Origin of the sequence: Proteus sp. HMSC14B05 (assembly GCF_001808035.1) — a bacterium.
Classification (GTDB): Bacteria; Pseudomonadota; Gammaproteobacteria; order Enterobacterales; family Enterobacteriaceae; genus Proteus; species Proteus mirabilis.
This window is the reverse complement of record NZ_KV791994.1, coordinates 20,147-77,817: the sequence shown is the minus strand read 5'-3', so window position 1 is coordinate 77,817 and position 57,671 is coordinate 20,147. Positions and strand designations below refer to the sequence as shown.

The following is a 57,671-nucleotide window of genomic DNA, read 5'->3' as shown; positions in this document are numbered from 1 at the left end:
CAAAAGGCTCAAACCATTTTCTAAAGGTGAGGGCATGTTGCTCCGCTAGTAACTCAGTGGGCGCCATTAAAGCCACTTGTTTACCATTGGCTATCGCTCTTAATGCACTTAGTGCAGCAACTAAGGTTTTACCTGAGCCAACATCCCCTTGAATTAGGCGCATCATAGGATAATTTTTTTCTAGATCTTGCTCTATTTCATTGACGACGCGCTGTTGTGCTGTGGTGGGTGTAAAGGGCAATGTTGCAAGAAATTGTTCACGTAATGTTGAGCCATGTGGCATTAATAAGGGTTCTGCACGATAAGATTGTGCTCCTGCCCGAGCATTAAGCATACCTAAGTTATGCGCTAATAATTCTTCAATAATCAGTCGTTTTTGTGCAGGATGTTGCCCCTTTTCAAGTTCAGCAAACGCAATATCAGGGGGAGGATTATGTAAGGTTCGTAACGCGGTAGCGAGTGGCGGTAAACCATAAATAAATTGATCAGGAAGCAGTTCATTAATGGCACAAGTATCAAGTAAGGTTAAGGCTTGTTCTATTAATTTACGCAACGATGTCTGGCGTAAGCCTTCTGTTGTTGAATAAATAGGGGTAAGCGTTTCTTGTAACTTAACTTCTGAGCCAGCCACTTTAATTTTGTATTCGGGGTGAATAATTTCAGGGCCTCGACTTCCTCGTTTTATTTCACCATAAGCGATAACTTGCTTACCCTGAGCAAGGTTATTTTTCATGGCTGCCGTGAAGTTAAAGAAGCGTAAGGTTAAAATACCTGAACCATCAGAAATTTGGCAGGTCATCATTTTTCGACGACCAAAATTTACTTCGGTTCTTAAGATTTCACCGGAAACAGTGGCTGGAATACCAGGAAGTAGATCGCTGATGGCATACAGATGGGTTTGATCTTCATAGCGTAAAGGAAGATGAAGCAATAAGTCTTCCACAGTGACTAACCCTATTTTGGCCAGTTTATCTGCCTGACTTGCACCTACGCCGTGAAGAGTGGTTAAGGGGATTGCATCAAGCAGTTTTCCTTTCATGGGAAAGTTACTCCGTCAGTTTAAATTTCCTAAGTTGTTTTTGTGTCATTTGCATTTCTGCCCACCATGAGTCCGGTGCTTCAATTTCACCACGATCATTAATATAAGGGCGAGGCAGTCCTTTACGACGAGAAACTTCAGCAAGTACTGGATAGCCACCTTCAAAGAGTAAAATTTGTTGCTCTTCTGCAGTTAATGCACTTTCGGTTCGATTATACATGCCCGCCGCCTGACGTTGGCGTTGTGCTTCATATAAAATTAATGCACTCGCCACAGAAACATTCAAAGATTGCACCATACCCATCATCGGTACAATGATATATTGATCGGCCAGCGCGATAGCTTCTGGTGATATACCGGTTTTTTCTTGCCCCATAATAATACAGGTTGGTTGTGTGTAATCAATCTCACGAAAATCAACCGCTTTATCTGAGAGATGGGTCGCAAGAACTTGCATGCCTTGTGCACGAAAAGTGTTGATGGCGTCGGCAATGGTTGGGTGAGTATTAACATTTACCCAGCTATTACTGCCCGCTGCGGGAGAAACCAGCATACGCATTTTTTCTTCAGGCCAGATAGCATGGATTTTAGGGATCCCCACCGCGTCCGCAGTGCGTATTACAGCAGCAACATTATGAGATTTATGCACTTCTTCAAGGCAAACAGTGAGATCAGGTTGCCGCATCGCCATCATTTGGCAGATGCGGGCATAGCGTGTTGGATTCATAATTAGTTTTTATTACGGCTGACACGTAATACATCAGGCATGATACGAAGTTTACGCATAATATTGGCTAATTGGATGCGATCTTTGGCTGTCAGTCGAATAAATGCACAATAGACGCGTCCATCTTTCTCTTCGGTATTCATGCTCTGAATGCTTGAATTAGCGTCATTAATTGCTGCGGTTAAATTCGCTAATGCACCTTGATGGTTTATCATATCGACTTTGATTTCGGTAATAAAATCACCATCAATATCTTTATCCCACTCAACTGGCATGAATTTTTCTGGCTCTTTTTGATAACCGCGAATATTACGACAAGATTCGTGGTGAATAACTAAGCCTTTACCAGGGCTAATGTGCGCAACAATAGGATCACCAGGAATAGGGCGACAACATTTAGCAAATGAGATAAGTACACCATCAGCCCCTTTAATAGGTAATTTAGGTGTTTCGTCATTGGTTATGCTTAGATGTGTGTGTTCTTCTTGTTGTTGGTTGTCAATCAATAAGTTACGCGCCACAACAACACTCATCGCATTACCTAAACCTATCTCAGCCATAATATCGTCCATTGAGTGAAGCTTCATGCGCTTCAACTCTCGTTCAATATTTTCTAGCGGAATATCTGCCACTTTATGATGGCCTAAAGCGTGATTAAGTAGACGACGACCTAAATTAATAGAGTCTTCACGTTTTAGATTTTTGAGCAACTGTCTTATCTTTGAACGGGCTCTTGAACTGACGACAAAGTTTAACCAAGCCGCATTTGGTCTTGCACCCGGCGCAGTAATGATTTCAACGGTCTGTCCGGTACGTAAAGACTGTGAGAGTGGATAAGGTTGTCTATCAACCCTTGCACCGACACAAGCATGACCAATATCAGTATGAACTGCGTAAGCAAAATCAACCGGAGTCGCACCCGTTGGTAATTCAACAATGCGACCTTCTGGGGTGAAAACGTAAATTTCATCAGGAAAAAGGTCTGATTTCACGTTTTCGATAAATTCAAAAGAGCTACCTGCACTTTGTTGCAATTCAAGTAAACTTTGCATCCAACGTTGTGCTCTGACTTGGGCTGTTGTCCCCGGCTGCTCACCTTGCTCTTTATAAGCCCAATGGGCCGCAACGCCCATTTCAGCCATTTGATCCATATCTTCGGTACGAATTTGTACTTCAACAGGGACACCATGAGGACCAATGAGCGAAGTGTGAAGGGATTGATAACCATTAGCTTTGGGGATAGCAATATAGTCTTTAACGCGGCCAGGGCGAGGTTTATAAAGGCTATGCATTTGGCCTAACACGCGATAGCAGGTATCGACATCTTTAACGATGACGCGAAAGGCATAAATATCCATAATTGAGTGAAAACGTTGCTCTTTTAGCAACATTTTACGATAAATGGAATAAAGGTGTTTTTCGCGACCGTTAACTTTGCATTGAATACTCGCTTCTGTAAGGCGCCCTTCAATTTCAGAGAGGATTTTATTAATCATCTCTTTACGGTTACCACGAGCTGCCTTAACAACTTCTTTAATCACGCGGTAGCGATTAGGATGCAGAGCCTCAAAGCCTAATTCTTCTAGCTCAGTTTTAATATGGTGTATACCTAAACGGTGAGCAAGAGGACTATAAATTTCCAGCGTTTCGCGTGCAATACGGCGACGTTTATCTGGGCGTAGTGAACCCAGCGTGCGCATATTGTGAGTTCGGTCTGCCAATTTGATCAAAATAACGCGAATGTCTTTTACCATCGCCATGATCATTTTGCGAAAGTTTTCAGCCTGAGCCTCTTTTTTATCTCGAAACTTTAATTTATCCAGTTTTGAGACGCCTTCAACCAGATCTGCCACCGTACTGCCAAACAGAGTTTCGATATCTTTAAATGTCGCAGGTGTATCTTCAATGACATCATGCAACAATGCCGCCATTAGCGTTTGATGATCTAATCGCATATCGGCAAGAATACAGGCAACCGCCACAGGGTGAGTAATATAAGGCTCACCACTTGAACGAGTCTGTCCCTCGTGGGCATCTCTGGCGACGATAAAGGCTTTTTTGAGTTGTTCAACTTGCTCAGGTGGCAAGTATTTTTGAACGATTTGATTCAGGCTTTCAAACAGGTACAAGGCAGACCTACCCCTATTTTATGAGACGATTAACGACGACCTTCCGCAATCGCTGAAACCGCTTGTAATTCTGCGGCTTCTTGCTCTTGCTGCTCTTGACGTTCACGAGCATCAAGAATTTTACCGTTAATCAAACCTTCTTCGATTTCGCGTAGTGCGATAACCGTCATTTTATCATTTTCTTCTGGTACTAAAGGATCTTTAGCGCCAACTTGTAACTGGCGCGCACGACGTGCTGCGACCAGAACGAGGTCAAAACGGTTACCAATTTTCTCTACAGCGTCTTGAACGGTTACGCGTGCCATATTTGTGTTACTCCACCATTAACGAAATGACTGGGCATAATACTGAAACTTGTCTCAGTCTGCCAATAATTTGCTGATTAAATCACCATGTCGTAGTGTTTGACGATCAAGGCGTAATTTTTCTGAGCGAATGATTGATTGTAAATCAGCAAGCGCAGTATTGAAATCATCATTGATGAGCAAATAGTCATACTCATTAAAATGTTCCATTTCAGACACAGCTTGTGACATACGTTTAGCAATCACTTCTTCACTATCTTGCCCACGCCCGCGAAGTCGGCGGTAAAGCTCTTCTTTAGACGGTGGCAGAATAAAAATACTGCGAGCTTCAGGCATCTTTTTACGTACCTGCTGCGCACCTTGCCAATCGATATCTAAAAAGACATCAACGCCACTGGCTAAGATCTGTTTGATAACTTTACCCGATGTACCGTAATAGTTACCAAACACACAAGCGTGTTCGATAAAATCTCCACTTGCTATCATACTTTTAAATTCTTCTTCAGTGACAAAGAAGTAATGCTCACCATGGTTTTCTCCTGGTCTCATTGGGCGGGTAGTATGAGAGACAGAAACCTGTGTGTCATATAAAGGCTGTGTTTTTAATAAAGCCTGAATAAGACTTGATTTACCCGCACCGCTTGGAGCGGAAACAATATAAAGTGTTCCTTGGATCATGATGACTTTCTGAATTTGACTGGAGAATTAATATAAATGTATGTCTAGGGAGCAAATCCCCCTATAGTATACACATACCTCGAAGCACATACAGTGCCCTTGTTTAATACAGGGCTATTTTTTTCTTAATTCAGCTATTTTTTTGTTTTGAAATAAGAGAAAAATTGAGTAAGCCCAATATTAACATACAAATAACGTCTCAGTGATAGGAATTGCCTTTTATCATCATCGAGAAAAGAGATGATACTTTGAGATACCCCACAGAATCTACAATAATTGCTGTTGTTATTACTCCGTTTCGCTAATCTTGATTTTCATAATTAAATACGGGTAAGCCAAGCTTATAGCGGATAGCGAGTAGCCGAGCCGTGAGTCCGGCAACAAGCGTAATAATAATCACGACATCTTTAGGGAGTGGCGTGTAAAACAGTAATCCCATGTAGAGCCAAGCGGCGCCAAATGCGACACCCGCATAGATCTCTTTTTGGAAGACGAGGGGAATGGTATTACACAGCATATCACGTAAAACGCCACCAAAAGCGCCGGTGATCACGGCTGCAATGGCAGCAATAATAGGACCATATTCCATATCGAGTGCAATTTGGGCACCGATAATAGAAAAAACCATCAATCCGATGGAGTCTAAAATGAGAAATAAGCGTCGTAGGTGTTTCATCATGGGGGCGACCCAAATAGTGATCACCGCAGCACAAGCTACTGTGACAATATACTCAGGGTGTTTGACCCAACCTAAAGGGTAGTGACCAAGAAGAATATCTCTTACTGAACCACCACCAATAGCAGTGGCTGATGCAATGATGATAACGCCAAAAACATCCATTTTACGGCGACCAGCGGCAAGTGCCCCTGTCATGGCTTCTGCGGTAATACCAATAATATAAAGAACACTAAGTAACATGATTTTTTAATTTTTTGACTGTTTAGTGAGGGTAGAGTAATCACCTTGCGAAAAAGTCTCGACTGAGTTTTTTTAGTGCCAGGTAAAATCAATTAGTTTTTATAATGTGGAAATTTATTTCCCGATAAGGATAACTATGTCTTTTCAGGAACAACAGATTACATTTGATAGTCGTCATCATCAGTTAACCAATATAAATGTTTGGACACCAGATAGCCAGTGGTTAGTTTATGATGTACGTCCCAATGGTGGATCTTTTACAGGATTAACCATAGAAAAAATTCATGCGAAAACAAAACAGCAACAGATAATTTACACCGCCACTCAAGGCGCTCATGTTGGGGTTGCCACAATAAGCCCTGTGGCACCGGTACGTTATGCTTTTATTCATGGCCCAGAAAATCCCGATGATTTATGGCATTATGATTTTCATCACCGTCGCGGTGTGATTGTTAATGAGCAGGAAGATCTTGGTGCAGTTAATATTGATGCTTGTTCCCTGACATCGCCTTATCAAGCTGGCGCGTTACGTGGTGGAACCCATGTGCATGTGTTTAGCCCTGATGGTACACGTTTAAGCTTTACTTATAATGATCACATAATGCATGAGTTAGGGCGCGAGTTCGATCAACGTAATGTTGCAATCGCAGTGCCACTCAAAGCCGTTAAAGTTGCGAAAAAGCACCCCCGTGAGTATGACGGTGAATATTTCTGTACCCTAATAAGCCAAACAGTCGCTTATCCACAAAAAGGCAGTGATGAAATTAATAAAGCCTATGAAGAGTGTTGGATAGGTAAACAAGGTTATACCAAAGCTGATGGCTCACAACAGCGTTGGGCTATTGCTTTTATTGGTGATACGGTCAGTGAAAGTGGTGAGAAGGTCGCTGATATCTTCTTAGTTGATTTGCCAGATGATGATCATGCTTTCAGCCTAGAAGGTGATAAACCTCTGGCAGGAACAGAGACGACGATGCCAGCTCCTGCACAAGGGATTGAACAAATTCGCTTGACGAATACCCACCATAGAAAATATCCCGGTGTTTTAAATCAACCTCGTCATTGGTTAAGAAGTTCACCGCAAGGAGATGCGGTTGCTTTTCTGATGAAAGATGATGATGGTGTTGTCCAGCTATATACCGTTTCGCCAACCACCAAAGCGATTAGACAGGTCACTTTACAGCAATGGGATATTCAATCTGCATTCACTTGGAGCCATAGCGGAGAATATCTCACCTTTATTTGTGATAATAGCGTGATGTTATGTAATGCTAAAACAGGTGAATTAACGCGATTAACTGATAAAACAGCACAAGCACCAAGTGGTGACGCAGTCGTATTTTCACCTAATGATCAGTATATTGCTTTTATGCGTGATATTGATGGTTATCGGCAAATATTTACGGTAGAAAGTGGGTTATAACGTTTTTTATTGTGAAAGGTAACTGATTTTGATGTTACCTTTTCTATTATTATTAATATACATATTATTCAAATAAAAATTAAAATATTTATTTGTCTTGATTCATTTTATTGGTTTTTATAAAGCTAATTGTCATGTTAAAGTTAACTTATTGTTTTAATAATAGTTATTAGTGATTAAAAATCAAATATATTTTAATGGATATAAAATATAACAATGGAATTAAATTTATGCTGGTGGAATATAGGAATATCTCCACCGACAAAATCAAAACAGAACGTCAAGACTGAAAAAGTTGGCTTAGCGAAAAAATATCTTGAAGAACTTATCATTAAAAAAACACTTGATATCATTGCGTTGAGTGAGGTTTCTGAAAACGAGAGCTACGCTTTTAAGCAGTTGGCGACCCAATTAAAAATGGGTTATATCGATCTCTCAGGAAAAATAGGACGGATTATTATTGATATATCATTAATATATCAAATGAATAAACTAGAGTTTATTTCAAGTAAGTTTTTAACTAAACTCCAGCCTGATAATAGAATGGTAAGGGTAGGCGTTGCTGTTGTATTTAAAGAAATCGAACATCAAAAAATAATCACCCTTTTTTTATCACATTGGCCATCAATATTAAGTGCTAATGATACAACTCGAGAAGTGGCAGCTGCAGGATTAAGAAGTAGTATTAATAAACTCTTTGAAAATAATGGAGATGATGTTCAGTTTATTTGTATGGGGGATTATAATACAGAGCCTTATTCTAATGCGATGCTTAATATATTGTATGCGACAAGAGATTATCATTTAATAAAAAAGAAAAGAAAACTATTATTTAACCCATTTTGGTATCTCTTATCTGATAAGAAGACTAATAATTTAGGTACATATTATTATAATTCCGCATCTATTAATCGTTGGTATGTGTTTGATCAAATGATTTTTTCTTCATCATTTTTATATGGAAAAGAAGATTGTTTTAAATTAGATCTTGAACAGCTTGATTTTTATCGCGTCCTAAATGATGATAATCACTGCCTTGATGATATCTTTTTTAAGAAATTTGATCATTACCCCATATTTTGTAGGATCTTCCATGAATGATGAACATAAGATATTCGAAAAAATAAAAGCTTCACTCAATAGAGCATCTTTTATTATTGATCTACGGAGTAAGATAGAAGATAAAATCAGTGCAGTGGTCAAAAAGCTAGAAGTGATCACCAATAATAAAGTTAAAGTATCATTTGAAGATAATAATAAAAGTAATATTCATTTTATAAATAGTGAGCGCCTTGTTTATATTAATAATGCTGATTTAAGTAAAGAGGGTGGTTTTATACTATTTGGTTATAGCTTTAGTAAAATAAATGGCTTTCCTATTGAGATAGAAACGGAAATAGAATCTTTTCACGCAGAAGATATTGAAAATTTATTACATATTATTGTTAATATTATTGATAATGAGTCTATCAGGATCATCGAGCTTACTCATCATACTATTTATAATAAATTGATTAATCACCAATAAAAAACCGGCACTGCTTTCGCAATGTCGGTTTTTATTCTTTTGAGGAAACTAGATGAATAATATTTTTTTATCTATTAAATGCAGAAGTCGTAGTGCTGCACCATTGGGCTTAATTTCGTTTCTTTCCCACTTAGAAACGCTTTCTTTAGTCATATTCAATATCAAAGCAAGAGAAGATTGAGAGATATTATTTTGCTCACGGATCCTTTTTATATCTTCACCTGTCATAGGGGTAGGATGTTTATACTTAGCTTGTAATTCTTTCGCTTTTATTCTGGCGGCAATACGTTTAGTTGTACTGCCATCAGTGACTCCTGCATCTTCCATTTCTTGTGCAAATTTTAGCATTTCTTTCATTTTATCAGTCATATTTAACCTCTGTTAAAAGGCCTAGTGCAATCATTTTATCTATTTTATTTTGATTTGCATTGAAGAGATCTTTTGCTAGATCTTTATAGGACTCAAGTTCATCATCTGTGATCTCTTTGGTTTTTTTAGAGCTTAAACTCGATTTTTTCCAACCATCAGCAAAGAATAAATTATTCCCTTGCTTATAAAATATAATTGTTCTAATTCCGCTACTTTTACCTTTTCCTTGGATACAGGCACGTTTCTTGATAACACCACCACCTAGATCTGCCTCAAATTGTCCTGCAAGGACTTCGGTAGCGATAGCTATTAGTTCTGCATTCGTAAGCGTTATTTTTTTGAAACTATTTTTGAACATCTTTGTTTTATAAATAACCATCACGTCCTCTGTGGTAGTTTTTACTATAGTAAATTTTATCACTCAATCATAGAATGTAAATGGGTATTTTTTAATCGTTTTTTATTTTTATTTTTATTTTAATTTTAAGTAAAAAAACCGGCACTGCTTTCGCAATGCCGGTTTTATGTTGTTGTATGACTAAGCTTTATAACTTATTGTAAAACAGAAATATCAGCGACTTTTAAGAACAACTCGCGTAATTCATGTAGCATGGTTAAACGGTTGACACGAATTTCTTCGTCTTTATCCATTACCATCACTTTATCAAAGAAGTTATTCACAACATCACGTAAAGAGGCGAGTTCAACTAATGCTTCTTGGTATTTACGTTCAGCAAATAGAGGGGCTAGCTTATCTTGTAGCACAGAAAGATTAGCCGCTAGCTGAACTTCTTCAGGCGCTTTTAGCACCGAGGCTAATACTTTATCGTTGAGCTTAACATCTGCTGATTTTGCTAAGATATTAGAAACACGTTTATTGGCTTCGGCTAATGCAGCTGCTTCTTCTAAGGTTCGGAAGTAAGTAACGGCTTTTACACGAGCGTTAAAGTCAGCAGGTTGTGTTGGACGACGCGCTAATACCGCTTGAATAGTATCAATACTATAACCCAGCTCTTGATACCAAGCACGGAAACGACCTAGCATAAACTCTACGACATCACTGACGACATTTTGGTTCGTCAGTTTGTCACCATATAAGCGAGCCGCTTCTTGGGTTAATTCTTCAATATCTAATGGTAAATCTTGTTCAACAATAATACGTAGCACACCAAGGGCAGCACGACGTAAAGCGAAAGGATCTTTATCCCCTTTAGGATGTTGACCAATACCAAAGATACCTGCCAGCGTATCCATTTTTTCTGCTATAGCAACAGCACTTGCTACTGGGTTAGATGGTAGTGCATCACCTGCAAAACGTGGTTGATATTGCTCTTTTAATGCGACAGCAACTTCTTCATCTTCACCATCATGGCGAGCATAATGCATCCCCATAACCCCTTGGGTATCGGTGAATTCAAACACCATATTGGTCATTAAGTCACATTTTGATAATAAACCAGCACGTGTTGCTTTATTGACATCAGCACCCATTTTCTCAGCAATAAAACCGGCGAGAGCTTGAATACGGTCTGTTTTGTCGCGTAGAGAGCCTAAATCTTTTTGGAAAAGAACAGTTTCAAGGCGTGGTAAGTTATCTTCTAAACGCTGTTTTCGGTCAGTTTTAAAGAAGAATTCCGCATCCGCTAAACGAGGGCGAACCACTTTTTCGTTACCACTGATTATCTGTTGAGGATCAGAGGATTCAATGTTAGAAACGAAAATAAAGTGAGGTAATAGTGCACCTTGTTTATCGTAGACAGGAAAATATTTCTGATCGCCTTTCATGGTGTAAACCAATGCTTCAGCCGGAACTTCAAGGAATTTTTCCTCAAATTTTGCCGTTAACACCACAGGCCATTCAACTAATGAAGTGACTTCTTCAACTAGGCTGTCACTTAAATCAGCGACACCACCTAGTTTTTCAGCCGCAAGACGTGCATCATGAAGAATGATGGATTTACGGTTTTCGTAATCGGCAATGACCTTACCACGTTCATAAAGGATTTCAGGGTACTGGTCTGCATTATCGATAGTAAATTCAGCTTCACCCATAAAACGGTGGCCACGAATAATACGATCGCTTTGTACACCTAAGATTTCACCGTCAATGAGGGTATCACCCAATAATAAAGTAACAGTATGCACTGGACGCACAAAATGCGTTTCTTTATCACCCCAACGCATTAATTTAGGGATAGGCAGTTTTGCCAGTGCATTGCTTACCATACCAGCCAGTAGTTGGTTAACGGCTTCGCCTTTAACTTCAGCACGATAAAAGAGCCATTCACCTTTATCCGTTGATAAACGTTCAGCTTGGTCAACAGTGATGCCGTTACCTCTAGCCCAACCTTCTGCGGCTTTAGTTGGCTTACCTTCAGCATCAAATGCTTGCGCTATAGCAGGGCCTCGTTTTTCAACGATCCTATCTGCTTGAGATTTCGCCATATTCGCCACTTTGATGGCTAAACGACGAGGAGCGGCAAACCAAGATACATCACCATGAGTAATATTGGCGTTATCCAGTTCAGCCGTAAAATGGGTCGCAAAAGATTCGGCTAAAGAACGAAGCGCTTTCGGCGGTAACTCTTCTGTGCCGATTTCCACAAGGAAAGTCTCAGTTGTCATAATAGCCTCTTACTTTTTACACATAGGGAAACCAAGCGCCTCACGGGAAGCATAATAAGCTTCAGCGACGGCTTTGGTTAAAGTACGGATACGTAAAATATAGCGTTGACGCTCTGTAACAGAAATCGCTTTACGTGCATCCAATAAGTTAAAAGTGTGACCTGCTTTTAAGATACGTTCGTAAGCAGGTAAAGGCAGAGGTTTTTCTAACTCTAACAACTCACGAGCTTCTTTTTCATATTGTTCGAAACAAGAGAATAAGAAGTCAACATCTGCATATTCAAAGTTATAAGTTGATTGTTCCACTTCATTTTGGTGATAAATATCGCCGTAGGTGGTTTTACCTAATGGGCCATCACACCAAACTAAGTCATAAACGCTATCAACGCCTTGAATGTACATTGCCAGACGCTCTAAACCGTAAGTAATTTCGCCAGTGACGGGTTTACACTCTAATCCGCCAACTTGTTGGAAATAGGTAAATTGCGTCACTTCCATGCCGTTGAGCCAAACTTCCCAGCCTAATCCCCAAGCACCTAATGTTGGGTTTTCCCAGTTATCTTCAACAAAACGAATATCATGGATAGTAGGATCTAATCCTAATTCTCTTAAAGAGCCAAGATAAAGCTCTTGGATGTTATCCGGTGATGGCTTGATGATAACTTGGAATTGGTAATAGTGCTGTAGACGGTTAGGGTTTTCACCGTAACGTCCGTCAGTTGGACGGCGTGATGGTTGAACATAAGCCGCTGCAATAGGCTCTGGACCTAATGCTCGTAAACAGGTCATTGGGTGTGAGGTACCTGCTCCTACTTCCATATCTAATGGTTGAACAATGGTACAGCCCTGACGAGCCCAATAATCCTGTAATGTCAGGATCAGCCCCTGAAAGGTTTTGGTATCAAACTTTTGCATGTTATATCCGCATGGCGATACATAGAATAAAAAGAAAGGTTTCAGTATACCTTCTAGACGAAAGATATACAGCAAGGAATACGGGCAATTTTCTCTTGATCAAAAAAATAGTGCCTTAATCGTTGTTATAACTATGCTCAAATAGGCAGAATGATTTTTTCTTAGTCTATTTACATGTGTTTTTATACAGTATATAAAGAGCGATATCAATTGTATGAATAACACCTATAAAGAACAAGGAATGTAGCAAATGAATAAACAACGTTGTGATTGGGTAACTCAAGATCCTGAATATCTCGCATACCATGATAATGAATGGGGAAAACCACAGCGAGATAAATACAAACTTTTTGAGATGATCTGCCTTGAAGGACAACAGGCAGGTTTGTCGTGGTATACCGTATTAAAGAAAAGAGCAGGATTTCGTCGTTGTTTTTTTGATTTTCGTCCTGAAAAAATAGCACTAATGACTGAAAAAGATGTGGAAACACTACTACAAGATCCGTCTATTATTCGTCATCGTGGCAAAATTAACGCCATTATCAATAATGCGCGTGCCTTTTTAGCGATGGAAGCTCAGGGTGAAGATTTCAGTGAATTTATTTGGCAATTTGTTGATGGAAAACCCATTGATAACCAGTGGCAGACTATTTCACAGGTTCCTGCTTTTACTGAAATTTCAGATGATATGGCTAAGGCGTTAAAGAAAAAAGGGTTTAAATTTGTTGGTACCACCACCTGTTATGCATTTATGCAAGCAGTAGGCATGGTTAACGATCATATACTCTGTTGTTTTTGTCGGCAATCTCAGCTGGAAAGTAGTATTAAATAGAAGAATACTAGTTTAGTTATCTTTAATTGGATTTAAAACTGAATTTATATTTCAATATTGGTTTTAAGGTTGGTGTTGATATTTAAGTATACATCTGTTAACGGTTGATGCTGAGTCCGGCTCACGGTATGGTGTTTATCTAATGAAAAACGACAAAGAAGATCCTGCAAAGATGACTCAACTATCACGATTTGGGCAAAAATTTGCTCGCCACTCAGGTATTTCTCGCTTGATGCAAGACTTAAATGAAGGAATACGTACACCAGAAGCGGTGATGTTAGGAGGAGGAAATCCTGCCCATATTCCTGAGATGGACAGCTATTTTCACCAATTATTACAAGAGATGGTGAATAATGGCTCATTAAGTGATGCCGTATGTAATTACGATGGGCCACAAGGTAAAGATGCGATGCTCAACGCCTTGGCTATTTGTTTAAAAGAAAAATTAGGATGGAATATTTCCGCTAAAAATATTGCGCTTACTAACGGCAGTCAAAGTGCTTTCTTTTATCTTTTTAATTTACTCGGTGGCCAATCTGCTGAGGGTAAAAAGCGCAAAATTCTTTTTCCCATTGCTCCGGAATATATTGGATATGCCGATGCCGGATTAGAAGAAGATTTGTTTGTTGCGAATAAACCCACTATTGAAATGCTACCTGATGGACAATTTAAATATCATGTAGATTTTGAACATTTAACGATAGGTGATGATATTGGTGCTATTTGTGTTTCTAGACCAACAAATCCAACAGGTAATGTGATCACTGATGATGAAGTAAAAAAGCTGGATGCCTTAGCGAAAAAACATGATATCTCACTGATTATTGATAATGCTTACGGCGTGCCCTTTCCGGGGATTATTTTTTCCCAAGCAACTCCCCACTGGAATGACAACACCATTCTTTGTATGAGCCTCTCTAAGCTAGGATTACCGGGGGCTCGTTGTGGCATTATTATCGCTAATGAAGAGCTTATTACTGCAATCACGAATGTGAATGGCATTATTAGTCTTGCCCCTGGAGGTATTGGCCCTGCGATGGCATTAGAAATGCTCAAACGTGATGATTTAATGCGATTATCCCAAGAGATAATTAGATCTTTTTATCATCAACGAGTACTTGAAACTATTGATATTATTCGTCGCTATCTACCTAAAGAGCGTTGCCTTATCCATAAACCGGAAGGGGCTATTTTCTTGTGGCTTTGGTTTAAAGATTTACCAATCTCAAGTGAAGAACTCTATCGGCGTTTAAAAAAACGTGGTGTATTGATGGTTCCTGGTCACTATTTCTTTCCAGGCTTAGAAGAGTCGTGGCAACATGCACATCAATGTATGCGAATGAATTATGTACCAGAGCCTGCATTAATTGAAAAAGGAATAAAGATCCTATCGGAAGAGATAGAACATGCTTATCGCTAGAATAAATAAGTAATAAAAATGCCCCTTCAGCGAGAAGAAGGGGCAAAGACAATAACGAGGACTTTTGAGCATAAGTTTGACGGAAAGAAATTGATTACTAAAAGTTAGCAATCCGTCTCAATCTAAATTTCTTAGCACGAGCGCTATTAAAACAGATAATAATAAAATCGATGGCTTAAATAAGCCCCTTTTAAGCCCTTTATTATCCTTCTGTAAAGTGAAATTAAGCATTTGATAACAAATTGACTGCAACCATTTAATATATCTATTAAATTCGCTACAAAGCCCAAATAATCAGTGCCATTAGTTGTGGCGTGATGATACGTAAAAACATAGCTAAAGGATAAACCGTGGCATAAGAAAGTGCGGCAGCACCGCTATTTTGATGAATAGAATTAGCGAATGCTAGAGCGGGAGGATCAGTCATCGAGCCCGCAAGTACGCCACATAGGGTAAGGTAATTTAACTTAAAAACGAGACGAGCCATTATACCGACTATCAATAATGGGAGTAGTGTGATCGCGATACCATAGCCAATCCAACTTAACCCTTGTCCATATATTAAGGTATCAATAAACCCGCTACCGGAATTAAGGCCAACCACAGCTAAAAACATGACGATCCCGAGTTCACGTAGTGCAAGATTAGCACTTGGGGGCATAAACCAATAGAGTTTCCCGAAAGTACCAATACGGCCTAAAATCAAGGCCACGATCAGCGGCCCGCCAGCAAGGCCTAATTTTAGTGCAACAGGGATCCCCGGAATAAAAATAGGGATAGAGCCTAATAAAACCCCTAAACCAATGCCAATAAAAACAGGCAACATCTGTACTTGTTCTAATTTTTGTCGTGCATTACCTAAAAGTACCGTAATTGCTTCTATGGCCCCAGGTCTACCCACAACATTTAAAATATCGCCAAACTGTAGCATACTGTTATTACTAGGAATTAATTCAATTCCAGCTCGATTTAATCGTGTGATAACAACATCATATTTTCTTTTTAAATCGAGATCTTTTAATCGTTTACTCAATACTGCGTCATTCGTGACAACAATGCGCACAGATTGTAATTGATGGGTTGAGGTAGAAAGTGAAGCATCTACTTCTTCGCCTAAAATAAGGCGAACCTTATTGAGATCTTCTCTTGAGCCGACAATATGCAGTAAATCGCCTAACTGAATAATAGTGGAAGGCATCGGAACCATAATATCGTCGCCACGTTTCAAACGTGAACAGACAAGGGCATCTTCATTGAGTAGTGGGATATCTTGCATTAATAAGCCATCTAAATTGGGATTGCGAATGGCAATGTTAATGGTATGCAGTGTCTCTTTAGTGCTGTTTTGCTGATGGTTAAAGTGTTTTGCTTCTCGCTCTATATTGATTTTAAATAGCACGCGAATAAACCACATGACCAAAAGAATGCCACAAATTCCCATGGGGTAAGCCATAGCATATCCCATTCCCATTTGACTGATTATGGCTGGATCAATATTAAGGTCGGTGAGGATTTGTTGCCCTGCACCTAATGAAGGCGTGTTCGTTACCGCACCAGAAAAAATGCCAAGAATAATGGGTAGTGGCACATTAAATAAGTGATAAATAAAGGCTGTTACTAGTGAACCAAGTAAAATAATCAAAATGGCAAAGGCATTGAGCTTAAGCCCAGATACACGTAAAGAAGAGAAAAAACCGGGGCCGACTTGGATACCAATGGTATATACAAAGAGGATAAGGCCGAATTCTTGAATAAAATGGAGTATCTGTGTGTTGAGCACCAGTCCATAACGTTGAGCTAAATGGCCGACAATAATCCCTCCAAACAGCACTCCGCCAATTCCTAAACTGACCCGATAGATTTTAACGTTACCTATCCAAAGTCCTAAGGCGCCTGCTAATGACAACATCACCATTGTTAATGCAATATCACTCATAAAACAGATCCTATGCCAAGTGAAATAGCCAAGTAACTTACTAGCTAAAACGATACATCTAGTTTGCCAAAAAGATAAAAAAACGCTGTGTCTTATTGCACAAATTCAGCATATATAACGATCAAAAAAATAAAAAAGATAAATATTCAGTTAAAATATTTATTTAAAATGAATAGGGTTGAATTTTAATATCAGTGAAACATAATAATTTATAACATCAGAATTATTATATAAAATGAGTTTATTTTTAGATTAAATTAATTACCTGTGTTATTAAAAATAAACCCCTTAGATCTTCTTTTTCTTGTCCTAACAAGGAAAACAGGTTTAACTATGTAATAAAGGTGTTTAACCCTAACGGCTTTTTATAGGTGCTCTATGAGATCCATAATCATTAACAAGTTAATACTAGCGACGTTTATGCTATCACTGACAGGGTGCTCAAGTGTTATGACGCATGCAGGCCCTAATAACGAGCTTTATTCAGGAACAAAAAATAACGTTAATATGCTTTCTGATGATGAAACAGGGTGGGCAATGAAACCGTTAGTTATTCTTGATCTTCCTTTTAGTGCGTTATTAGATACTTTATTGCTTCCTTATGATTATTATACACAACATGATGACAACAGTGATAATTCACCTAAAGAAAGGATAAAAAAATTAGGTAGCACTAATGATACACTTAATACTGGAAATAAAACCTAATTATTATAAATAAGACTAAATATAATCACTTATTTATTATTTAGTCATTATTTATATTTATTTTTTTGCTGTAGCTTCTTTTGGACCAAACATCTTGTTAAGGTTATCAAGCTCTTGCATTCCTTTTTCACAAATTGCTTTTTGCTCTTTTAGGGTGGAAGAACTGATCAACTTTTTATTTTGTTCAAAATTACCTTTTATTTCAGGCATGTTCTGTTTTAAGTCATCTCTAGTAGCAATATATTGTAAGAATTTATCGGCTTCTTTAAAGTAAACCCGACAAGTTTGTGATGTAGCCGCTTGGACTGAAAATGTGGTGACGAATAAAAGTAATGTGCTAATGCCCCAACGTGATTTCATGCTCTAAATTCACCTAACTGATTTGACATAGGGTAATTATATAAAAAGTGCATGAAATAAACGATAACAATAAAGAATAAATTTGTCATTTTTCATGATGTTTTCTGATAACTGTAAAGAAAAATAGCTGTTTCATATAACTTAAGTAAAAGTAGGGTTTATGATGCGGTTAATTTCAGCAATAGTGCTAATAAAAAGTTAAAAATCAGTCGTTTTGGTTGAAAACCATACGAACAGTTGGGAGATAAGAAAAAAGTATTGACGCTTTGGCTTTCTGGCAGTAAGATGCACCTCGTTTTCGGCGAGTAGCGCAGCCTGGTAGCGCAACTGGTTTGGGACCAGTGGGTCGGAGGTTCGAATCCTCTCTCGCCGACCATATTTAGAAACCCCGCTTTTTTAAAGCGGGGTTTTGTCGTTTTAAGGCATCTCTTTATAAATAATCGCTTATGATTTTTTACTCTCTGATCTGATAAGTCGACATAGTTGCATTATTGGTAACTGTGTAGGTAAGTCAGAGTAAAAAGACGGTTTTTATAAATCTTTTTTATTTCTCTTTACATATACATAGCACTCCTATTTCCGGTGATAAGAGTGTAAATTGAATGCGTATTGAGTTGTCTATTTTAATCTATTGTATTTTATGGTTTTGTGCTTTTTTTTCTGTAGCGAATGAAAGTCATATCGATCCCCCTGTACCAGTAGATTTACCGACAGAAACACAACTTAGAGATCAATTACTACAACAAAATGACAATGTCTCTTTAGTGAACTTAGCACCACAAAATAAAAGGGAATTTATCACACCTTCTGTGCATTGTTTTTCAATCAAACAGGTAAAACTCCATCATCTCGATGAGTTTTCTTCCTCATCACTGCAACGCCAAGTGGCAAAATGGCAAGCTGAATTAGTTGGGCATTGTCAGTCACAGGCATTGTTAGAACAAGATATCAATATTCTGAATGCGCTGCTTTATGATGCAGGTTATGTGACCAGTGAGGTGGGTAAAGTTGATCTTTATGCCGATGACGAGGTATTGGATATCACATTAAATGTCGGGAGAGTGCAAGACATTGTTTCCGAAGCCCCGACAGATAAACGCTATTTGATTTCACAGGCAGTGCCTGTCAAAAAAGGTGATGTTTTAAACGTTAAAGATATTGAACAGGGGGCTGACAATTTCAGATCCCGTCCTAATAGTAATGTCAAAATTCAGATAGAACCCTCGTCAAAAGAACATGAGTCAATTATTTCTCTTTCTCAAGTGGGAAAAAGGACAATGGCAGGCTCGGTATCGATTGATAATAAGGAGCAGAAAATTTACGGAGATCTATTTGGTACTACAAGGCTAAGCTTTGGTAATCTAGCGCAACTTAATGATACTTTAATGGTTATTCTTTCAAGTCAACTCGATACCTTAAAATCAAGAGGCATCAAAAAGCAGATCTTTTTATGGCAAGTACCTTATCATTATTGGCGTGCGACATTATTTGGTTATGATATTGGTTCAAAAATGAGAGTCTCTGAAACGACAAAAGAGTTACAAAAAACGCGTCAACAGCTTCTTTCTTTTGAGATCCAGCGCCAATTTAGACCTTCAACACAGCGTACGGTGACTTTAAGTGGTGGAATACAATATTACACTTATCGCAATGAAGTGTCAGGCTATCGCTTATCAGTCCATGAGCGTCGCAGTCCTTATATTAATGCGGGTATTGAGCAAAATTATCGCTTTATGAGAGGGGGTTTCCTTAATGCTAAACTTCATTATAAGCAGAGTATTTTTATTCCTGGCGCAAGACTATCACCGATAGATTCCCTTAATGGTGTACCCATTTTTAATCTTAATTTTGATGCATTAATTCCTTTTAAAATCACTTCACAGCAATTTTTTTATCAACCAGAAATGATATTTCAACTGACTCGCTCAGATATTGATGGATTACTTGATAAAGCAACCATTGGTGGTCTGTATAGCGTGTATGGTTTTGAGTCCGGCAAAGGTTATTCTGATGCCAATCAGTTTGTTTCCCGGCATAAGGTTACTTGGCTTACACCCTTGAATAACCAAATGCTATTTTCCGCCATAGATTATGGTTCCGTTTCAGAAGATAGAAAAAACATTTTTTATAATAAAAATAAATATTTAGTTGGTGCGGCAATAGGATTAGAAGGTAGCTTTAAGAAACTAAGTTATCAGTTAGTATGGAGCATACCGTTATCAGCCCCTTCTAGTCGAGAAGCGACAGGATCGCAGTTTAATTTTAATACCCAATTTAACTTCTGATTATGGAGGTTGATTTTATATTTTTTACTACTGTTTTTATAAATTATTTAATAATTAACTATAGATTATTGGCTTATATAGCATACTAGTAGTCAAAGAGAGAAAAAGGTATTTTTCTCTCTTTGGATTAACGGAGTATTGCGCTGATTATCTTCTATATACTGGTGTTATTCTTCACTACTAACAGAATAAACCACCCACTTCTTTGTTTCATTTCAATATATTCGTTTAATATTTAAGCGTTCAATCACAAAATATCGTTTTTTTTTAAATAGTCATTTAACTTAAGACTTACTTAATGTGTGGTTTAATTCTCTACCATTAAATCAATTTGTCCAATTTTTATCCTGTAATTGTTTGGTATTTGTTTCGTTTATGTTTGCAACTTGTTCATTTTGGCGTAAAGCCCCTTATTGACGGAAATGAATACAGTTGGTTAATTGAACAATGACAAAATAAAAAGGTATTCCGTTTTTAAACAGGAAACCAAAAAACACAACAGAATAATGACGGAGAATAATGATGAGAAGCTCCAAAAAACAGACAGGGTTGCTAACCGCTACAATCGGCTTACTCGCTTTGGCTATTTCAGCAGGTGTGCAAGCGAAAACATTAGTGTACTGTTCAGAAGGCTCACCGGAAGGATTTAACCCCCAACTATTTACCTCAGGTACGACTTATGACGCAAGTTCAGTACCGCTTTATGATCGCTTAGTTGAGTTTAAACTCGGTACCACAGAAATTACTCCCGGCTTAGCTGAAAGTTGGGAAGTGAGTGATGATGGTAAGGTGTATACTTTCCATTTACGTAAAGGGGTTAGTTGGCATAGCAACAAAGAGTTTAAGCCCACTCGTGAATTTAACGCAGATGATGTGATATATACATTTATGCGTCAAATGGACCCAAATCATCCTTATCATAAAGTCTCTGGTGGAAGTTATGAATATTTCACCGGGATGGATATGAATAACATGATCGAGAAGATCGAAAAAGTGGATGACAATACGGTTCGTTTTGTACTTACCCGTTCAGAAGCGCCTTTCTTGGCTGATATGGCAATGGACTTCGCATCTATTCTTTCTGCCGAGTATGCAGATAATATGATGAAAGCAGGGACTCCTGAGAAAGTGGATCTCAATCCTATTGGTACGGGACCTTTCCAACTGCAACAATATCAAAAAGACTCACGTATTCTTTATAAAGCGAACGATAAATATTGGGGGAAAAAACCTGATATAGATCGTTTAGTTTTCTCTATTACGCCAGATGCTTCAGTTCGTTATGCCAAATTACAAAAGAACGAATGTCAGGCAATGCCTTACCCAAATCCTGCTGATATCGCCAAGATGAAACAAAATAAAGATATCCAGCTACTGGAACAACCCGGATTAAACGTGGGGTATATCTCTTTTAATGTGGAGAAAAAACCGCTCGATAACCAAAAAGTACGCCAAGCATTAAGTATGGCTGTGAATAAAGACGCCATTATTGAAGCTGTCTATCAAGGTGCAGGTCAGAAAGCGAAGAATCTTATTCCACCGACAATGTGGGGTTATAACGATGATATCGTCGATTATGAATATAACCCTGAAAAAGCCAAAGCATTGCTAAAAGAGGCCGGCCTTGCAGATGGCTTTACTATCGATTTATGGGCGATGCCAGTGCAACGGCCATATAACCCTAATGCTCGCCGTATGGCTGAAATGGTACAAGCTGACTGGGAAAAAATTGGTGTGAAAACCAAGATCGTCAGTTATGAGTGGGGTGAATATCTGAAACGTGCTAAATCAGGTGAACACCAAGCTGTGATGATGGGCTGGACGGGAGATAACGGTGATCCTGATAACTTTTTTGCCACACTGTTTAGTTGCGCTGCGAAAGAGCAAGGCTCTAACTACTCGAAATGGTGTTATAAGCCGTTTGAAGATCTGATCCAGCCTGCGCGGATCACGGCAGATCACGATAAGCGTGTTGAGTTATATAAGCAAGCTCAAGTGGTGATGCATGACCAAGCGCCAGCACTGATTATTGCTCACTCCACGGTATATGAACCAATCAGTAAAAAAGTAGAGAACTATGTGGTCGACCCATTAGGTAAACACCACTTTAATAATGTCTCTCTAAAATAGTCGTGATATTAACGAGCTGAGTTATCTTTACCACGGTACTTCTCTGAGCGTTTAGAGAAGTACCGCTATCCAATAATAATCAATACATTCAGTACACTGTGAGCGCAGGGGCTTTCCCCTGATTTATCAGCGCTATCTTTTAGCTGATGTGTAAAAAGAGAATTAGGATATGCTGCAATTTATCCTTCAGCGTTTGGGGCTCGTGATCCCAACGTTTATCGGAATTACGTTATTAACCTTTATTTTTGTCCATCTTATTCCGGGTGATCCGGTCATGATTATGGCGGGAGAGCGTGGATTATCACCAGAGCGTCACGCTTATTTAATGGCGGAATTAGGACTAGATAAACCGCTATGGCAACAATATTTAAATTACCTTAACGGCATTATGCACGGTGATTTAGGTATTTCACTAAAAAGTCGTATTCCTGTCTGGGATGAATTTTTGCCACGATTTAAAGCAACCTTAGAGCTAGGTATTTGTGCCATGATTTTTGCTGTTTCAGTGGGCATTCCCGTTGGGGTGCTTGCGGCAGTAAAACGAGGTTCTATTTTTGATCATACGGCAATCAGTGTGTCACTTGCAGGATATTCTATGCCTATCTTCTGGTGGGGGATCATGCTGATTATGCTCGTTTCAGTGAAGCTTGATCTAACACCTGTATCAGGCCGATTGGCGGATAGTGTCTTTCTAGATGATAGCTATCCACTAACGGGATTTATGTTGATTGATACGCTCTTTTGGGGGGAAGAAGGTGGTTTTCTTGATGCGCTACACCATATTATTTTACCGGCCATTGTGCTTGGGACTATTCCATTAGCGGTTATTGTGCGCATGACGCGTTCGGCAATGTTGGAAGTATTGGGAGAAGACTATATTCGCACTGCCAGAGCAAAAGGATTAAGTCGTGCACGAGTGATTTTGATCCATGCATTACGTAACGCAATGTTACCTGTTGTGACGGTGATTGGTTTACAAGTTGGTACGATGCTAGCCGGAGCGATACTGACAGAAACTATTTTTTCATGGCCGGGGTTAGGTCGCTGGTTAATTGATGCTCTACAACGTCGAGACTACCCTGTTGTTCAAGGGGGAGTATTGCTCATTGCCACTATGATCATTTTCGTGAATCTATTAGTGGATGTGCTATATGGCATTGTTAACCCACGTATCCGTCATAAGAAATAAGGAGTGCATCATGGCTGAAAATAACGTAACACCGGTCATTAGTGCACCGGTGCCAATGACCCCCTTTCAAGAGTTTTGGCACTATTTCAAACAAAATAAAGGGGCGGTTGTTGGCTTAATTTATATTGTCATTATGCTGTTGATAGCGGCCCTTGCAGGCGTTTTAGCGCCTCATGCACCTAATGAGCAGTTTCGTGAGTTTCTTCTAACGCCCCCTGTATGGCAAGAAGGAGGAAGCTGGAGTTTTATTTTAGGTACTGATGATGTTGGGCGGGATATTCTCTCTCGCTTAATGTATGGTGCGCGTCTTTCATTACTCGTTGGTTGCATTGTCGTTATACTTTCACTGATTTTAGGCATTATTTTAGGTTTAATGGCCGGCTATTTTGGTGGCATCGTTGATATCGCCATTATGCGCGTAGTCGATATTATGCTGGCATTACCCAGTCTTTTATTAGCATTAGTGTTAGTGGCTATTTTTGGGCCTTCGATTATTAATGCTTCAATCGCTTTAACCTTTGTTGCCCTACCTCATTATGTTCGACTGACGCGTGCGGCAGTGTTAACAGAAATTAACCGTGATTATGTTGTGGCGTCTCGTGTTGCGGGAGCAGGCTCTATACGCCAAATGTTTATCAATATCTTGCCTAACTGCCTTGCTCCTTTAATTGTGCAAGCCTCTTTAGGTTTTTCTAATGCCATCTTAGATATGGCTGCCTTAGGTTTTTTGGGAATGGGCGCACAGCCACCGACACCAGAATGGGGAACCATGTTATCTGATGTACTGCAATTTACCCAAAGTGCATGGTGGGTAGTGACTTTTCCGGGGTTAGCTATTTTGTTGACGGTTTTAGCCTTTAACTTAATGGGTGACGGTCTACGAGATGCACTCGATCCAAAATTAAAGCAGTAACGGAGTAAGAGCATGGCGTTATTAAATATAAATCAATTATCAGTTCACTTTGGTGATGAAGATACTCCGTTTAAAGCGGTAGACCGGATCAGTTATCAAGTAGAAGAAGGTCAAGTAGTGGGCATTGTTGGCGAGTCAGGCTCAGGGAAATCAGTCAGTTCATTAGCGATTATGGGGCTTATTGATTTTCCCGGTCGAGTATCAGCACAAGCCTTGCAATTTGATGGACGTGATCTGATGCAAATTTCTGAATCTGAACGTCGTGATTTGGTTGGTGCTGAGGTTGCCATGATATTTCAAGATCCGATGACAAGCCTTAACCCTTGTTTTACGGTCGGTTATCAAATTATGGAGGCCCTCAAAGTTCATCAAGGAGGAAGTCATCGTACGCGTAAACAGCGGGCGATTGATCTATTAACGCTGGTGGGTATTCCTGATCCCGCATCACGTTTAAATGTTTATCCTCATCAACTGTCGGGTGGGATGAGCCAACGGGTGATGATTGCGATGGCAATTGCTTGCCAACCTAAATTATTGATTGCTGATGAGCCAACCACTGCGCTTGATGTCACCATTCAAGCGCAAATTATCGAGCTATTACTTGAATTACAAAAACAAGAAAATATGGCATTAGTGTTAATTACTCATGATTTGGCATTAGTCGCAGAAGCTGCAGATACCATTATTGTGATGTATGCAGGGCAAGTTGTTGAATCAGGCCTCGCAACAGAAATTTTCAAAGCGCCTCGCCATCCTTATACCCAAGCTTTATTAAAAGCATTACCTGAATTTGCGAGTGATAAAGCTCGGCTTGAGTCATTACCGGGCGTGGTTCCGGGACGTTATGATAGACCGATGGGATGCTTACTTAATCCTCGTTGCCCCTATGCACAGGATACTTGTTTTCAGATAGAGCCCGAATTGAAAGAGATGGGTAAACATCGAGTGAAATGTCATACACCATTGGATGATACAGGGAGACCAACATATGGCTAATGTTAATCCGAATACTGCCGTGCCTTTATTAAAAGCGGTTAATCTTGCCAAATATTACAGCGTTAAAGGTGGACTTTTTGCGAAGGAAAAAACCGTTAAGGCACTAGATGGCGTCTCTTTTGAGCTCGAGCGAGGAAAAACATTAGCCGTGGTTGGGGAGTCTGGCTGTGGTAAGTCAACCTTAGGTCGATTATTAACGATGATTGAAGTACCAACCTCAGGAGAGCTTTCATATCAAGGGCAAAATTTATTAGTTAAAGATAAATCAGCGGAAAAATTACGGCGCCAAAAGATCCAAATTGTCTTTCAAAATCCTTATGGATCATTAAATCCACGTAAGAAAGTGGGGCAAATATTAGAAGAGCCTCTATTAATTAATACCACGTTAAGTGCACAAGATCGTAAAGAAAAAGTACTTTCTATGATGGCGAAAGTAGGTTTAAAGGCTGAGCACTATAGTCGTTATCCGCATATGTTTTCAGGAGGACAACGCCAACGTATTGCTATCGCCCGTGGTTTAATGCTTGAACCTGATATTGTGGTTGCTGATGAGCCTGTATCTGCCCTAGACGTTTCTGTGCGAGCTCAGGTGCTTAATTTAATGATGGATCTCCAGCAAGAGATGGGACTTTCTTATGTTTTTATTTCCCATGATCTTTCCGTTGTTGAACATATTGCAGATGAAGTGGTGGTGATGTATTTAGGGCGCTGTGTTGAAAAGGGCACTAAAGCACAGATATTTGAAAACCCACAACATCCTTACACCCAAGCGTTATTATCAGCAACACCAAGATTAACACCGACATTAAGGCGAGAGAGAATTAAATTAACGGGTGAATTACCTAGTCCGTTAAATCCACCACCAGGATGTGCTTTTGCTGCTCGTTGTCGGCGCGCATTTGGAATGTGTACACAATTACAACCGACTTTAAAAGAGTATCATGGGCAGTTAATTGCTTGTTTTGCCGTAGAGCAAGATCACGGCGAGTTTTAATCAATAGATTGATAAATTTGGTTTATAAAATAAGAACAATGATATTATATGTTGTTCTTATTTTTATATGACTAGCGTTTCTTATTATTTAGTCTCCCTTTAAATTTACTAAATAAAAGGGACGTTATGTTTTATAAAAAATTGCCATCATTAAATCTTCTAGTTATCTCTATTTCATTTGCTTTTATACATAATAGTGCAGTAGCCAATAACGTTATTGTAGATGCAGGAAAATCTGCAAACACAACAGTGAGCAAGAATGGAGATGGTTCAGAAACTATTTCTATCAACAAAGCAAACGATATGAATTTATCAGTTAACTATTTTGAACAATTTAATGTTGGAAAAGAAGGCGTTAATATTGATAATAGCGAGGCAAAAGCAAAAGTTATTCTTAACGAAGTGACTTCAAAAAAAACGAGTTCATTAGAGGGTAAAATCTCTGTTTTAGGACAAAATGCAGAATTGATTATCGCCAATCCAAATGGAATTGATTGCTACGGATGTCAATTTTCAGGTTCAGATAAGGTGATGTTAATTTCAGGGAAGTTAGATAGTATTACAGGCAAAAAAATTTACTTATCAGATGGTTATGTTAATCTAAAGAATGTTAATAATTTCAATGAAAAACAAATAATCAATGTTTTTTCTAATCGTATTAATATATTGGGTAAAAATAAAATCCCAGTTTTTAATGTGATCAATGGCTATGAAACGGTTAGTTTTGTTGATTATGATTGGAAAGGTGACCAAGGAAAAGAGCTATCTAAAGATAACCAAGAAGGTCTCTCTATTTTAGAAAATAGTTCATTAAAAACAGATCTTTTCTCTCTACAAGGTGGCATTTTTAATCTTGATGGGGATTTAATCACTAAAAAAATCAATATCATTCGTAATAAAGAAATTAATGCTAATGAAAAATCAGTATTCGGAATTATTAATAAAAAAAATGAATTTAGAGCATATAATGAAGTAGATCTAATGTTCATGTTAGCATCTATGAAGTTATATTTTCTTGAAATAGATGCAAAAAAATCAGCTGAAATAGCATTAGAATTAGAGGCATTAGAAGAAAAAATAATGGAGTTAGAGCCTCATAATATACATAAAAATAGACTAAAGAAAATAAGAGAACTAGCTACTGAAGCTAGGAGAGTTGCTGATCAACAGCAAGCAGAATATAACAAGATCCAGAGTGCTGTTCTTAAAATCGATGAAGCTAAACAAGCAGAAAAAAGAAAGTTGGAGGCTGAGGGTAAAGAAATAGGATCAGCACTTCAATATATAGAAAGTGACAATATTAACTTTAAAGGTAAACTAGCTATTATAAATAGCGAAGTTTTATTTAATGGGAGAAATATTAATGTTGATATTGATAAAACAACTTCTTATGTCAGAAATTCTGGTGTCTCATTTAATGCCCATCAAGATAATAACTACTCGGGTAGATTTGCGCTGAGAAATAGCAGTATCAGATTTTTAGGTTATCGAAATATCCCGATAGGAGATGGTAACGACAATAATAGCTTAGATAAAAATAAGCTTAATGATATTAATTTAAATAAACTATCTATGCTTGGTTTTGGTCAAATTTTTGCACATGGAGATAACATAAATATAACAGATGTTAAATTTAAAGAAACTCTTTCAGATGATGGATTAAGCAAAACTTATATAGATTTGATAGCTGATAATGAAATTAATATTAAAGGTCAGTTTAAAACTTCTTTAATTAATGAATATAGCTTATTTAAGTTCGCTAGCAAGATAACGGAGAATGATAAGGTTATTTTCGATATTAATCCACATAAAACTAAATAATTTAAATGATGATATTTAATAATAACAATTAAAAGAGTAATAAAATTATCATCTAAAAAAGATGAATATTATCTGGCTATTTGTGTTTATAGCCAGATAATTCTTTTTATTGATTTTAACCTGAGTAGAGATGCAGGCTTTCGTGTGTTTTTTCTTTATTGATTGTGATACATAATCGAAAAAATACAGTATAATCACCGTTGTTCAAGCATGGTTACTGGAAATAGCACTGATGAAACCTCATCTCAAACGTTCACTAACAATCAAACAGATGGCAGCTGTTGCAGGTGTCACGTTGGTGACTATTGCTATTTTTATTAGTATTCAGCTTGTTTATTTGATTGATCAACGCCGAGAAGATTATCAAAATCAGCTATTTAATGCGGCAGTCAGTATACAACAACCGCTGGCTGATGCGCTATTGCGTTCAGATTTAAATGATGCCAAACAACTGATCATTAGTTTAAAAACGACCGGGATACTGGGTAAAGCGATTGTGACACAACCCGAAAATGTTCAGGTGATGAACTTAGATTTTGCACCGAAAAAATCAGTTTCTCAATTTTCACGTTGGCTGTTTGGCATCCCTGTTGAAGTGACTATCCCTTTACAGCCTTTAGGTATTACCTCCGCTGACGATAAAGCCTATACCAGTCATCTTATTTTACAGGCAGATACTAACCGTTTTTATCGTTTTGCGAGTAATACTGTCGCACTGATGTTGACGACTTATTTATTAATGGGTCTTATCCTCACTATTGCAATTAGCTGGTGTATTAATCGTATTATGGTAAAACCGTTGCGCCACATTGCTGTGACTCTTAATAAAAGTAATCAGGTTTCGATGTTGTCGTGTTCAGAATCTCATCGTGATGATGAGATTGGTTTGCTGATTAAAGGATATAATCAACAAAAATCTGATCAAAAAGAGTCAGATATCTGAACCTTCTTACACCACTATGACTCTAATCACGTGAGTGATTTTATTTTAGCGTTCTGTGGTGATAAAGATGACAACGCAACATACAGACATTTTACATCTAACATGTCTTCCGGCATTTATTGTTAAACCTCATAAGTGGTTTAATACCAAGGATTAATAAAACAGAGGTTCACATGCAGGGTGCAATGACACGAATTTTATTGGGAAGCGTTATATTCAGCGCTGCTATTTGTCAGGTTCAAGCTGAAGCACTGCAGCCTGATCCTGCTTGGCAAGAAGGGCGACTCGCAAATGGTTTCCAATGGCAAATTTTACAAACACCACAACGTCCAAATGATAGGATCCAAATTCGCTTATTAGTGAATACGGGCTCTTTATCAGAAAAGCGCAGTGAAACAGGGTTTTCATCTCTGGTGTCAAAACTGAATGTGTTAGAAAACACCGGATTAACACCAGAAAAACGCGATAATCTTTGGAAAAATGCATTCGATCCTGATTATCCATTGCCACCGATGATCGTCTCTTATGACTTTACGGTTTATAACTTAAGCTTGCCCAATAACCAGCCTGAATTATTAAAAGATGCCTTTGCATTATTGTCGGGTATAGCAAAACCGGCACAATATACAGAAGATGCGGTTCGAAATGCGATTCAATCACCGCTTCCGGTGGTGACTTTTCCCGCTAATATTGATGATCCTATCTGGCGTTCACGTCTAGAAGGCTCAAATCTAAAAGGCCATAATCCAGGTAAACCGGTTAATCATTCGGTAAATACAAAAGAGTTATCAGATTATCAACAGCGTTGGTATACCCCAGATATGATGACGTTATATATTGCCGGTAATGTTGATAATCGTATCTTAACCGAAAGTATTAATCAGGCATTTTCTTCTCTTGAAGGAAAACGCGTGACACCTGTGCCTGTGCCTGTTCTTGCCGATATGAAACCAGAAACATTGTATGTGCAAGAACCCATGCGAAAAAATGACCAAATCTCTCTTATTTGGGATCTAGATTGGTCACCAGTGAAAGATTCTGACACACTGAGCCGTTATTGGTTAAGTGATTTAGCGCGTGAAGTGATTTTTGTGCACTTAGGTCGTAGTCTCGAACAGCGTAAAGAAAAAGAAAGTACGCAAGTGAATATCGATTGTCGAGTGCAATATCAACGAGCCAGTTGCTCGTTAAATGTTGATACAGCAACGGCAAATATTCCTGCACTTGCCACTTGGGTGGGGGAAGAGCTTGGCGAATTACGTAATCAAGGTGTCAGTGATGAATTGTATCAAGATTTACTTCAAGAAAAGCAAATTCAACTCACTCAATTGTTTGCGCGTTATGCCAAAACAAGTACTTCTATCTTAATTAATCAGCGTTTATTGTCTCAGCAAAGCAATATTATTGATATTCCACCAGAGCAATATCAGCGTTTACGCCAAGCATTTTTAGCGGGTTTAACGAAAGAGATGTTAAATCAAGAGTTATCGAGAATTCTATCTGAGGATATCACTTTTGTATTAACGCAAAGTAGCGAGACGCCAACGGTAAACTTGGGTGAATTGCGTGTGCAATTTGAAAAGCAAGTTCACCCAGAAACAGCGAATAGCTCAAACACGGCTAAAACATCGTTAACTACTGGTGAAAAAGCTTCGGTGCAGGCAGATGCACAACAGACAAAATAGATAAGTAGTACGGCATTAACTTAATAAATAAAAGCTGGAAATAGCCTAACGCTATTTTCAGCTTTTTTATCGTTATATGTTAAACCGCTAGCTTATTTTTTTGCACTGGCACGTAAATCGGTTACTGTTTTACCACCTATCCCCCAGTTATCTGTATCAACTTCATCGATAACGACGACAGTTGTCGCAGGATTTTTGCCTAACACATCCACTAAAAGCTGTGTTGCCCCAGCAATTAATTGTTCTTTTTGTTCTGCTGTTGCACCTTCGCGGGTAATTTTAATATTAACGTATGGCATTTATTTTTCCTTATTACGTTTTACATTATTGATAGGTGGTTAATGCAGGGAATTAACCCTATCTCGTGAGGTTACAATTTTAGGTGATAGATTGCGTTTCACTCTTGTGTTTTTCTTTGCGCATATTAGGTCCATCTGTTGCAATCCAAGCGGCACAAAAGAGTGTTAGTCGTGCAAAAAAGTAGAAGAAAGCCATTAAACCAATCACAGAGCCAAAAGCTGCACCAGAAGGTGAACTGGCTAATCTAGGTAATAACCATGTCATCACCGACTTTAAGATCTCAAAGCCAATTGCGGCGATAAGCGTTCCTTTTAATAATGAGATACGTTTAGGTTGGTGACGAGGTAAGATCCACAATATCCACAAAAATAACAGATAATTGGCACTAATAGAGATAGTTAAACCAATGGTTGTCCAAGCAGGTGTGAGCCATTCAATACCATCTAAACCTAATGTATGCACAATCAATTTTTGTGCGGAGCCAGCAACGGAGGTTAGTGTAATAGTGATAACAAGTGCAACAAGTAAACCGATAAGGGCTAAAAAATCGCGAAAATAACGAAAGTAAATTTTTTCTTGATCTTCTTTGTTGCGTTCCCATATCGGGCGAGATTGAGCCAAAATGGCTTGGCGTAAGTTTCCGACCCAGTTAACACCAGAATACAAGGCGATGGCTAACCCTGTTAAACCTACGGTTGTACGTTGACGAACCGCAGTATCAATACTTTGTTGAACGGTTGAGGCTAAAGTTGGATCATCAATACTATTGGCAACTCCAGTAATTAATTTGGCCAACAAATCAGGGTTTGAAGCTAAAATAAAACCCGCACAAGCAAAAGAGAGCATTAATACGGGAATTAATGATAAAAATGAGAAGTAAGTGATAGCCGCACCAAACTGGTTTCCCATTCGGTCAGTAAAACGCTCTGCCGCTCGAATAAGGTGAGCAATAAAGGGAATGTTGGTAACAAAATTAGTGAATTTTATACCAATACCAATGGCTTTTTTTCCACCATGAAGCCCTTTTTCTAACCCATGCTTAATGGGCTGAGTCAGTTGAGTGTTTTTATTGGATGCCTTTTTCTGTGTCTCTTCTGACATATATCCTCTTTAATTAAATCAGTCCATTCTTAAGAATTGAGTACTATTATGATAATGATTATTGAAAAATAGCATAAGGTTATGCCTATTACATAACTTAATGCTTATTATCATTAGCTATCTATTAGGGTAGCAGAGTTGTCTGCTTTGGCTTAAGTATGATGATATTTTTAACAGTTATGCGCTTTTTATCTAAGCAAACCTATGATTAGCAGGTAGTTCGAATGAATAATAATTCCCATTATATGGCTTAACATAATGGGAATTTACGGGGCATTATTTTTTTGTGAGTAGCTCTAACTCTTCTTCAGCTGCTTTCAACTCAGCTTTTGCTTGCGCAAGTTTATCTTCTCTTTTAGTAATTTTATCGCGCTCTCCCTTAAGTTGTGCTTCTTTTAATTCTAATTCACGCTCTTTCACTTCCAGTTGTTTTTCACGTAATTCTAGGCGGGTATCTTCAACAACCTTTTCTGGAGTGCAATAACGTTCTACTTTATTAAGTGCTCGCTCTAAGCCTTGTACTCGATATTGATTACCATGCATTTTGGCATAGTCGATTTGTCGTTGAATATTCTGTTTTTTGATGTCACAACCATTAACCGCTGTTTCTGCTGATGCATAACTAGCTGTTAAACTAAGAATAATTGCAGTAAAAATATATTTTTTCATTCTATTCCTTTATCTGACTTAAGTTAAATATTGATTTATCATAACCTCTGCCTGCCAAGACTCAATGTTTCTTTTTCTTTCAATAAAGAAGTTCAGCTTTTTCTGATACACTTAGCTTATTCACTCTTTTCAGAGTAAGTTAATTACTTTGCTATGCCCATTTCTAACGGAAGATAAAGAATGCTGAGCTATCGTCATAGTTTCCACGCTGGCAACCACGCCGATGTATTAAAACATATTGTTCAAACCCTGATTATTGAGTCTTTAAAAGAGAAAGAAAAACCGTTTCTTTATTTGGATACTCATGCTGGCGCTGGACGTTATCAGCTCACTAATGCACATGCGACTCGCACGGGAGAATACTTAGAAGGCATTGCACGCTTATGGCAACAAGAAGAGGTGCCTGAACTTATCTTGCCTTATTTGGAGGCGGTCGGTTCGTTAAATACATCTGATGAGTTACGTTATTATCCCGGCTCTCCTTTATTGGCTGCTAAATTACTGCGTGAGCAAGATCTGTTAATGCTAACTGAATTACATCCCACCGATTTCCCTTTATTACGTACGGAATTTTCTCGCGATAAACGTGTGAGAGTGTGTCGGGAAGATGGCTTTGGACAATTAAAATCAAAACTCCCTCCCGCCAGTCGTCGTGGGTTTGCTTTAATTGATCCACCTTATGAACTTAAACAAGATTATAGTGCGGTTGTTAAAGGCATTGTGGAAGGCTATAAACGTTTCGCCACCGGGACCTATGCAATTTGGTATCCTGTTGTGCATCGCCAACAAATTAAACGGATGCTAAAAGAGCTAGAGGCCACCGGTATTCGTAAAATTCTGCAAATTGAGTTGGCAGTGAAACCAGATAGTGATCAACTAGGTATGACAGCATCAGGTATGATTGTTATTAACCCACCTTGGAAATTGGCATCACAAATGGCGTCTATCTTGCCTTGGCTACATAAAACCTTGGTTCCTGAAGGTACTGGACACACATTAGTTGAATGGGTTGTACCAGAATAAATCATTTATTACTGTTTTACCTATTACTGTAAAAGCGAAAACCTAACCTGCTAAGTAATAAAATTTGTCATAATAGACTTTATTACATGAAAGAATTAGCCTGTTAGGTACCTATTTTTCTACAGATAAATGGATTAGATCAATTATGAGCAAACATTACGATTATATCGCCATCGGTGGCGGTAGTGGTGGCATCGCATCAATCAATAGAGCGGCTATGTATGGCCAAAAATGTGCATTAATTGAAGCGAAAGCGCTAGGTGGCACTTGCGTTAATGTCGGTTGTGTCCCGAAAAAAGTGATGTGGCATGCTGCGCAAATTGCCGAAGCAATTCATCAATACGGTCCTGATTATGGTTTTGATACTACAGTAAACCGTTTTGATTGGGATACATTAATCAGTAGCCGTACTGCTTATATTGATCGTATCCACCAATCTTATGAACGTGTATTAGGTAATAATAAAGTTGATGTTATCCAAGGCTTTGCCCGTTTTGTTGATGCGCATACTATTGAAGTAAACGGTGAAAAAATTACCGCAGATAATATACTTATCGCCACGGGAGGCCGTCCTATTCAGCCAAACATTCCAGGGGCTGAATATGGTATTAACTCTGATGGTTTCTTCGAACTTAGCGCATTACCAAAACGTGTTGCTGTTGTGGGTGCCGGCTATATTGCTGTTGAATTAGCGGGTGTATTAAATGCGTTAGGGAGTGAAACACACTTATTTGTGCGTAAACATGCACCATTACGTAGTTTTGATCCACTAATCGTCGATACGCTGGTGGAAGTAATGGAAGCGGAAGGGCCTAAATTACACACCCATGCAGTTCCTAAAGCTGTGGTTAAAAATGCCGACGGTAGCTTAACGTTACAACTTGAAAATGGCTTAGAGCAGACGGTAGATACTTTAATTTGGGCGATTGGTCGTGAACCTGCTACAGATAATATCAATTTAGCGGCTACGGGTGTTAAGCTAAATGAAAAAGGGTATATTCAGGTTGATAAATTCCAAAATACCAATGTGCCCGGTATTTATGCCGTAGGTGATAACACAGGTGCGGTAGAATTAACCCCTGTTGCGGTAGCCGCTGGACGTCGTTTATCAGAGCGATTATTTAATAATAAACCTAATGAACATTTAGATTATACCAATATTCCAACAGTGGTATTTAGTCACCCAGCTATTGGTACTGTGGGTTTAACGGAACCTCAAGCTATTGAGCAATATGGCGCTGAGCAAGTGAAAGTCTATAAATCTTCTTTTACTGCCATGTATAGTGCAGTGACACGCCATCGTCAGCCTTGTCGGATGAAATTAGTCTGTGTGGGTGCTGAAGAAAAAATTGTCGGAATCCACGGTATTGGTTTTGGCATGGATGAAATGTTGCAAGGTTTTGCAGTGGCATTAAAAATGGGTGCCACGAAGAAAGATTTTGATGATACTGTTGCTATCCACCCAACGGCGGCGGAAGAATTTGTGACAATGCGTTAATTTTTTCACATTTAATTAAAAAGCGAGTACTACTATAGTGGTATTCGCTTTTTATTTTAGCTAATCGTGCTATCGAGTCTATTTATTTTATCAGCATAAATGGTCGCTTTAAATACAACATCAGTCGTTAAATGTTAATAAAATATTTATGCCCTTTCTGATCAATACCTCCATCTAAGACATACTTTTCCTTTTAATTCAAGTTAATACTTATTTCGACTCTTTTGTTCCACTTTATTATCAATAGGTTTTTTTTTATAAGTAACCATAATGTTTCTAATGGTATTATGTCCTATTAGTATTATTAACAAATTATTATATTCATTAACATTATAATAAAACATGATATTATAAAGCCTCTAAAAAATAATCTAATAACAATATAAATAGTAAGACTATTACTGAGGTAAAAGATGAACATTTCAAGGAGAAAGCTACTTTTAGGTGTTGGTGCTGCAGGCGTTTTAGCAGGTGGTGCGGCTTTAGTTCCAATGGTTCGCCGTGACGGCAAATTTGTGGAAGCTAAATCTAGAGCATCATTTGTTGAAGGTACGCAAGGGGCTCTTCCTAAAGAAGCAGATGTAGTGATTATTGGTGCCGGTATTCAGGGGATCATGACCGCTATTAACCTTGCTGAACGTGGTATGAGTGTCACTATCTTAGAAAAGGGTCAGATTGCCGGTGAGCAATCAGGCCGTGCATACAGCCAAATTATTAGTTACCAAACATCGCCAGAAATCTTCCCATTACACCATTATGGGAAAATATTATGGCGTGGCATGAATGAGAAAATTGGTGCAGATACCAGTTATCGTACTCAAGGTCGTGTAGAAGCGCTGGCGGATGAAAAAGCATTAGATAAAGCTCAAGCGTGGATCAAAACAGCTAAAGAAGCGGCAGGTTTTGATACACCATTAAATACTCGCATCATTAAAGGTGAAGAGCTATCAAATCGCTTAGTCGGTGCTCAAACGCCATGGACTGTTGCTGCATTTGAAGAAGATTCAGGCTCTGTTGATCCTGAAACAGGCACACCTGCACTCGCTCGTTATGCCAAACAAATCGGTGTGAAAATTTATACCAACTGTGCAGTAAGAGGTATTGAAACTGCGGGTGGTAAAATCTCTGATGTGGTGAGTGAGAAAGGGGCGATTAAAACGTCTCAAGTTGTACTCGCCGGGGGTATCTGGTCGCGTTTATTTATGGGCAATATGGGTATTGATATCCCAACGCTCAATGTATATCTATCACAACAACGTGTCTCAGGGGTTCCTGGTGCACCACGTGGTAATGTGCATTTACCTAATGGTATTCATTTCCGCGAGCAAGCGGATGGTACTTATGCCGTTGCACCACGTATCTTTACGAGTTCAATAGTCAAAGATAGCTTCCTGCTAGGGCCTAAATTTATGCACTTATTAGGTGGTGGAGAGTTACCGTTGGAATTCTCTATTGGTGAAGATCTATTTAATTCATTTAAAATGCCGACCTCTTGGAATTTAGATGAAAAAACACCATTCGAACAATTCCGAGTTGCCACGGCAACACAAAATACGCAACACTTAGATGCTGTTTTCCAAAGAATGAAAACAGAATTCCCAGTATTTGAAAAATCAGAAGTTGTTGAACGTTGGGGTGCCGTTGTGAGTCCAACATTTGATGAATTACCTATCATTTCTGAGGTCAAAGAATACCCAGGCTTAGTGATTAACACGGCAACAGTGTGGGGTATGACCGAAGGCCCAGCAGCGGGTGAAGTGACCGCTGATATTGTCATGGGCAAGAAACCTGTTATTGATCCAACGCCGTTTAGTTTGGATCGTTTTAAGAAGTAAACCCTTGTTTTACTGTAATTAAACACATTAAGGAGTTTTCATGCGCTATAAAAGTCTACTTGTTGCTTTACCTTTCGTGTTTGGTGTAGCAAGTGCAAATGCAGCGGAGAATGTTGTGCATCATAAATTAGACGGTATGCCTATTTCAGAAGCAGTTGAAATTAACGCAGGTAATAATCTGGTTTTCTTAAGTGGTAAAGTGCCTACTAAGAAATCCGCAGATGCACCAGAAGGTGAATTAGCTTCTTACGGTAATACCGAAGAGCAAACTATTAATGTTTTAGAACAAATCAAAACTAACCTGAATAACCTTGGTCTTGATATGAAAGACGTGGTTAAGATGCAAGTATTCTTAGTTGGTGGTGAAGAGAATAACGGCACTATGGATTTTAAAGGCTTTATGAACGGTTATTCTAAGTTCTATGACGCTTCAAAAACCAATCAATTACCAGCACGTTCAGCATTCCAAGTGGCTAAGTTGGCTAATCCAGCATGGCGTGTAGAAATTGAAGTGATTGCAGTTCGTCCTGCTAAATAAAGACACCCTGTATTTTACCTTATTTTAAGGTAAACCAATTTTATAAAACGCTAGAGAAGGGCAACTTTCTTTAGCGTTTTTTATGGCTATTTTTTTTCCGTTAGCCACTGAATAATAAAATCAGCAATAGCTTCTGGCGAATTAATATCTAGCAGTGGGAGGGATGTGTCTAAATCACTATCACTAGCTAGTGCAATCACATGTTCATCCAGTAACTCATTAACACTTCGCTCATTGATATGACGGTAAAGTGCAATTTTAGGGATAGCCTCTGTTTTGAAACCTTCCACTAAAATCATATCGAGTTTACTTGCATCAAAACGAGAAGCGAGATAGTACAAATCCAGCTCAGCTAAATCAGGGGTTTCGGTCATTAATGCCCAACGTTGTTGACTAGCGACTAATGTTTGTTCGGCTCCGGCTTTTCTAAGTTCATAGCTGTCTTTGCCTGGTTTATCGACATCCATATCATGATGGGTATGTTTTATCATACCAACCCGAATATTTCTGTTACGCAACAAAGGAATAAGTTTTTTTAGTAAGGTTGTTTTACCTGTACCACTCCAAGCGGTGATCCCTAATAGCGGTAACTGATTTTGTGTCATCTTATGAGCTCCTATTTTGCTATGTGATTGGCGTTTGCTATATCTTCAGGTGTGTTTAAATTAATAAAGGCTGCGGCCTGATTAGCAAATAAAACCGGTTTAGCGGCGATTTGGCGCATAAATAGCATTAATTTACGGTCACCTTGAGCGAGATAAGCCTCAAGTGTTGGAATAAGACAACGATTTAACAGTGCCAGTGTTGGGTGCTCTCGCTGCCCATCGTCGGCATAGACGGCTAAGGCATCCCCTTTGTGACGATAGAGCGTTTCAACCAAGTTGCTAGGAAAATAGGGGACATCACAAGGAACAAACACAACCCAAGGGGTTTGAGCTTGTTTTAATAATGCCAGCATTCCAGCTAAAGGACCGGAAAAATCGCTGGTTTCATCGGTGATAACAGGATACTGGCTTTGGCGATAGCGTTCCAGATTACGGTTTGCACTAATCAGAATAGAGGCAACCTGTGGTGATAACTTTTGGGCAATATGGAGGTATAAAGGTAGCCCATGTAAGAGTTGAAGCCCTTTATCAGCGCCTCCCATTCTAGTAGCTTGGCCACCGGCGAGTATACCGCCTGTGATATTCTGGTTTTTCATAGTCAATATTTGTGAATGAGTTTGCGAAAAATTGCGAACAATACTTATCAAGTAAAGACGATATAGTAATAGAAAGCACGAACTTATTCTGGTTACATGTAAAGCAACAGCAATTTTTTTAAAAAAGCGTAATATTTACGCAGATTGACAGAGGTTGTCTTTTTCTCTTAGAGAATACTTGGTACTTTGTTGTTATTTTAATAATAAGGATTTTTTGTATGAAATGTCACCGTCTTAATGAAGTGATGGAATTATTGCACCCAGTATGGGAAGAGCATTCTGATTTAAACTTAGTTCAATTATTACAGAAACTGGCGGATGAAGCAGGTTTTAAAGGTCAACTTGCTGATCTAACTGATGATATTTTGATCTATCATCTAAAAATGCGCAATACCGCACCCACAGATGTTATTCCTGGGCTCAAGAAAGATTATGAAGAAGATTTCAAAACAGCTATTTTACGTGCTCGCGGTGTGATTAAAGATTAATTTCAGGATAGGACATGGCCATATCTGCCTCATTTAATTTTCAAGGATTGTCTCCCGATAGTATTTGGGATGCGCTAATTAATATTGGGTTTTATCCTGATTCAGGGCTGACGGAATTAAACAGCTACGAAAATCGTGTTTTTCAGTTTATGGATGAGCACAAACAACGTTATGTGGTGAAATTTTATCGTCCTCAACGTTGGAGTTATTCACAAATAAAAGAAGAACATGAATTTGTTTTAGCGCTAAAAGAGGCACAGGTTTCTGTCGCAGCGCCTATCGAGGTAAAAGGCGAAACAGTTCATCTTTCTAATGAAGGGTTTTATTTTGCATTATTCCCAAGTATTGGGGGAAGAGCATATGAAACTGATAATCTATTTCAGCTTGAAGAGGTGGGGCGGACATTAGGACGTATCCACCAAATAGGTAGAAAAAAGAGCTATCAATATCGGCCGACACTGTCTGTTGCGGACTATTTGGTCGCGCCAAAATTAGAATTTGAACAAAGTGATTTAGTTCCAACGCAATTAAAATCTCAATTTATTGATGCTATTGATAAAATTATTCATGAAGTGAGTCCTAAATTATCAGACTCAACATGGAAAAAATTACGACTACATGGGGATTGTCATCCCGGCAATATATTGTGGCGTGATGAAGTCGTTATGGTTGATTTTGATGATTCTCGTATGGGAAGTGCAATTCAAGATTTTTGGATGTTATTAAGTGGCTCAAAGCAAGATCAGCTTATACAGCTAGATACATTGCTTGAGTCTTATAATGAATATCAAGATTTTGATGTGAGAGAACTATCATTAATTGAACCTCTACGTGCGATGAGAATGGTGCATTATATCGCATGGGTATTAAAGCGCTGGAAGGATCCTGCTTTTCCAAGAACCTTTGTTTGGTTTCAAGAGCAAGACTTTTGGTTTAAACAACTCGCTTTATTTAAAGGGCAAGTGGAGCAATTAAATGAGCCACCTTTACAACTTAGCCCAATGTATTAATTTTTAGGAGATAATACGAAATGAAAAAAATTTGGCTGGCGTTAGCAAGTATGGTGTTAGCATTTGGTGTTTCAGCTGCCGATATTTCTGAAGGTAAGCAGTATACAAACCTTTCTAAGCCTGTTGCAGGTGCTCCACAAGTGGTTGAATTTTTCTCTTTTTATTGCCCTCATTGCTATCAGTTTTCTGAAGTGTATAAGGTCAATAGCACAGTTGAAAAAAATGTACCAGAAAACACCAAAATGGCTCGTTACCACGTTGACTTCTTAGGGCCGTTAGGTAAAGAGATGACCCGTGCATGGGCGGTTGCTATTGCATTAGGTGTTGAAGACCAAGTCTCTCCAGCCTTATTTAAAGGAATACAAGAAACACAATCTATTCGCTCTGTTGATGATATTCGCACTACCTTTATTAATGCAGGGGTAAAAGCGGAAGATTATGATGCAGCAATTAATAGTTTTGTGGTTAACTCATTGGTAAGCCAACAACAAAATGCGGTAACTGATTTCCAAATTAATGGTGTACCGGCAATGGTTATTGATGGTAAATATAAAATGAAAAATGATGGCATTAGTGCTAAATCACCAGAAGAGTATGCAAAAGCTTATTCTGATGTCGTCAATCAATTACTGATGAAAAAATAATTGATAAGTTATTGCTAATTGATAGATAAGTAGAAATAGCTACCAATGTTAGATAAAAATGGCACCCATTGTTTGTGAGTGCCATTTTTTTATTCTTCATATTTCCTTCATAATATAACTATCCACATTAATTGATGTATATCTAATTAATTCAATATAATTAGTAATGCATCGTAAGTCATTGATTTTTTAATTATGTTAATAAAGTGAAAATAGACTTAATCACTTAATATAGATAGGGTTACAAAAATACTCACAGAGTTATCCACAGGATATTCATGAATAACGCAAACAATGTAATGTCAGGGAAATAGTCTGTAATATTACTGTAAATAAATATTAACGAACTGACTCTTTTGGTTCCTTGTTTATGGTTGTGTTGCGCTAATTTTTTTAGGTAAAGAAGCAATAACTTGTTATATTTTAGTTTATTATTTTCCGTTGCTAAGTGTAATTGCTTAGTATTTGGAAATGTTAATATAGTTAACCTCTTAGAATAATGAAGAATGTAGATTTTATGTTAATAATGATTATTTATCATTTAATTTAACTGCTTTATTCTCCCATTTTGCTTATTTGACAATATTCTTTTACTTATGCTAGAACTGGTAATAGTTATATTTATTATCCAACATAAAAAATTCATTCTTATATATTGGATAAATAACAGTAGGAGGCGTGATGCAAAACGAAACAGATCCTGAAAATCTTACTTTACTCGATGAATCTACCTCAACAAGCCTTGTTCCTTATCGTGGAATTAGATTAGCGAATAACCCAATAAATAAATTAATGAGGAAAATTAAACAGAAACTCGCCACGCTAAATGAAATTAATATTGTCACATTAGTCAGTTGGATAGCAACAGTCACTGCCTGTGGTATGTATGTCTCTTATATTCCACAAATAATGGACAATCTTAATGGCATTAAAACTAGCCCATTTCAGCCTTTTGTTGCAGCCATAAACTGTTTATTATGGACTTATTATGGCGTGAAAAGTAAAGAATATCCCGTTGCGATTGCTAATGCTCCCGGTATTCTATTCGGTACTATTGCTTGCCTTACTGCAATTATTTAATTAATTAACTATACCGTATTTTATTACCGTATTTTATTAAAAATAATATAGAGAATATAAATAATCATATATTATTGAGGTGTTTCTATATTATTTTTAGTCATTATTTTGTATAAAACGAATAATATTTATCGTCTTTTTATTAAGATAAAATTGATCTGCTTGATTTATTCGAATCAATGATTGTCGGTGACTAACCGATAATTATATCTGTTTATCGTGATAAGAAGTTTGTCAATAATCTCAGGTAATATTCGTCTATTGCGTTGCAATGTGGCATTCTAGTCATATCAATGAACCTCAGAACAATGATGAACAGATTATGGTCCAGATAGCAGAAAACCCCTTTATCCTTGTAGATGGCTCTTCATACCTTTATCGTGCCTATCATGCTTTTCCTCCGCTAACTAATAGCAAAGGAGAACCCACAGGGGCGATGTATGGTGTGTTAAACATGCTACGCAGCCTAATAATTCAGTATAAGCCTAGTCATGTGGCGGTTGTGTTTGATGCTAAAGGCAAAACATTCCGTGATGAGTTGTATGAGGAATATAAATCTAATCGCCCACCAATGCCAGATGATCTGCGTGAGCAGATTGAGCCTTTGCATGAAATGGTTCAAGCGATGGGCTTACCGTTACTTTCTATTACTGGCGTTGAAGCTGATGATGTGATTGGCACATTGGCATTAAAAGCAGCCAGTGATGGTCGTAATGTGTTAATCAGTACCGGTGATAAAGATATGGCACAGCTAGTTACGCCCAATATCACACTTATCAACACGATGACGAATGTTATTTTAGGCCCCGATGAAGTTAAAGAAAAATATGGGGTGCCACCGGAGTTGATTATCGACTTTCTCGCACTGATGGGTGACTCATCAGATAATATTCCCGGTGTTCCAGGCGTAGGTGAAAAAACAGCATTAGGGCTATTGCAAGGACTTGGTAGCTTAGAGGATATTTATCAACAGCTTGATAAAATAGCCACATTGAGTTTCCGAGGTGCGAAAACACTTGGCGCTAAAATGGTTGAACATGAGAAAGTTGCCAAACTTTCTTATCAATTAGCGACAATTAAAACAGATGTAGCGCTTGATAAAACCTTTGATGACTTAGTGGTTAATGAACCTAATTTAGATAAGTTACTTGAAATGTTTACGCGTTATGAATTTAAACGCTGGATAAGTGACTTACAAAATGGTGGTTGGTTAGCTCAACGCAGTAGCCGTAAAGCGCCAGTCCCCTATAGTGCAGAAGTCGCAACACCCAAAGAGCAGCCAACTGCAGACAATTTCCCGGTTATCTCTCAAGAGAACTATGAGTCTATATTGACTCATGAAAGCTTAATGCGCTGGGTTGAGGTACTGAAAAAAGCGCCCGCCTTTGCTTTTGATACTGAAACAGATAGCTTGAATAATATTGATGCACGTTTAATCGGTCTGTCATTTGCGGTAGAGCCTGGCAAGGCCGCTTATATTCCATTGCGTCATGATTATCTAGATGCACCAGAGCAATTACCTGTTGATGAGGTACTAACTGCTTTAAAACCGATTTTAGAAGATAAAACCATCTTAAAAATTGGGCAAAACCTGAAATTCGACCGCGGCATTATGGAAAATGAAGGCATCGAATTAAACGGTATTTATTTTGATACCATGTTGGAGTCTTATGTCTTAAATAGTGTGAGTAGCCGCCATGATATGGATACCTTAGCGGAAAAGCATTTAAATCATAAAACGACGACATTTGAAGAGATTGCTGGTAAAGGTAAGGGGCAACTTACCTTTAATCAGATTGAGGTTGAACAAGCGACCTTATATGCAGCGGAAGATGCTGATATTACCTTGTTACTGCATCAAGCGCTTTATCCTCAAATAGAGGCGATTGCACCGCTAAAACACGTTTATCACGATATTGAGATGCCATTAGTCCCTGTGCTTTCACGCATGGAGCGTAAGGGCGTATTGATTGACGCACAAGTGCTTGCCATGCAATCCCAAGAAATCACTCAACGTTTAGCTGAGATTGAAAAAGAGACATTCGCGTTAGCAGGGCAAGAATTTAATCTCTCTTCACCTAAGCAATTACAAGAGATTTTATTTGAAAAACTCAATCTTCCTATTATCAAGAAAACACCAAAAGGTGCTCCTTCAACAAATGAAGAAGTGTTAGAAGCGTTAGCGCATAGTCATGAGTTACCTCGTTTAATTTTAGAACATCGTGGATTGGCAAAATTAAAATCGACTTATACGGATAAATTGCCGTTGATGGTCAATAGTAAAACTAAGCGGGTGCATACTTCATATCATCAGGCGGTGACTGCGACAGGACGTTTATCTTCTCGTGATCCTAATCTGCAAAATATTCCAGTAAGAAATGAAGAGGGGCGTCGTATTCGCCAAGCGTTTATTGCCCGTGATGGTTTTAAAATAGTTGCTGCCGACTATTCTCAAATCGAATTACGTATTATGGCGCATTTATCGCAAGATAAAGGTTTGCTTGATGCTTTTGCTCAAGGGAAAGATATTCACCGAGCTACTGCATCTGAAGTGTTTGGTATACCTTTAGACGAAGTCACCTCAGAACAACGTCGTAGTGCGAAAGCGATCAACTTTGGTCTTATTTATGGTATGAGCGCATTTGGTTTATCACAGCAGATTGGTGTTGAACGAAAAGAAGCACAGCGATATATGGATCTCTATTTTGAACGTTATCCAGGGGTATTAGATTATATGGAGCGTACCCGTAAACAAGCGTCACAGCAAGGCTATGTGGAAACGTTAGATGGACGCCGTTTATATCTGCCAGAGATTAACTCTAAAAATGCGATCCGACGTAAAGCATCAGAGCGTGAAGCGATTAACGCACCTATGCAGGGAACGGCAGCCGATATCATTAAAAAAGCAATGATTGCGGTGGATAATTGGATCTGTCATGAATGCCCTGATGATGTACATATGATTATGCAGGTACACGATGAATTAGTGTTTGAGGTACGAGAGTCATATTTAGAAAAAGCAAATGCGATGATCCATAAACTCATGGAAAGTAGCATGGAGCTTGCTATTCCACTGAAAGTCGAAGTCGGAGTCGGTAATAACTGGGATGAAGCCCATTAATGACGAGATAACACTTTGTTTATAATAGATATCAGTATGGTTTTTTAACTGATGAATTTAAGCGGGATAGCCATAAGGTTTTCCCGCTTTGCTATATTTAAAGCTTGGGAAGGGGCAATAGGAAGTGTGGGGGGATAAAAAATAAAAAGCCCAGTTGTTTGACTGAGCTTACACTATAAAAGTCATTAGTATTAACAATATCAAAAGTTAAATACATTCCATTAAGCAACTTGGGTGCTGTTGAGTTTGCTTAATTTTTTCTGTTTTTTCTCGATACGTTGACGTTTTAACGGCGATAAATGGTCTATAAATAGTTTACCATTGAGGTGATCTAGCTCATGTTGAATACAGCCAGCAAAGAGATCGGCTGCTTCTAGCTCGATTTCATCACCATTTCTATCTAGTGCTTTGACTTTTAAGTAGCGAAAGCGTTGTGTGGGAGCAAAAGAGTCTGGGATAGAAAGACAACCATCCATCATATCCATTATTTCATCTTCAGTACTGATAATTTCTGGGTTAATAAGAGCAATGGGTTGATCTCTATTTTCAGAAACATCAATAACGACAATACGTTTAGAGACATTAACCTGAGGAGCCGCTAAGCCAATTCCTCTTTCTGCGTACATGGTTTCAATCATGTCATCGATTAATGTGCGTATTTCGTCATCTACTTTTTCCACAGGTGTAGCAACTTTGCGTAGTCGCTCATCAGGAAAATGCAGTAGCGTTAATACAGCCATGAATACCTCATTTTATCGCTAATTTACAAATTTATTACGGTCTCGCGATAAGCCTATCACAAAATTAGTCTGTATAAACCGCACATTTTGTGTGATTTGTTTTATTTTTAAGCACTTTTTACAGGTGATTTAGATCTCATAAATATGTAATTAAACTACATTTATTGAGCATTTGAATACATAAACATCAAGCTGAATCGTGTTTGCATGTGAAAAAAAATTACAAAAGGGCTTTTATTAGCCAAAAAAATAGAGTACATTATCTCTTGTAGGGTACAGAGGTAAGATGTTCTATCTTTCAGACCTTTTACTTCACGTAATCGGATTTAGCTGAATATTAGCTGCCCCAGTCGACTTTATTTCGACTGGGGCATTTTTTTATCTAAAATTTGCACGAGTGATTAATGCTAAGAATGGAAGGGGAAGCCATATTTTCCCCTAATAAAGCGGATAGTGAGTTAAGCTTCTGTCTCTGGTTCGTTAGTATCAGTAAACCACTCATTTAACGTATTACGTAATTTATCAATGCCTATTTTTTTCAAAGAAGAAAAACATTCAACACGTATATCACCTGATTTTTCTGACAGTGCATTTTGTACCGCCATTAACTGCTTTTTACGTGCCCCTGATGCTAATTTATCCGCTTTAGTGAGCAAGACGAGAGTCGGAAGCTCTGAATCCAGCGCCCAATCAATCATCTGCATATCGAGATCTTTTAATGGATGACGGATATCCATTAAAATAACAACTCCTTTTAAGCACTCTCTTTTTTGCAGGTATTCACCTAAAGAGCGTTGCCATTTGCGTTTCATCTCTTCGGGGACTTGAGCATATCCGTAGCCAGGTAAATCGACTAAACGTCGTCCTTCCTCAATTTGAAACAGATTGATAAGTTGAGTACGACCGGGTGTTTTACTGGTTCTTGCCAATCCATTTTGTTGCGTTAGTGCATTTAACGCACTGGATTTACCCGCATTAGAACGACCCGCAAAGGCAATTTCAATTCCTGTATCTGGTGGTAAATGGCGGATATCAGGTGCACTGATAATGAAATGTGCTTTTTGGTAATTAAATTGGGTCATTATGGTATAAGCCTCTCTGAAATAATGCGCTTCCTCATGCATACTAAGATGAGTTTTGCATAGAGAATCGAAAATCGATTAATTAACTATTCCCTCTATTTTGGCGTAATTTAGCGACTTATAACAGTAATTAAACATGAAAATTTACCCTGTTATGATGTAAATGCGTTTATTGTGCGTAAATAAAGGTAAATGATTGGCACTATTTGCCCCAGCGAATTAAAATCGCTGCATATTAAGTAAGTTGTAGACTATTAAAGTAAAGGATCCCTGCATGTTAAAACGTTTTTTTGTCACTCTCGTTACCGCTTGCACCTTGACAACCACAAGCCTTGCAATGGCTGCAACGGGAGAGACCTTTGTTAAATTAGTCACATCTGAAGGCAATATTGAACTGTCACTGGATAATAAAAAAGCCCCTATCACAACGAAAAATTTTATTCAGTATGTCGAAGATGGTTACTATAACGGGACCACTTTTCATCGAGTGATCCCCGGATTTATGATCCAAGGTGGGGGATTTACGGCAGATTTGCAACAAAAGCAGACACGAGAGCCGATTAAGAATGAGGCTGATAATGGCTTACGTAACTTAAAAGGCACCATTGCAATGGCTCGTACATCAGATAAAGACAGTGCCACAAGCCAATTCTTTATTAATGTTGCTGATAATGCCTTTTTAGATCACGGTCAACGTGATTTTGGTTATGCGGTGTTTGGTAAAGTAGTGAAAGGCATGGATGTTGTCGATAAAATTTCACAAGTGCAAACCCGCAATATTGGTCCTTACCAAAATGTACCCGTTAAAACCGTGACGATTTTATCCGCTGAGGTGGTTAAAGAATAATGGGTGATTAGGTTAGACACTTCTCTAGCCTAAGTCAGTCAATGAACAGATATCCAGAATGCGTTCTCACATTCTGGATATTGTCGATCAAAAAAATTATTTCTGATCTTTGTTTTTGACATATGATCTTCTATTACCGCGCTTGTTTGCTTTATTTATCTCTTAATTGATGAATAATCACCGTCATTATTGTTATTGCGCAATAAATCAACAGCTTTTCTTACTTACTATTTATATTTTACACCTGTGCTATGATAATCGGCTTCGTTGTATCCAGGTCGGTTGAATAACGAGCTATTTTGTCAGGGATATAACGGTTTCAAAATAGCATTAAAACAGATAATGATAATAAAATCAGTCGGATAAGCTAATATGCTGTTACTTATTGATAATTACGACTCGTTTACCTACAACCTTTACCAGTATTTTTGTGAACTGGGGGCGGAGGTTGTTGTTAAACGTAATGATGAGATTGGGCTTAAAGAGATAGAAAAGATGATGCCATCACATCTTGTTATCTCTCCGGGACCTTGCACGCCAGATGAAGCAGGGATCTCTCTTGAGGCGATACAGCGATTTGCCGGGGAAATACCTATTTTAGGTGTTTGCCTTGGTCATCAGGCGATTGGGCAAGCTTTTGGTGCATCCGTTATCAGAGCCCGTGAAGTGATGCATGGCAAAAATTCATTAATACACCATAATCAGCAAGGGGTGTTTAAAGGGCTTAATCGACCTTTAAGCGTTACCCGTTATCACTCTTTAGTGATTGATGCGACAACCTTGCCTGTCCCTTTTGAGGTTACAGCATGGAGCCAACATGACGGGAATGTTGATGAAATTATGGGGATACGTCATCGTACTTTACCCATTGAAGGTGTGCAATTTCATCCTGAAAGTATTCTGAGTGAACAAGGGCATGAGTTATTAAATAATTTTCTTAAATATTAATTGGATAATGAAAATTTAGCGTCATTATCCACTTTTATATCAAACCTTATTTGATTTTTTATTCATATTTAGTGATTATATTTTCATTGTATAGCTAAATGTCGGTCAGGTGGGGTAATGATAAATCAACGTATTAATAGGGCAACTTACGATCAGGTAATGTTGCCAATTTATTCACCAGCAGATTTTATTCCTGTTAAAGGGCAAGGTAGCCGTGTTTGGGATCAACAGGGAAAATCCTATATTGATTTTGCTGGTGGTATTGCTGTTCTAGCGCTTGGGCATGCGCATCCACTATTGAATAAAGCACTGCAAGAGCAAAGTGAGAAGCTTTGGCATGTAAGTAATGTGTTTACTAATGAGCCGGCATTATGTTTAGCTCAGAAATTAATCCAACATACTTTTGCTGAACGTGTCTTTTTTGCCAATTCTGGGGCAGAAGCGAATGAAGCCGCACTTAAATTAGCACGACATTACGCTATTACCCGTCATAATCCTTATAAAACTAAGATAATTGCCTTCCACCACGCCTTTCATGGTAGAACATTTTTTACAGTCTCTGTAGGGGGACAACCTAAATATGCGGATGGTTTTGGTCCTAAACCTGCGGATATTATACATGTCCCTTTTAACTCTCTTGATGCTGTAAAAGCCGTGATTGACTCTCATACTTGTGCCGTAATACTGGAGCCTATCCAAGGTGAGGGCGGAGTGACACCGGCGACAGCGGAGTTTATGCATGGCTTACGTACACTATGTGATAAGCATCAAGCGCTATTAATTCTTGATGAAGTACAAACGGGTATGGGGCGAACCGGCAAACTATTTGCTTATATGCACTATGATATACAGCCCGATATTATTACCAGTGCCAAAGCATTAGGTAGTGGTTTTCCTCTCAGTGCGATGTTAACCACCGAGGATATCGCTTCGGTAATGGGGGTAGGAGCACATGGTACGACTTATGGGGGGAACCCATTAGCCTGTGCAGTAGGCAATGCTGCTTTTGATTGAATCAACACTCAGGCGGTATTAGAAGGTGTCAGTGAGCGTCATCGTTGGATAGTGGATGAATTGCAGGCGATAAACCAAACTTATGCTGTGTTTTCTCAAATTCGTGGACAAGGCTTATTAATTGGCGCGCAGTTAGCACCACTGTATGCAGGTAAAGCAAAAGAGTTACTTGCACTGGCCTCTAAGCATGGCTTAATGATGTTAAATGCCGGGGCTGATGTAATACGCTTTACGCCAGCGTTGATTATTACCCTCGAAGAGTTACAAGAGGGCATGAATGCGTTACGAAAAGCGCTTGATGAGTTTGTAAAAGCAGAGTGAATTCAAATGTAAAACCCCATCATTGCGATGGGGCTTCATACAAAATAATCACTGTCCATCAGTTAAATGGGCTGTTTTCAATGCAACTTAACGAGTACCGTAAACAACGATAGTTTTACCGTGTGCTGAAATGAGGTTTTGATCTTCCAGCATTTTTAAAATACGGCCTACAGTTTCACGTGAACAACCTACAATTTGACCGATTTCCTGACGTGTAATTTTAATTTGCATGCCATCAGGATGCGTCATTGCATCAGGTTGTTTAGCTAAATTTAATAAAGTTTGTGCAATACGACCTGTTACATCAAGGAAAGCAAGGTTACCTACTTTTTCTGATGTGGTTTGTAATCTATTCGCCATTTGAGCGGAAAGGCGCATCAGAATGTCAGGATTGACCTGAATTAATTGGCGGAATTTTTTATAGGAAATTTCTGCTACTTCACAGGCTGTTTTTGCTCTAACCCATGCACTACGTTCTTGATCTTCTTCAAATAATCCAAGTTCACCGATGAAGTCACCTTGGTTTAGGTAGGAAAGGATCATCTCTTTTCCTTCTTCATCTTTAATAAGAACAGCCACGGAACCTTTAACAATATAATAAAGTGTTTCCGCTTTTTCACCTTGGTGGATCAGCGTGCTCTTGGATGGATATTTGTGAATATGGCAGTGTGACAAAAACCATTCAAGAGTCGGGTCTGTTTGCGGCTTGCCGAGAACCATTCGCGTTATCCTCTGTACGTTAATGCAGCCTTTCAAAACGGATTGACACCCTTTTGATACAGCGTGCTTAAAATCCTATCTTTACCGATTAACTTCCTGAGAATTCGGAAAGTTAATAAGGAATAGATTATAATAAATGAGAAAATAATGCATTGATCTTAACCACTATCATCAAGCAGATATTGTTTTTAACACAGTTAACGCATTAAGTCTCGTTTTACGCAGTCAGCATAATAAACCTATTTGCTAATTGCTAGTTGAATTATGAGAATGTACTCTTTTAGTCTTAGTTGTATTTAGGGGAAAAATAAAATGGAAGCACGTGTTAAATGGGTTGAAGATTTATCTTTTGTTGGCGAATCATCTTCCGGCCATCAAGTTATGATGGATGGTAATTCAGGTGATAAAGCGCCTAGTCCGATGGAAATGGTATTAATTGCTGCGGGTGGTTGTAGTGCTATTGATGTGGTGAGTATCTTACGTAAAGGTCGCCACCAAGTCACTGATTGTGAAGTGAAATTAACATCAAAACGTCGTGAAGAGGCACCTCGTTTATTTACCGATATTAATTTACATTTCATTGTTTCCGGCAAAGCGTTGACAGATAAAATTGTTGAGCGAGCTGTACAATTATCAGCAGAAAAATATTGCTCTGTTTCTTTAATGTTAGGAAAAGCGGCCAATATTACGCACTCTTTTGAAATTAAAGATCCTGAATAAATTTGATATTTTAAAATAAATTTTAATATATAAAATAATATCCCTAAAATACGGGGATATTATTTTCGTCACAAATAACATATCTATTTTAGCTAATTTTTTCACCATTCAATAATTTCTTCACCAGTGGTGCCATGATTAATTCCATCGCTAAGCCTAATTTCCCTCCTGGAACAACAATAGTATTGATAGTCGACATAAATGAACCATGCAACATTGCCAATAGATAGGGGAAATCGATATCCGTTAAGCCACGAAAGCGAATAACAATAAAACTTTCATCCAGTGTTGGAATAGCTTTAGCTGAGAAGGGATTAGAGGTATCCACCGTAGGAACGCGTTGGAAATTGATATGAGTGCGAGAAAACTGTGGAATGATGTAACTGATATAATCATCCATCGAACGGACTACAGAATCTCTCACCGCTTCTTGAGAGTGCCCGCGCTCTGTGGTGTCTCTAATTAATTTTTGTATCCATTCAAGGTTAACAATAGGCACAACACCGACTAATAGGTCAACGTGTTGAGCGACATTATGTTGATCGGTAACGACTCCACCATGCAATCCCTCATAAAATAAAATATCTGTTTTTTCTGGCAATGCTTCCCAAGGTGTAAATGTCCCAGGTAATTGGTTATAAGGGGTTGCTTCATCATAAGAATGAAGATATTTGCGAAATTGCCCTTGCCCTGTTTGGCTATAGTGACTTAGGGTTGAACTTAATAAATTAAAGTCATTGGCTTCAGGGCCAAAATAGCTGATATGCCGTCCTTGCTCTTTCGCTTTTCTAATGGCCATATCCATTTCAGGGCGTGTATAACGGTGAAAACTATCCCCTTCAATAGAGGCTGCATGGGCGTTGAGTTGCTGAAATATTTTACGAAAAGCTTGGCTGGTTGTAGTAGTACCTGCACCACTTGAACCAGTAACAGCAATAATAGGGTGTTTGATTGACATATCATGTTCCTTTTCAAAATAAGGGCTATACCTTATTGTTAAATGTGATGTGATAGTGCCAACTTAGGTAAGATCAATCAGGGCGAAACTGTGCAGCTGGCATAATGTTGACGCTTTCATGAAGCTCAGACCACACTAACACGGCCTCACCAGAGACGAGTTGTTTTTTTACGTCGGCAACTTTTTGTTCAAGCGTTTTCTCTTGCATACCATAATCAGTCCCTTCTCGTAAAACGAAACTTTCAATCAAGTTATCTAGCGTTTCGGTTGATAGTTCTTGCCAAGGGATGATCATTTTACTTTCTCCAAATAGGTTGATAGCCAGTCGGGGATACGTTTTTCAAGCCACATTACAGGCTTAGAGAGTTTTCCACTAACAAAACCTACATGCCCACCAAATTCTGTTAATTGGTATTCAATATTTTTGGGTAATGTTGTGATATCAGGTATCACTTCTGTAGACATAAAGGGATCATCTTTGGCGTGAATGATAAGTGTATTTTTTTTGATCTGATTGAGTAAAGGGAGAGCGCTACATTGACGATAATAATCAAGGGCGTCTTTGAAACCGTGAATTTTTGCCGTGATCAGATCATCAAATTGACGTAACTTTTTAATGGATTTAATGGTTAATAGACTAATAGGTAACGATTGGGGATAGCGGATCAATTTGCGAGTTGCATTGCGTTTTAACCCTTTCAGTAAATACCATTGATAGAAGCGCGAAAATCCTCGCTCTATTTTGGTTGAGCAAGGTTCTAACATCAAAGGTGCTGACACTATAACAGCAGCATCTAATACCGCATTTTCACCACTTTCGGCAAGATAATAGGCCAGCATATTGCCTCCTAAAGAGTAACCTACCGCTGCGGTTGGTTGTTCGCCAAATTGCTCTTTTAACCAATTCAGAAAATAGCGGGCATCTTCTGTTTCACCAGAATGATAAATACGTTTTTGCCGATTGGGTTCGCCACTGCAGCCTCGAAAATGCATGACAACACCTAGCCATCCTCGCGCTTTCGCCGCGGCTAGCATGCCGTGAACATAAGGGCTATTAAAGTTACCTTCCAAACCATGAAAGATAACTAAACGGGGCTTATGTTGCGCTGTTTTGGGTTCTTCACTCCATGCTAAGTCGACAAAATCATTATCAGGCAAATTAAGCCGTTGCCAATAAGGCGTTAATAGCGGCGTTCTTCGCACTATTCGAGGCAAAAGTGTCTGTAAATGGGGATTCTTAGCCCAAGGTATTGGATCAAAATATTGAGACATAGTTCCGTTTATTAAAATGAATTAATGCTTGTTTGCTAAATAACATACTGCTATTTTCGGTGAAAATAAAACATCTGTCACATCTTTGAGCATTTCACTATGACAATTAGCCTAGTTGTTTCGTTGAGCGTTTTCCTTTTTATTGCAGCCATTACGCCCGGACCTAATAATTTACTATTAACCTCTTCGGGGGCTCATGTTGGTTTAAAACGCTCTTTAACGTTGATGGCAGGCATTATCGTCGGAATGCAATGTGTATTACTTAGCTCTGCGTTTGGTATTGCGACATTATTGATTATTTATCCTGCATTGCATATCGGTTTAAAGATTATTGGTAGCATTTATCTTTGTTGGTTAGCTTGGAAAACAGCAACCGCTTCTTATCAACGATTAGATATTTCAAGTAAAGTGCCCCAAACAGTGACGGCGTTTCAAGGTGGATTATTGCAATTTTTAAATCCAAAAGCTTGGATGATGGGACTAGGCGCCGTAGGAAGTTTTAGTTTAGCCGGTGATGGTTATTTGGGATCGATTGGTGTAATTAGTGTTGTGATGTTGGTGGTAAATTTTATCGCTGGTATGGTATGGATTTTAGGTGGAACATTTATCAGTCGTTTTTTACAAAGCAGACGAGCATGGTTCTTATTTAATATTATAATGGGGATATTAACCGCCATGTGTATTCCATTGATTTGGATTGAATAAATATAGGCTAAAATAAATGATTTAATTTCTTTTTATTGTTGTAAATAATATTTTTTTTAGTTTAGTTAGTCTCTTGTTTTGTTGTATTGCATTTAATTAGATAATTTAGCTATGTTGAGTCATTTTCTACGATTATTATTATACCCAAATATGTTATTTAATCACACATTACACATAATTATTTATTACCGTTGTTGATGATTATCTATTAATAATATTAAGTATGATTAAAGTGTTGTTTTGTGTATTTCTTGATTATTTTATCTTTTATTTTAATCGTAGCTGTGACAAGGAATTATTTATTCCGTTTGATTGACTATGGTTGTTGAGTGTTTATTGGTTGTTTATTTTTATTAACATTAATTTTATGATTATTTATCAATGGGATAAAATTTTATTATTATGCTATATATTGATATTTAATGGAGTTTTATCTGCAGTGATATTAAGGAATAAATTATTTCAAAAAACTAAAAAAAATTTAAGCATTATTTATAATTTGTTTAAAAATAGATGTGCTTATACGTAAAATTTTAGATAAAATCATAAACAGAATTATTATAAAGGTATTGTTAATATTATTAACATTTTCTATTGAGTAGATGATGTTTTTAATTCACTTTACCATTAAAAATTAATTATTTAATACAATTAAATTTGTTAATAATTAAATCATTATAAAAATAGTATAATTTAAGTGGATTATGTCATTATGCCTACATTAACGAAGATAGCGTGGATAAAACCAGGGATGGCGACAAATCAACGTAAAATAGCGGATTATATTTTAGAACACCCTGAAAAAATCGTGACTTTATCATCACAGCAATTAGCCGAAATTATGGGAGTCAGCCAATCAGCAGTAGTGAAATTTAGTCAAAAGATAGGATTTAAAGGATTTCCTTCTTTAAAGCTGGCTATCAGTGAAGATTTAGGCCGAAAAAATGCTAATTCAGAAAAAAATTCCAGCATATTACATAACCAAATAGATTCAGAGGATAGCCTGGTTGTTATTGCGCAGAAATTAGCACAAGAAAAAAATAATTCAATTCGGGATACCACACGTCAAATTAATTATCACCAGTTTGAACAAGTGATCCAACAGATTGATGACGCCTCTCGGGTACAAATTATAGGTATTGGTGGATCAGGTTTAGTTGCCAGAGATTTAAGTTATAAATTACAGAAAATAGGTATTACGACTTTAATTGAAACCGATCATCATGTACAAATTTCTGTTGCTCAGATGTTAAGCCCTCGGGATTTACAAATTGTGATCTCTTACAGTGGCAAAAGAAAAGATATGCTGGTCGCTGCATCTGTGGCTAAAAAACAAGGTGCTAAAATTATAGCGATCACAGGAGAAAAACATTCACCACTAGGTCTGATGGCCGATTATATATTAGAAACTATTGCTGATGAAGGTGAGTGGCGTAGTGCTGCTATTTCTTCTCGCACTGCACAAAACACCATTACCGATCTTATCTTTATGGCATTATTAAAGAAGCGTGATGAAAATGCGAAGGCTTTAGTATTAAGCTCTCAAGCACTAATTAATAGTCTGGATGATTAATTTATTTGAACTGATTCAAATTTTTAATATTTAAAAGTTAATATTTACATTTATTTCTAAAGTTATTCTCTTTGTAGCCGAAACGTTAGTTATTTAGCACGTGTTTTTTTATTGAGATATCTCATTTCAATGACGAGGAGAGTAACTAATGCGTAACAATCAACCGGTGACACAGCGAGAATATCCGGTAGCTGAAAACGCAACACTGATGTCAACAACCGATGTTAATGGCAATATTATTTATGCTAATGAGGATTTTGTTGAAGTCAGTGGTTTTTCAGCACAAGAGTTAATGGGGCAACCCCATAATATTGTCAGACATCCAGATATTCCTGCTGATGTATTTAGAGACATGTGGAAAACATTAAAGCAGGGGGAGGTTTGGACGGGAATAGTTAAAAATAGGCGCAAAAATGGCGATCATTATTGGGTAAGGGCTAATGTCACCCCTATTATTCGTCAAGGTAAAATTCAAAGTTTTATGTCAGTGAGGACGGCGGCAAAAAAAGAAGAAGTAGAACAAGCCGCAGCACTGTATGCCGCTTTTAACCAAGGTAAATATCCCTCTCACACTTTTTCTAAGGGGGCTTTCATTTATAAGGGCTGGAAAAGTTGGCGCTCATGGAAACAAACACTCTCACTAAAGCAGCGTGTACGCTTACTTCTTTTATTACCATTTCCTTTTATATTATTAAGTGTTTGGTTTGCTGGTTTAAATGGTTGGGGTTTATTCATTCATACCGCTATCTTACTTTCACTATTGATAGCCAATGAGCGAATTTTTTATTTTCAAGTAGTGAAGCCGATTATGATCCTTAATAAACATGCTAATCGGGTGGCTACAGGTGATGAACACAACGTTGATTATCTTGATCGTATTGATGAAATTGGTATGACTCAACGTTCTGTAAACCAATTAGGGCGGATGTTTCGTTGGCTTGTGAACGATGTCAGTCATCAAATCCATCAAGTTGCTTTTTCTTGTGATCAATTAGCAGCGGGGAATCGTGATCTCTATACGAGGACTGAACAAACTGCAAGTCATGTTGAGACTACTGCGTCAACCATGAATCAATTAACCACAGCGGTGAGTAATAATAGTGAAACGGCAGGGCAGGCTAATAATTTATCTAATATGACTTGCAAGGCAGCAATACAAGGCGGAACAGCAATGGATACTATTGTGCATACGATGGACGATATTGCGAAAAGTTCTGAGCGTATCAGTAATATTATTGGTGTCATTGACAGTATTGCATTTCAAACCAACATATTGGCATTAAACGCTTCGGTGGAAGCCGCCAGAGCAGGAGAGCAAGGACGCGGTTTCTCTGTGGTAGCCAGTGAGGTGCGTAATTTAGCGCAACGCAGTGCAGAGGCGGCAAAAGAGATCA

At 38.2% G+C, this 57,671-nt stretch carries 54 protein-coding genes, 1 tRNA gene and 1 pseudogene (1 of these 56 cut by a window edge); 33 read left to right on the top strand and 23 right to left on the bottom strand.

The window, feature by feature from the left end:
- The 6 genes from recG to HMPREF3129_RS11760 form a co-directional block, all read right to left on the bottom strand.
- Positions 1-1,039: the 5' portion of an ATP-dependent DNA helicase RecG gene (gene recG / locus HMPREF3129_RS11785; protein WP_036904842.1), read on the bottom strand. The gene continues 1,049 nt to the left of window position 1, outside the view; the window shows 1,039 of its 2,088 coding nt (coding positions 1-1,039); its start codon is at positions 1,037-1,039; the stop codon falls past the left edge of the window.
- A gap of 7 nt (positions 1,040-1,046) precedes the next feature.
- The gene (gene trmH / locus HMPREF3129_RS11780) at positions 1,047-1,766 is read right to left on the bottom strand and encodes a tRNA (guanosine(18)-2'-O)-methyltransferase TrmH (protein ID WP_036919268.1); all 720 of its coding nucleotides are present in this window, start codon (positions 1,764-1,766) and stop codon (positions 1,047-1,049) included.
- Between the two features lie 2 nt (positions 1,767-1,768).
- Complete coding sequence (gene spoT, locus HMPREF3129_RS11775; RefSeq protein ID WP_004246819.1) at positions 1,769-3,895, bottom strand: bifunctional GTP diphosphokinase/guanosine-3',5'-bis pyrophosphate 3'-pyrophosphohydrolase; 2,127 nt, start codon at positions 3,893-3,895, stop codon at positions 1,769-1,771.
- Positions 3,896-3,924: 29 nt separating this feature from the next.
- On the bottom strand, positions 3,925-4,200 hold the full coding sequence (rpoZ, locus tag HMPREF3129_RS11770; RefSeq protein ID WP_004246820.1) for a DNA-directed RNA polymerase subunit omega: 276 nt from the start codon (positions 4,198-4,200) through the stop codon (positions 3,925-3,927).
- A 54-nt stretch (positions 4,201-4,254) separates the two neighbouring features.
- On the bottom strand, positions 4,255-4,878 hold the full coding sequence (gmk, locus tag HMPREF3129_RS11765; protein ID WP_004246821.1) for a guanylate kinase: 624 nt from the start codon (positions 4,876-4,878) through the stop codon (positions 4,255-4,257).
- A 301-nt stretch (positions 4,879-5,179) separates the two neighbouring features.
- Positions 5,180-5,797: a trimeric intracellular cation channel family protein gene (locus HMPREF3129_RS11760; protein WP_004246822.1), complete on the bottom strand. Its 618-nt coding sequence runs from the start codon at positions 5,795-5,797 to the stop codon at positions 5,180-5,182.
- Positions 5,798-5,933: 136 nt separating this feature from the next.
- Between HMPREF3129_RS11760 and HMPREF3129_RS11755 the strand changes: the two genes are divergently transcribed.
- The 3 genes from HMPREF3129_RS11755 to HMPREF3129_RS11745 all read left to right on the top strand — a co-directional run bounded on the left by HMPREF3129_RS11755 (position 5,934) and on the right by HMPREF3129_RS11745 (position 8,748).
- The gene (locus HMPREF3129_RS11755) at positions 5,934-7,220 is read left to right on the top strand and encodes a YidR family protein (RefSeq protein WP_036919265.1); all 1,287 of its coding nucleotides are present in this window, start codon (positions 5,934-5,936) and stop codon (positions 7,218-7,220) included.
- Positions 7,221-7,436: 216 nt separating this feature from the next.
- Positions 7,437-8,321 (top strand): endonuclease/exonuclease/phosphatase family protein, encoded by an 885-nt coding sequence (locus tag HMPREF3129_RS11750; protein ID WP_012368526.1) that lies wholly within the window; start codon positions 7,437-7,439, stop codon positions 8,319-8,321.
- Positions 8,314-8,748, top strand: coding sequence for a hypothetical protein (locus HMPREF3129_RS11745; RefSeq protein WP_004246827.1), 435 nt, complete (start codon positions 8,314-8,316; stop codon positions 8,746-8,748). The genes HMPREF3129_RS11750 and HMPREF3129_RS11745 overlap by 8 nt, the downstream gene beginning before the upstream one ends.
- 48 nt (positions 8,749-8,796) lie before the next feature.
- Here HMPREF3129_RS11745 and HMPREF3129_RS11740 read toward each other — a convergent pair whose 3' ends face one another.
- The 4 genes from HMPREF3129_RS11740 to glyQ all read right to left on the bottom strand — a co-directional run bounded on the left by HMPREF3129_RS11740 (position 8,797) and on the right by glyQ (position 12,657).
- Positions 8,797-9,117 (bottom strand): helix-turn-helix domain-containing protein, encoded by a 321-nt coding sequence (locus tag HMPREF3129_RS11740; RefSeq protein WP_004246828.1) that lies wholly within the window; start codon positions 9,115-9,117, stop codon positions 8,797-8,799.
- Positions 9,110-9,496 (bottom strand): type II toxin-antitoxin system RelE/ParE family toxin, encoded by a 387-nt coding sequence (locus tag HMPREF3129_RS11735; protein WP_004249093.1) that lies wholly within the window; start codon positions 9,494-9,496, stop codon positions 9,110-9,112. Before HMPREF3129_RS11735 ends, HMPREF3129_RS11740 begins: the two co-directional genes overlap by 8 nt.
- A gap of 173 nt (positions 9,497-9,669) precedes the next feature.
- Positions 9,670-11,742 (bottom strand): glycine--tRNA ligase subunit beta, encoded by a 2,073-nt coding sequence (glyS, locus tag HMPREF3129_RS11730; protein WP_036919263.1) that lies wholly within the window; start codon positions 11,740-11,742, stop codon positions 9,670-9,672.
- A 9-nt stretch (positions 11,743-11,751) separates the two neighbouring features.
- Entirely contained in the window at positions 11,752-12,657 is a 906-nt protein-coding gene (glyQ, locus tag HMPREF3129_RS11725; protein WP_004246832.1) for a glycine--tRNA ligase subunit alpha, read from the bottom strand.
- Between the two features lie 250 nt (positions 12,658-12,907).
- On the opposite strand from glyQ, the gene HMPREF3129_RS11720 reads away from it, so the two are divergent.
- Positions 12,908-13,489 (top strand): DNA-3-methyladenine glycosylase I, encoded by a 582-nt coding sequence (locus HMPREF3129_RS11720; RefSeq protein WP_012368524.1) that lies wholly within the window; start codon positions 12,908-12,910, stop codon positions 13,487-13,489.
- Between the two features lie 142 nt (positions 13,490-13,631).
- Positions 13,632-14,909 carry a valine--pyruvate transaminase gene (locus tag HMPREF3129_RS11715; RefSeq protein WP_052124573.1) on the top strand — a complete coding sequence of 426 codons (1,278 nt, stop codon included), beginning with the start codon at positions 13,632-13,634 and terminating at the stop codon, positions 14,907-14,909.
- A 277-nt stretch (positions 14,910-15,186) separates the two neighbouring features.
- On the opposite strand, the gene HMPREF3129_RS11710 is transcribed toward HMPREF3129_RS11715, so the two are convergent.
- Positions 15,187-16,845: a putative transporter gene (locus tag HMPREF3129_RS11710; RefSeq protein WP_036919260.1), complete on the bottom strand. Its 1,659-nt coding sequence runs from the start codon at positions 16,843-16,845 to the stop codon at positions 15,187-15,189.
- Positions 16,846-17,223: 378 nt separating this feature from the next.
- Between HMPREF3129_RS11710 and HMPREF3129_RS11705 the strand changes: the two genes are divergently transcribed.
- Positions 17,224-17,553: a YceK/YidQ family lipoprotein gene (locus HMPREF3129_RS11705; protein WP_004246836.1), complete on the top strand. Its 330-nt coding sequence runs from the start codon at positions 17,224-17,226 to the stop codon at positions 17,551-17,553.
- Positions 17,554-17,610: 57 nt separating this feature from the next.
- Here HMPREF3129_RS11705 and HMPREF3129_RS11700 read toward each other — a convergent pair whose 3' ends face one another.
- Positions 17,611-17,913, bottom strand: a complete 303-nt coding sequence (locus HMPREF3129_RS11700) for a DUF5339 family protein (protein ID WP_004246838.1) — start codon at positions 17,911-17,913, stop codon at positions 17,611-17,613.
- A gap of 299 nt (positions 17,914-18,212) precedes the next feature.
- Between HMPREF3129_RS11700 and HMPREF3129_RS11695 the strand changes: the two genes are divergently transcribed.
- The 10 genes from HMPREF3129_RS11695 (at position 18,213) to HMPREF3129_RS11650 (ending at position 30,869) form a co-directional block, all read left to right on the top strand.
- Positions 18,213-18,289 (top strand) — tRNA-Pro (locus HMPREF3129_RS11695).
- 226 nt (positions 18,290-18,515) lie between these two features.
- Positions 18,516-20,198 (top strand): ShlB/FhaC/HecB family hemolysin secretion/activation protein, encoded by a 1,683-nt coding sequence (locus HMPREF3129_RS11690; RefSeq protein WP_036919256.1) that lies wholly within the window; start codon positions 18,516-18,518, stop codon positions 20,196-20,198.
- A gap of 522 nt (positions 20,199-20,720) precedes the next feature.
- The gene (gene dppA, locus HMPREF3129_RS11685) at positions 20,721-22,328 is read left to right on the top strand and encodes a dipeptide ABC transporter periplasmic-binding protein DppA (RefSeq protein ID WP_004249098.1); all 1,608 of its coding nucleotides are present in this window, start codon (positions 20,721-20,723) and stop codon (positions 22,326-22,328) included.
- A gap of 169 nt (positions 22,329-22,497) precedes the next feature.
- Entirely contained in the window at positions 22,498-23,517 is a 1,020-nt protein-coding gene (dppB, locus tag HMPREF3129_RS11680; RefSeq protein ID WP_036919253.1) for a dipeptide ABC transporter permease DppB, read from the top strand.
- A gap of 10 nt (positions 23,518-23,527) precedes the next feature.
- Positions 23,528-24,430: a dipeptide ABC transporter permease DppC gene (gene dppC, locus HMPREF3129_RS11675; RefSeq protein WP_004249100.1), complete on the top strand. Its 903-nt coding sequence runs from the start codon at positions 23,528-23,530 to the stop codon at positions 24,428-24,430.
- 12 nt (positions 24,431-24,442) lie between these two features.
- On the top strand, positions 24,443-25,426 hold the full coding sequence (gene dppD / locus HMPREF3129_RS11670) for a dipeptide ABC transporter ATP-binding protein (RefSeq protein ID WP_004250066.1): 984 nt from the start codon (positions 24,443-24,445) through the stop codon (positions 25,424-25,426).
- Positions 25,419-26,420, top strand: coding sequence for a dipeptide ABC transporter ATP-binding subunit DppF (gene dppF / locus HMPREF3129_RS11665; RefSeq protein WP_036919249.1), 1,002 nt, complete (start codon positions 25,419-25,421; stop codon positions 26,418-26,420). Before dppD ends, dppF begins: the two co-directional genes overlap by 8 nt.
- A gap of 126 nt (positions 26,421-26,546) precedes the next feature.
- Positions 26,547-28,241 (top strand): two-partner secretion domain-containing protein, encoded by a 1,695-nt coding sequence (locus HMPREF3129_RS11660; protein ID WP_070487042.1) that lies wholly within the window; start codon positions 26,547-26,549, stop codon positions 28,239-28,241.
- Positions 28,242-28,473: 232 nt separating this feature from the next.
- Entirely contained in the window at positions 28,474-29,184 is a 711-nt protein-coding gene (locus HMPREF3129_RS11655; RefSeq protein WP_004246847.1) for a HAMP domain-containing protein, read from the top strand.
- A 185-nt stretch (positions 29,185-29,369) separates the two neighbouring features.
- Positions 29,370-30,869 (top strand): M16 family metallopeptidase, encoded by a 1,500-nt coding sequence (locus tag HMPREF3129_RS11650; protein WP_223302903.1) that lies wholly within the window; start codon positions 29,370-29,372, stop codon positions 30,867-30,869.
- A 92-nt stretch (positions 30,870-30,961) separates the two neighbouring features.
- Here HMPREF3129_RS11650 and HMPREF3129_RS11645 read toward each other — a convergent pair whose 3' ends face one another.
- From HMPREF3129_RS11645 to HMPREF3129_RS11635, 3 genes are all read right to left on the bottom strand, one after another.
- Positions 30,962-31,168, bottom strand: coding sequence for a 2-hydroxymuconate tautomerase family protein (locus HMPREF3129_RS11645; protein ID WP_004246849.1), 207 nt, complete (start codon positions 31,166-31,168; stop codon positions 30,962-30,964).
- Positions 31,169-31,247: 79 nt separating this feature from the next.
- Complete coding sequence (yhjD, locus tag HMPREF3129_RS11640) at positions 31,248-32,270, bottom strand: inner membrane protein YhjD (RefSeq protein ID WP_004246850.1); 1,023 nt, start codon at positions 32,268-32,270, stop codon at positions 31,248-31,250.
- Positions 32,271-32,546: 276 nt separating this feature from the next.
- On the bottom strand, positions 32,547-32,939 hold the full coding sequence (locus HMPREF3129_RS11635; protein ID WP_004246851.1) for a DUF1090 domain-containing protein: 393 nt from the start codon (positions 32,937-32,939) through the stop codon (positions 32,547-32,549).
- Positions 32,940-33,119: 180 nt separating this feature from the next.
- Between HMPREF3129_RS11635 and HMPREF3129_RS11630 the strand changes: the two genes are divergently transcribed.
- From HMPREF3129_RS11630 to HMPREF3129_RS11615, 4 genes are all read left to right on the top strand, one after another.
- On the top strand, positions 33,120-33,962 hold the full coding sequence (locus HMPREF3129_RS11630) for a 23S rRNA (adenine(2030)-N(6))-methyltransferase RlmJ (RefSeq protein ID WP_004246852.1): 843 nt from the start codon (positions 33,120-33,122) through the stop codon (positions 33,960-33,962).
- A gap of 145 nt (positions 33,963-34,107) precedes the next feature.
- On the top strand, positions 34,108-35,460 hold the full coding sequence (gorA, locus tag HMPREF3129_RS11625) for a glutathione-disulfide reductase (protein ID WP_004246853.1): 1,353 nt from the start codon (positions 34,108-34,110) through the stop codon (positions 35,458-35,460).
- A 413-nt stretch (positions 35,461-35,873) separates the two neighbouring features.
- Positions 35,874-37,295 (top strand): NAD(P)/FAD-dependent oxidoreductase, encoded by a 1,422-nt coding sequence (locus HMPREF3129_RS11620; protein WP_004246855.1) that lies wholly within the window; start codon positions 35,874-35,876, stop codon positions 37,293-37,295.
- Positions 37,296-37,335: 40 nt separating this feature from the next.
- Positions 37,336-37,833, top strand: coding sequence for a RidA family protein (locus HMPREF3129_RS11615; RefSeq protein ID WP_004246856.1), 498 nt, complete (start codon positions 37,336-37,338; stop codon positions 37,831-37,833).
- Between the two features lie 86 nt (positions 37,834-37,919).
- Here the strand turns inward: HMPREF3129_RS11615 and mobB are convergent, their stop codons facing one another.
- Positions 37,920-38,438, bottom strand: a complete 519-nt coding sequence (mobB, locus tag HMPREF3129_RS11610; RefSeq protein WP_004246857.1) for a molybdopterin-guanine dinucleotide biosynthesis protein MobB — start codon at positions 38,436-38,438, stop codon at positions 37,920-37,922.
- A gap of 11 nt (positions 38,439-38,449) precedes the next feature.
- Complete coding sequence (mobA, locus tag HMPREF3129_RS11605) at positions 38,450-39,034, bottom strand: molybdenum cofactor guanylyltransferase MobA (protein ID WP_004246859.1); 585 nt, start codon at positions 39,032-39,034, stop codon at positions 38,450-38,452.
- A gap of 218 nt (positions 39,035-39,252) precedes the next feature.
- On the opposite strand from mobA, the gene HMPREF3129_RS11600 reads away from it, so the two are divergent.
- The 5 genes from HMPREF3129_RS11600 (at position 39,253) to polA (ending at position 45,377) form a co-directional block, all read left to right on the top strand.
- A complete protein-coding gene (locus HMPREF3129_RS11600; protein WP_004246861.1) occupies positions 39,253-39,522 on the top strand; it encodes a YihD family protein in 270 nt (89 codons plus the stop codon).
- A 14-nt stretch (positions 39,523-39,536) separates the two neighbouring features.
- Positions 39,537-40,532 (top strand): serine/threonine protein kinase, encoded by a 996-nt coding sequence (locus tag HMPREF3129_RS11595; RefSeq protein ID WP_004246862.1) that lies wholly within the window; start codon positions 39,537-39,539, stop codon positions 40,530-40,532.
- Between the two features lie 20 nt (positions 40,533-40,552).
- Positions 40,553-41,176, top strand: a complete 624-nt coding sequence (gene dsbA, locus HMPREF3129_RS11590; protein WP_004246863.1) for a thiol:disulfide interchange protein DsbA — start codon at positions 40,553-40,555, stop codon at positions 41,174-41,176.
- A gap of 681 nt (positions 41,177-41,857) precedes the next feature.
- Positions 41,858-42,256, top strand: a complete 399-nt coding sequence (locus tag HMPREF3129_RS11585) for a SemiSWEET family transporter (RefSeq protein WP_004246864.1) — start codon at positions 41,858-41,860, stop codon at positions 42,254-42,256.
- A gap of 322 nt (positions 42,257-42,578) precedes the next feature.
- On the top strand, positions 42,579-45,377 hold the full coding sequence (polA, locus tag HMPREF3129_RS11580; protein ID WP_036920139.1) for a DNA polymerase I: 2,799 nt from the start codon (positions 42,579-42,581) through the stop codon (positions 45,375-45,377).
- Between the two features lie 221 nt (positions 45,378-45,598).
- Here the strand turns inward: polA and def are convergent, their stop codons facing one another.
- Entirely contained in the window at positions 45,599-46,117 is a 519-nt protein-coding gene (gene def / locus HMPREF3129_RS11575) for a peptide deformylase (RefSeq protein ID WP_004246867.1), read from the bottom strand.
- Positions 46,118-46,403: 286 nt separating this feature from the next.
- Here def and HMPREF3129_RS19170 point away from each other — a divergent pair, with 286 nt between their 5' ends.
- Positions 46,404-46,451 carry a small protein SpfP gene (locus tag HMPREF3129_RS19170; RefSeq protein WP_438361642.1) on the top strand — a complete coding sequence of 16 codons (48 nt, stop codon included), beginning with the start codon at positions 46,404-46,406 and terminating at the stop codon, positions 46,449-46,451.
- 124 nt (positions 46,452-46,575) lie between these two features.
- Here the strand turns inward: HMPREF3129_RS19170 and yihA are convergent, their stop codons facing one another.
- The gene (gene yihA, locus HMPREF3129_RS11570) at positions 46,576-47,199 is read right to left on the bottom strand and encodes a ribosome biogenesis GTP-binding protein YihA/YsxC (protein WP_036919241.1); all 624 of its coding nucleotides are present in this window, start codon (positions 47,197-47,199) and stop codon (positions 46,576-46,578) included.
- 274 nt (positions 47,200-47,473) lie between these two features.
- Here yihA and ppiA point away from each other — a divergent pair, with 274 nt between their 5' ends.
- The 3 genes and pseudogenes from ppiA to HMPREF3129_RS11555 all read left to right on the top strand — a co-directional run bounded on the left by ppiA (position 47,474) and on the right by HMPREF3129_RS11555 (position 50,329).
- Positions 47,474-48,046: a peptidylprolyl isomerase A gene (gene ppiA / locus HMPREF3129_RS11565; RefSeq protein WP_004246869.1), complete on the top strand. Its 573-nt coding sequence runs from the start codon at positions 47,474-47,476 to the stop codon at positions 48,044-48,046.
- A gap of 372 nt (positions 48,047-48,418) precedes the next feature.
- Positions 48,419-48,994 (top strand): aminodeoxychorismate synthase component II, encoded by a 576-nt coding sequence (locus HMPREF3129_RS11560; RefSeq protein ID WP_004246870.1) that lies wholly within the window; start codon positions 48,419-48,421, stop codon positions 48,992-48,994.
- A 117-nt stretch (positions 48,995-49,111) separates the two neighbouring features.
- Positions 49,112-50,329 (top strand): annotated as a pseudogene (locus HMPREF3129_RS11555) (aspartate aminotransferase family protein).
- 87 nt (positions 50,330-50,416) lie between these two features.
- On the opposite strand, the gene crp reads toward HMPREF3129_RS11555, so the two are convergent.
- Positions 50,417-51,049: a cAMP-activated global transcriptional regulator CRP gene (gene crp, locus HMPREF3129_RS11550; RefSeq protein ID WP_004246872.1), complete on the bottom strand. Its 633-nt coding sequence runs from the start codon at positions 51,047-51,049 to the stop codon at positions 50,417-50,419.
- A gap of 312 nt (positions 51,050-51,361) precedes the next feature.
- Here crp and HMPREF3129_RS11545 point away from each other — a divergent pair, with 312 nt between their 5' ends.
- Positions 51,362-51,769, top strand: coding sequence for an OsmC family protein (locus tag HMPREF3129_RS11545; protein WP_004246873.1), 408 nt, complete (start codon positions 51,362-51,364; stop codon positions 51,767-51,769).
- A gap of 88 nt (positions 51,770-51,857) precedes the next feature.
- Here the strand turns inward: HMPREF3129_RS11545 and HMPREF3129_RS11540 are convergent, their stop codons facing one another.
- The 3 genes from HMPREF3129_RS11540 to HMPREF3129_RS11530 form a co-directional block, all read right to left on the bottom strand.
- Positions 51,858-52,727, bottom strand: a complete 870-nt coding sequence (locus tag HMPREF3129_RS11540) for a phosphoribulokinase (RefSeq protein WP_004246875.1) — start codon at positions 52,725-52,727, stop codon at positions 51,858-51,860.
- Positions 52,728-52,800: 73 nt separating this feature from the next.
- Positions 52,801-53,022, bottom strand: a complete 222-nt coding sequence (locus tag HMPREF3129_RS11535; RefSeq protein WP_004246876.1) for a YheU family protein — start codon at positions 53,020-53,022, stop codon at positions 52,801-52,803.
- Positions 53,019-53,999: a hydrolase gene (locus HMPREF3129_RS11530; RefSeq protein WP_004246877.1), complete on the bottom strand. Its 981-nt coding sequence runs from the start codon at positions 53,997-53,999 to the stop codon at positions 53,019-53,021. Before HMPREF3129_RS11530 ends, HMPREF3129_RS11535 begins: the two co-directional genes overlap by 4 nt.
- 99 nt (positions 54,000-54,098) lie before the next feature.
- On the opposite strand from HMPREF3129_RS11530, the gene HMPREF3129_RS11525 reads away from it, so the two are divergent.
- The 3 genes from HMPREF3129_RS11525 to HMPREF3129_RS11515 all read left to right on the top strand — a co-directional run.
- Positions 54,099-54,704 (top strand): LysE family translocator, encoded by a 606-nt coding sequence (locus HMPREF3129_RS11525; protein ID WP_036919237.1) that lies wholly within the window; start codon positions 54,099-54,101, stop codon positions 54,702-54,704.
- Between the two features lie 712 nt (positions 54,705-55,416).
- Positions 55,417-56,277: an SIS domain-containing protein gene (locus HMPREF3129_RS11520; protein ID WP_036919230.1), complete on the top strand. Its 861-nt coding sequence runs from the start codon at positions 55,417-55,419 to the stop codon at positions 56,275-56,277.
- A 148-nt stretch (positions 56,278-56,425) separates the two neighbouring features.
- On the top strand, positions 56,426-57,671 hold a 1,246-nt coding region (locus HMPREF3129_RS11515; protein ID WP_254668251.1), incomplete at its 3' end, for a methyl-accepting chemotaxis protein.

Coding starts and splice junctions, on each gene's coding strand:
- trmH (WP_036919268.1), bottom strand. CDS start 1,766: ATGAATCCAACACGCTATGCCCGCATCTGCCAAATGATGGCGATGCGG.
- rpoZ (WP_004246820.1), bottom strand. CDS start 4,200: ATGGCACGCGTAACCGTTCAAGACGCTGTAGAGAAAATTGGTAACCGT.
- gmk (WP_004246821.1), bottom strand. CDS start 4,878: ATGATCCAAGGAACACTTTATATTGTTTCCGCTCCAAGCGGTGCGGGT.
- HMPREF3129_RS11760 (WP_004246822.1), bottom strand. CDS start 5,797: ATGTTACTTAGTGTTCTTTATATTATTGGTATTACCGCAGAAGCCATG.
- HMPREF3129_RS11755 (WP_036919265.1), top strand. CDS start 5,934: ATGTCTTTTCAGGAACAACAGATTACATTTGATAGTCGTCATCATCAG.
- HMPREF3129_RS11750 (WP_012368526.1), top strand. CDS start 7,437: ATGGAATTAAATTTATGCTGGTGGAATATAGGAATATCTCCACCGACA.
- HMPREF3129_RS11745 (WP_004246827.1), top strand. CDS start 8,314: ATGAATGATGAACATAAGATATTCGAAAAAATAAAAGCTTCACTCAAT.
- HMPREF3129_RS11740 (WP_004246828.1), bottom strand. CDS start 9,117: ATGACTGATAAAATGAAAGAAATGCTAAAATTTGCACAAGAAATGGAA.
- HMPREF3129_RS11735 (WP_004249093.1), bottom strand. CDS start 9,496: ATGGTTATTTATAAAACAAAGATGTTCAAAAATAGTTTCAAAAAAATA.
- glyS (WP_036919263.1), bottom strand. CDS start 11,742: ATGACAACTGAGACTTTCCTTGTGGAAATCGGCACAGAAGAGTTACCG.
- glyQ (WP_004246832.1), bottom strand. CDS start 12,657: ATGCAAAAGTTTGATACCAAAACCTTTCAGGGGCTGATCCTGACATTA.
- HMPREF3129_RS11720 (WP_012368524.1), top strand. CDS start 12,908: ATGAATAAACAACGTTGTGATTGGGTAACTCAAGATCCTGAATATCTC.
- HMPREF3129_RS11715 (WP_052124573.1), top strand. CDS start 13,632: ATGAAAAACGACAAAGAAGATCCTGCAAAGATGACTCAACTATCACGA.
- HMPREF3129_RS11710 (WP_036919260.1), bottom strand. CDS start 16,845: ATGAGTGATATTGCATTAACAATGGTGATGTTGTCATTAGCAGGCGCC.
- HMPREF3129_RS11705 (WP_004246836.1), top strand. CDS start 17,224: ATGAGATCCATAATCATTAACAAGTTAATACTAGCGACGTTTATGCTA.
- HMPREF3129_RS11700 (WP_004246838.1), bottom strand. CDS start 17,913: ATGAAATCACGTTGGGGCATTAGCACATTACTTTTATTCGTCACCACA.
- HMPREF3129_RS11690 (WP_036919256.1), top strand. CDS start 18,516: ATGCGTATTGAGTTGTCTATTTTAATCTATTGTATTTTATGGTTTTGT.
- dppA (WP_004249098.1), top strand. CDS start 20,721: ATGAGAAGCTCCAAAAAACAGACAGGGTTGCTAACCGCTACAATCGGC.
- dppB (WP_036919253.1), top strand. CDS start 22,498: ATGCTGCAATTTATCCTTCAGCGTTTGGGGCTCGTGATCCCAACGTTT.
- dppC (WP_004249100.1), top strand. CDS start 23,528: ATGGCTGAAAATAACGTAACACCGGTCATTAGTGCACCGGTGCCAATG.
- dppD (WP_004250066.1), top strand. CDS start 24,443: ATGGCGTTATTAAATATAAATCAATTATCAGTTCACTTTGGTGATGAA.
- dppF (WP_036919249.1), top strand. CDS start 25,419: ATGGCTAATGTTAATCCGAATACTGCCGTGCCTTTATTAAAAGCGGTT.
- HMPREF3129_RS11660 (WP_070487042.1), top strand. CDS start 26,547: ATGTTTTATAAAAAATTGCCATCATTAAATCTTCTAGTTATCTCTATT.
- HMPREF3129_RS11655 (WP_004246847.1), top strand. CDS start 28,474: ATGAAACCTCATCTCAAACGTTCACTAACAATCAAACAGATGGCAGCT.
- HMPREF3129_RS11650 (WP_223302903.1), top strand. CDS start 29,370: ATGACACGAATTTTATTGGGAAGCGTTATATTCAGCGCTGCTATTTGT.
- HMPREF3129_RS11645 (WP_004246849.1), bottom strand. CDS start 31,168: ATGCCATACGTTAATATTAAAATTACCCGCGAAGGTGCAACAGCAGAA.
- yhjD (WP_004246850.1), bottom strand. CDS start 32,270: ATGTCAGAAGAGACACAGAAAAAGGCATCCAATAAAAACACTCAACTG.
- HMPREF3129_RS11635 (WP_004246851.1), bottom strand. CDS start 32,939: ATGAAAAAATATATTTTTACTGCAATTATTCTTAGTTTAACAGCTAGT.
- HMPREF3129_RS11630 (WP_004246852.1), top strand. CDS start 33,120: ATGCTGAGCTATCGTCATAGTTTCCACGCTGGCAACCACGCCGATGTA.
- gorA (WP_004246853.1), top strand. CDS start 34,108: ATGAGCAAACATTACGATTATATCGCCATCGGTGGCGGTAGTGGTGGC.
- HMPREF3129_RS11620 (WP_004246855.1), top strand. CDS start 35,874: ATGAACATTTCAAGGAGAAAGCTACTTTTAGGTGTTGGTGCTGCAGGC.
- HMPREF3129_RS11615 (WP_004246856.1), top strand. CDS start 37,336: ATGCGCTATAAAAGTCTACTTGTTGCTTTACCTTTCGTGTTTGGTGTA.
- mobB (WP_004246857.1), bottom strand. CDS start 38,438: ATGACACAAAATCAGTTACCGCTATTAGGGATCACCGCTTGGAGTGGT.
- mobA (WP_004246859.1), bottom strand. CDS start 39,034: ATGAAAAACCAGAATATCACAGGCGGTATACTCGCCGGTGGCCAAGCT.
- HMPREF3129_RS11600 (WP_004246861.1), top strand. CDS start 39,253: ATGAAATGTCACCGTCTTAATGAAGTGATGGAATTATTGCACCCAGTA.
- HMPREF3129_RS11595 (WP_004246862.1), top strand. CDS start 39,537: ATGGCCATATCTGCCTCATTTAATTTTCAAGGATTGTCTCCCGATAGT.
- dsbA (WP_004246863.1), top strand. CDS start 40,553: ATGAAAAAAATTTGGCTGGCGTTAGCAAGTATGGTGTTAGCATTTGGT.
- HMPREF3129_RS11585 (WP_004246864.1), top strand. CDS start 41,858: ATGCAAAACGAAACAGATCCTGAAAATCTTACTTTACTCGATGAATCT.
- polA (WP_036920139.1), top strand. CDS start 42,579: ATGGTCCAGATAGCAGAAAACCCCTTTATCCTTGTAGATGGCTCTTCA.
- def (WP_004246867.1), bottom strand. CDS start 46,117: ATGGCTGTATTAACGCTACTGCATTTTCCTGATGAGCGACTACGCAAA.
- yihA (WP_036919241.1), bottom strand. CDS start 47,199: ATGACCCAATTTAATTACCAAAAAGCACATTTCATTATCAGTGCACCT.
- ppiA (WP_004246869.1), top strand. CDS start 47,474: ATGTTAAAACGTTTTTTTGTCACTCTCGTTACCGCTTGCACCTTGACA.
- HMPREF3129_RS11560 (WP_004246870.1), top strand. CDS start 48,419: ATGCTGTTACTTATTGATAATTACGACTCGTTTACCTACAACCTTTAC.
- crp (WP_004246872.1), bottom strand. CDS start 51,049: ATGGTTCTCGGCAAGCCGCAAACAGACCCGACTCTTGAATGGTTTTTG.
- HMPREF3129_RS11545 (WP_004246873.1), top strand. CDS start 51,362: ATGGAAGCACGTGTTAAATGGGTTGAAGATTTATCTTTTGTTGGCGAA.
- HMPREF3129_RS11540 (WP_004246875.1), bottom strand. CDS start 52,727: ATGTCAATCAAACACCCTATTATTGCTGTTACTGGTTCAAGTGGTGCA.
- HMPREF3129_RS11535 (WP_004246876.1), bottom strand. CDS start 53,022: ATGATCATCCCTTGGCAAGAACTATCAACCGAAACGCTAGATAACTTG.
- HMPREF3129_RS11530 (WP_004246877.1), bottom strand. CDS start 53,999: ATGTCTCAATATTTTGATCCAATACCTTGGGCTAAGAATCCCCATTTA.
- HMPREF3129_RS11525 (WP_036919237.1), top strand. CDS start 54,099: ATGACAATTAGCCTAGTTGTTTCGTTGAGCGTTTTCCTTTTTATTGCA.
- HMPREF3129_RS11520 (WP_036919230.1), top strand. CDS start 55,417: ATGCCTACATTAACGAAGATAGCGTGGATAAAACCAGGGATGGCGACA.